Raw genomic sequence first — 56,002 nt, 5'->3', positions numbered from 1 at the left:
TTCGTCACGTCAGCTGGTCGCCTGCGGGGCGATCATCGGCGCGGCGTCGACCTTGCTGGTGATGACACCCATCTGCAGCAGCAGGTCGGGGACCCGCTGGAGGCGCCGGGCGTCCAAGGTGGAGCCGTAACCCGGCAGGGTGAGCAGCTTGGCCGTGTCTTCGTCGATCTTCGCGTACTTGACCAGCAGCGGCTCGACCTTCGAGCGGTCGTTGAGCGCGTCGCTGGTGGCCTTCTTCATCGCGCGCTGGAAGGCCGCGAGGGTCTTGGGGTTGGCCTGCACCCACTTCGTCGCCGCGCCGTAGCCGGTCAGCGGGAAGTCCTGGCTCGCACCGGTGTTGATGTCGATGACCGGCGTCGCGCCGACGACCTTCGCCGCCTGCGAGAGCATCGGCTCCGGCATGTAGGCCGCGTCCACCTGGTTGTCCTTCAGAGCCGCCGCCATGTTCGGCAGCGGGACCAGCACCCAGTTGACCTTGCTGAAGTCGACGCCGTGGTCCTTCATGACGGATTTGGTGAGGATGTCCGAAGCGGTGTTCTTGGCCGTGATCGCGATCCGTTTGCCGGCGAGGTCGTTGACCGTCTTCACCGTCGAGGTCGGCACCGTGACGATCGCGTTGCTCTTCGCGTTCACCGACGTGCCGTCCGCGACCAGCTGGATGTCCGCGGCACCGGTGCTCTTGGCGATGAAGAACGGCGTGTAGGTCGAGAGGGCGATGTCGGCCTCGCCGGAGATCGCCTTCGTCATCGACGCCTGCCCGCTGTTGGCGATGATCTGCTCGACCTCGAGGCCCTCGGCCTTGAAGTAGCCGCCGTCCTGGGCCAGCCAGAACGGCGCCAGGTCCGTGGTCGGCATGATGGAGACCTTGATCTTCGACTTCTCCAGGCCGCCTCCGGTCGACGGGGCGTTCGAGTCGTCCGAGCCGAGCGCGCTGCAGCCACTGAGGGCGGTGACTGCGGCGGCGGTGAGGGCGAGCCCGAGCGCGGCGCGGCGAGTGCGAACCCGGCCACCGCTCATGGCGTTTCCAAACAAGGCCTGCTCCTTGAAGAAAGTGACGGTTGGTGAACCGAATCCAATGGGAGTGCGTGACTCATTCTCAGAAGTCACGCGGGCCACTGTAGAGAACGTGACAGCTTGCTCACAATGGGTGGAATCACTACCGGACCGAGTGGCGCACGTCACTCTTTGGGCCTCTGGTCTAGACCCGCTGCTCCACTCGCCGTAGCCGTTCACCCAGCGTAGGGTCAAGGTCTCGAAAGAGCGATGACCAGCTGTGTGTCGGCTGAGCGAACGCTGTGCAACATCCAGCGGGTCCTGTCGGGAGGGTTACATCTTCCCCTGCCGTTCGCTACCCTCTGCACCTGCGGGGAGGTATCAACCTCCGATGTAGTGAGAGAGAGTGCCTGGATGGCCGATCAAGATGATCCACTTCGGTGTCCCAGCACACTTCGGTGTACCAGCACACACTGTGCTTTTCCTGAGAGAATCTTCCCCGCAATGACCACTGCCAGGCCGGGTGCAGCCGCCGCGCCGGTGGGCTAGGCCGAACCAACAGACCGATGCAGGACCAGCGCAGGGACCCGACCGTGATGCTCGAGCTGAACCGATTCCGTCCGGCCGGACGGGGTTCAGGAACCCCCAGGGCCAACACCGAAGACGATCTTTTCACCCGTACGGGTAGCGTCTTGCGCTGGGCTCCTTCCGATGGGCCGGAGCGCCGGAGCACCGGGAGCGTGCAGACGAGTGGCTGAGGAGAACGCGATGCGCCCTGGTGGGCGCTGGACCGACCAGGCTTTCACGAGCACGAACGATGATGGTGGTGCGGCGGTGCCGAACGAAGACGCCGCGGGGGTGGGAGGGGCCCCTGCGCAGTCACCCGGAGCTGATCCGGGCCGGAAGACCGGGCTGTTCTCCGGCATGCGCGACTGGCGGCTGCGGTCCAAGCTGGCCGCGGTCCTGATCATCCCCACCCTGACCGCGCTCGCGCTGGGTGCGGTGCGGGTGGTCGACGACGCCCGCGAGGCGGCCGAGTTCCAGCGCACCGCCGACCAGGTCGCGTTCGCCGTCAAGGTGACCACAGTGGTGCACGAGTTGCAGAACGAGCGCTCGCTGGCGGTCGCGCGGATCTCCTCGCGGAACTCGCTGCTGCAGACCGGGCTCGACGCGCAGATCGCCAAGGTCGACCGCGAAGTCGCCGACCTGCGCGGCGCGGTGAACACCCTCGACTACGACAACCAGGCGACCAAGGACCGCTACACCCGCGGTCTCCAGCGCCTCGACGCCCTGCGCCCGCTGCGGGCGGCGTTCAACACCGCGGACGGCCTGCCCGACATCACGGTGCTCACCGCCTACTCGGGCATCCTCGACTCGCTCATCGAGCTCGGCCGCGAGGTGACCACCGCGGTCACCGACCGGGACGTGCTGCGCCTCGGCACGAGCACGCAGGCGATCAGCGAGGCCAAGGAGTTCACCACCCGCTCCGACGCCGAGCTGCAGATCGCCGCGTTCCGCGGCACCTTCCCCGGCGACCTGCTGGACCAGACGCACGCGGCGGCGTCCAGCGCGGACGCCTCCGTCGCGTCGTTCCTCGCGAACGCCGACGACGACCAGCGCCAGCTCTACAACGACACCTACTCGGGCCCGGAGGTCGACGACCGCCGCCGGATCCAGACTTCGGCGTTCGCGCTGGCCCAGCAGGGTGAGGCGCCGACCATCGACACCACCGCGCTCGGCAAGGACAGCACGGTGTCGGCCGACAAGCTGCACGCGGTCGAGTCGAACCTGCTCGCCCAGCTCAAGACCCGCGCCGACGACCTCGCCACGGCGGCGGTCAACTCCGCGTGGGTCGGCGGTGCCGTGGTCCTCGCGGCCCTGGCCGCTGCGATCGCGCTGATGCTCGTCGTCGCCCGGCTCATGCTGCGCCCGCTGCGGATCCTGCGGAAGAGCGCGCTGGACATCGCCTACACCCGGCTGCCGGAAACCGTGCAGGCGATCCTCGACGACCCGGACCCGGTCGGCGCCTCGAAGAAGGCCGTCCAGCCGGTGCCCGTCACCTCCCGCGACGAGATCGGCGAGGTCGCGCGGTCGTTCGACATCGTCCACGAGCAGGCCGTCAAGATGGCCGCCGAGCAGGCGCTCCTGCGCGAGAACGTCAACGGCATCTTCGTGAACCTGTCCCGCCGGTCGCAGCGGCTGGTGGAACGCCAGCTCGGCGTCATCGACCGGCTCGAGGCCGACGAGCAGGACCCGGACCACTTGGCCAGCCTGTTCGAGCTCGACCACCTCGCGACGCGGCTGCGGCGCAACGGTGAGTCCCTGCTGGTGCTCTCCGGCGCCGGCCTGGCGAAGTCGGTGCCCAAGCCGGTGCCCGCCGCCGACGTCATCGGCGCCGCGGTGTCCGAGATCGAGCAGTACGCCCGGATCGAGGTCGGCATCGTGCCCGACGTCGCGGTCCAGGGCCTGGCGATCCACGACCTCGTGCACGTCCTCGCCGAGCTGCTCGACAACGCGACCTACTTCTCCGAGCCGGAGACGAAGGTCATCGTCCGCGCGGTGGTGACCCGCCGCAAGGCGCTGGCCATCCAGGTCACCGACCACGGTGTCGGCATGAGCGAGGAGCGGCTGGCCGAGGTCAACGCGCGCCTGGCCGACCCGCCGGACCTGGACGTGTCGGTGACCCGGCGGATGGGTCTGTACGTGGTCTCGCGGCTGGCCAAGCGCCACGGCATCGAGGTCCGGCTGCGTGAGAACGAGGACATCGAGGGTGGCGTGATCGCCCGCGTCGTCGTCCCGGCCGAGCTGCTGACCCACCTCCGCCCGGGCATGCAGCGGCAGACCCCGCTGCCGGCGAACCGCTCCGAGACGTCGATGTCGATGCCGAGCATCCCGATCCCGGCCGCGCGCACGGACTTCGACCAGACGCAGACGCACGCGGCGGTGCCGCCGTCGGCGCCTCCGCCACCCCCGCCTCCGCCGAGGCACGAACCCGTGCCGAACCAGGGCGGCCTGGTGCCGCTCGACCAGCCGATCAGCCTGGACGACCTGGTCAGCGGCGGCCGCGCGGCGGGTCCGTTCCTGTCGCCGGAGCTGCCGAAGCCCGAGACGCCGGCCTGGCCGACCGCCGAGGACCTGGCGCCGCTGGCCCCGCCGGGGAACGGCGATGGCGCCAGCTCGCGGGCCGCCGACACGCAGTTCGCGCCGCTGGTGCTGCCCAAGCGCGAGCCGAAGTACGTCCCGCCGGAGGAGCCGCCGCCGGCGCCGCCGCCCGCGAACGAGGTCGGTTCGTCGGCGCTCGAAGACGATGTACCCACCCGGCGGTTGCCCATCTACCAGTCGGTGCTGTCACGCTGGTTCAGTGAAGGCGACGACTCGGCAGCCGACCCGGTGCCGCCGCAGAGCGATGGCGAAGACCCCAACCTGCCGCCGCTCACCGGCTCCGACGAGTCGTCAGCGGTGTCAGCGCCGTCGGCGCCCCCCATGCCGATCGCCGAGCCGGCTCCGGACGAACTGCAGCCCACCGCGGCGACCCGGCACCCGCTCCTCCCGCCCGACGACGGCTGGCACAGTGCCTCCGACGACGGCTGGCAGGCGGCGCAGTCGCTGCTGGAGGCCAAGAACGAGGAGATCACCCCGGCCGGGCTGCCCAAGCGCATCCCGAACGCCTACCTGGTGCCCGGATCGATCGACAGCCCGAGCTCGACATCCGAGGCACCGGCGCAGAACAACTTCGCGGACGCAACCGCGGGCATGCCCGGAACGGGTGCGATCACCCGCTCCGCGTCCGCGGCGCGGAACCGGATGGCAAGCTTCCAACGGGGCTACACCTCGGGACGGCACGCCTTGAAGGAACTCCCGGCCGACGAGAGGCTGGAAGGCAGCGGGGTTCATGGGCGTGGCAACACCACAGACAGCAGTGAGGAGTGAAAGTGACACGGGCGGGTGCAATGCAGCCGGGTGGCTCCGCGCAGCCGAACGGCCAAGCGCATGCCAAGGCGAACAATGCCGGCAGCTTCGCTTGGCTGATCACGGATTTCGTGCACCGGGTGCCCGGCGCGGCCCACGCGGTCGTGGTTTCGGCCGACGGTCTGCTCCTGGCGGCCTCGCGAGGCTTGCCGAAGGACCGGGCGGACCAGCTGGCCGCGGTGGCGTCGGGGCTGACCAGCCTCGCGCGCGGCGCGGCCAAGGTGTTCGAGGGCGGCACGGTGGCGCAGACCGTGGTCGAAATGGCCAACGGTTTCCTCTTCCTCATGTCGGTTTCCGACGGTTCCTGTCTGGCGGTGCTGGGGTCACCGGAGAGTGACATCGGCCTGGTCGTCTACGAGATGACCTTGCTGGTGGAGCGGGTCGGCCAGCAGCTGACTCCGGAGATGCGGGCGCAACTGCAGGGTTCGGCCGTCCGCCGCTGAGGACTTGGGAACCGAGGAGAGAGCCGTGGACGACGGGCGCTTGAGGGGTGATGGCCGGCTCGGTGACGACTTCTCCGGCGGGTGGTCCGAACAACCGGACGACGGCCGGGAGGACTGGCAGTCGTTCCGGGACCGCGTCGACCGTGAGTGGCGGGCGCGCCGGGTGCAGGCCTCCGACAGCGACCCCGTGCGGGAACCACCGAACTGGCTGACCGACAGCAATGCCGGTCAGGAGCCGATCCGGCCGATCGCCGGCGGCACCGAGTACCGTGACCGGCTGCTCGGCGGGCCGGGCGCGGAGCTGTTCGGCGGTTCGAGCGGACCGCTGTACGACGCGCACGAGTTCGCCGCGTACAGCACCGAGCGCGACTTCTCGTCGGGCCCGGACTCGGGTGAGCTGGCCGCGGCGCTGCCGCGGCAGGCCCACCAGGAGTACGTCGACGAGCCGCCGCAGAACGAGATGGAGACGTCGGGGCTGGTCCGGCCGTACTTCCGGACCAGGGGCCGGACGAAGGCGACCCTCGACCTGGCCATCGAGGCGCTGATCTCGACCAGCGAACAGGGCCGGATGCTCGACCGGGTCCGGGTGCCCGAGCACCGGTCGATCTGCGACCTGTGCCTCGACACCCGGTCGGTGGCCGAGGTGGCCGCACTGCTGCGGCTGCCGCTCGGCGTGGTGCGGGTGTTGATTGGTGACGTGGCGGGTCTCGGGCTGGTGCTGGTGCACTCCAGCAGCACGACCGTGGGCGACCGCCCGAGTATCGAGTTCATGGAAAGGGTGCTCAGTGGGCTTCGGAGAATTTGACTCCGACGCGAACGCGCCGCAGGTGACGGGTCCGACCTCGTCGGCCAAGATCGTGGTCGCCGGCGGGTTCGGTTCGGGGAAGACAACCATGGTCGGGGCGATCTCGGAGATCGACCCGCTGACCACCGAGGCCATGATGACCGAGGCGAGCGTCGGGCACGACGACACCTCGGCCACGCCCAACAAGACCACCACCACCGTGGCGATGGACTTCGGGCGCATCTCGCTGGACTCGGACCTGGTGCTGTACGTCTTCGGCACCCCCGGTCAGCACCGGTTCTGGTTCATGTGGGACGACCTCGCGGTCGGCGCCATCGGGGCGGTCGTGCTGGTGGACACGCGGCGGCTCGCCGACGCGTTCCCGTCGATCGACTTCTTCGAGAACCGGAAGCTGCCGTACGTCGTGGCCATCAACTGCTTCGACCGGCTGCTGCACCACCAGATCGAGGACGTCCGGCACGCGCTCACCATCGCGCCGTCGGTCCCGATCATGGCGTGCGACGCGCGGGAGCGCGAGTCCGCCAAGCAGGTGCTGATCTCGGTCGTCCAGCACGCGATCGCGCACGATTCGGCCTTGCGCGCGGGATAGCCGATGACGCCCCGAAGCGGATGCGGCCGTTGGAGTGAACTCCGCGTGCTTCACCCACTTCGGGGAGTGCTGCCCCCGTCCGGGGGAAGAGCCGGTCACGCTGCTCCGGCGACGCCGGGCCCGGCGTCGACCGTCCCGGTCCCCTGCCGCTCGGCTGACCTGTGCGGACACCCCGTGGGGGCCGGTCGCGGGCGGCAGCGTGGCGCGACCCGCGGACGTGCGTCGCGTCGCGGGTCGGCGCGGAGCGCATCCGGGCGCACACGTAGGGTGCGCAGCGGTCGATCGGTGGCAGACTCGACACCACCGGCGGTGCGAATACGCTTTATCGTGGCGTCGCCGACCGGCCGTGCCGGGCGCTCCAGGGTGCGGCGGGCGGCGCCGCGCGAGCAAGGAGGAGCAGTAGTGACGGCTTCCGGCCAGGGCACATTCGGCTGGCTCATCACGGACTTCGTGCGCCGGGTACCCGGTGCCGCGCACGCCGTTCTGGTGTCCGCGGACGGGTTGCTCTTGGCGCCGTCGGAAGGGCTGCCCCAGGAGCGTGCCGAGCAGCTGTCGGCGGTCGCGTCCGGGCTGATCAGCCTGACGTCGGGGGCCGCGCGCTGCTTCGAAGCGGGCGGTGTCAACCAGACCGTGGTGGAGATGGAGCGCGGCTACTTGTTCCTGATGTCCGTTTCGGACGGTTCGTCGCTGGCGGTGCTGGCCGCGCCGACGTGCGACATCGGCACGGTCGCCTACGAAATGACCCTGCTCGTCGAGCGGGTCGGCCAGCAGATCACCCCCGAGCTGCGCGCGCAGCTCCAGGGCGGCGTGCGTGGGTAGGGCGAGATGAGGATTTCGGGATTCGACGATCCGGACTCCAGCGGCTGGGACGCACTGCACCGCGGCACCGAGCGCGAGGGTTTCGATTCGCCCAGCAAGTTCGACATGTCGACGCTGTCGATGATCATGCCCAAGCGCAAGCCGTCGCGGCCGAAGCCGGATCCGCAGGGCTACACCGACGAGGACACCCGTGAGTGGGGCTCGCCGGCCGACGACGACTACGACCCCGTCGAGCCGGAGTGGCAGGACAGCGAGAGCTACGAGCCGGAGCCGCCGCCGCTGGAGCCGGCGTGGACCCCGCCGCGGGGTGCGCGCCCGCCCGCTCCGCCGCGGCCCCCGGCGCCCCACCCGCCGGCGCCCCGTCCGCCCGCACCCCGCCCACCGGCGCCGCGGCCGCCCGCACCGATGTCCCGGCCGCAGGCGGCACCCCCGCCTGCGTGGGCCCCGGCGCCGCCCCGGCCGCCGGCCGACTGGACGCCCCCGCCGGACCCGGAGACCCGGTGGATCCCCCACCCGGAACCGTGGGAGGACCCGGCCTGGCACGAACCGGCCCGCGTGAGCCCGGTGCCCGTCGCTTCGGCGGGGTCGCGGGTCCGCCCGTACACCCGCACGGGCGGGCGCACGCGGTCCGACCACAACCTGGCGCTGGAGGCGCTGGTCTCGACGTCCGACGACGGGCGCCGCTACCGCGGGGTCCGGTCGGTCGAGCACCGCCGGATCTGCGACCTGTGCCTGGACACCCGGTCCGTGGCGGAGATCGCCGCGCACCTGCGGCTGCCCCTGGGCGTGGTCAAGGTGCTGGTCGGCGACATGGCCGACATCGGCCTGGTGCTGGTCCACCAGACCGAGCTGATCCTCGGCGACCGGTCGTCCCGCGAGTTCATGGAACGCGTCCTGGCCGGCCTGCGCGCGCTGTGAACCGGCCCGAAAGGGTCAGCCCGAGGTGAGGTCCAGGGTGAGCGTGTTGCCCGGGCCCGGGACCACGGAGTTGACCAGCGGCGTCGCCGCGCCGCAGTTCGCGAAGGCGCCGATCGTGTAGGTCGATTCGAGGTGGCCGCCCTTGCCCGCGGCGAAGTCGTCCGACCGGAGTTCGGTCGTCAGCGGTTCGGCCGTGCCGCACTCCGCACCGACGTCGTACGGCGCCCCGTTGACCCGGACGTCGGAGAGCCGCACCGGCCAGGTCGCGGAGCCGGAGAAGCCGCTGAACACCGAGCCCTCGGCGTGGCCGGGGCCGAGCGTGATGGTTCCGCTGACCTTGCCGATTCCCGGCACCGACCGGGTGACCTTCACCGGCGGCAGTGTGATGGTCCCGTAGAACGTGTACGAGCCGATCTGGGTGTACATGTCGAACTGTCCCGGCCCCAGTTCGAGGTCGGCGTCCGGCTTCGCGATGTGCGTGGTCCCGTCGACGGTGTACTTCGAGTAGACCGGCGGCCCGGCCGCGTCGGCGGCGCCGGCGAACCCGGCCCCGCTCATGACCGTCGCGGCCGCCACCGCGGTCACGCGCGTTCCCCATTTCATGCACCAGGCTTACCACCTGACCGCGCGGCCGGGTGGAGATTCACCGAATCCGGCGTCAATCCTCGACCAGAGCCACGGAGGTGATGCGGTGGAGGGAATAGCGTTCGTTGTTCTCGCCCTCGAGGACCCCGCCGCCGACGCGCACCGGCCGGACGACGCGCTGGCTCGCCGTCCCCTTCGAATCCACGAACCCGATCCACACCTCACGGCGTTCCAGTGTCGCGCGGGACAGCAGCTCCAGCGTCGCCGACGTGTCCGCGCCGCCACCGACCGGCGCCCGCACCGCCGAACCCCGGCGGCGGGCCGAAGCCGCGTCCCCCGCGCGCAGGTTGGAGACGATCCGGGCCGCTTGGTCCTCGGACAGCACCGCTTGCTCGCCCGGGCTGCGCCGCGCCGCCCGCGCCTTCGCCGGCAGGCGACGGCCACCGGGACGGATGTCGACCACCCGGCCGTCCGGGCCCTCCGCCGCGGGGGCGAAACCGGCCGCGCGCAGGGCCGTCAAGACCTCGTGCAGCGGGTCGGGGCTGATCACGACCGTCGGCGCGATCAGCCGCAGTGCGTGTTCCGCCGCCACCGGGTGGGCCAGCACTTCGGCCAGCAGCGCCTCGTCGTCGCACCGCAGGAACGAGGCCGCGACGCCGCCGCGCAGCCGTCCGTGCCGCCGGGCGACGTCGTCGATCAGGTAGCTCAGCCCCTGCGGCACCGGGGTCGCCGACTTCGCCTTGAACAGCGCGTGCAGCTCGTCGGCCGTGCGCCCGGTGTCCAGCGCGCGCCGCACCGAGCCCTCGGTGATCCGGTAGACCGTCGCGTGCCCGGCCGACTCGACGTCGGCGGCGGCGGAGATTTCTGCCGCCAGTTCCGGCTCCAGCGGCCCCGGCGCGACGACCGTCAGGTCGGCCTGCAGCAGTACGCGGTCCACCGGCGCGGGCAGCGCGTCCAGGATCGCCTCGACCGCAGCCGGCCGGTCGTCGGCGAGCAGCGCCCGCGTCGCCGTCGTGACGCCGCCGAGCCCGACGATCCCCAGCGCCGACGCCTCGGCCATCGTCCAGCGGACGGTCTCGTCCCGCAGCCGCCCGCCCCGCCGCGGCGCGCGCCAGGCCAGCACCGCGACGAGCTCGTCGACGCTCTTCACCCCGGCGCCCGGGAGCAGGTCGGCCAGCGCGGTGAGGACGCGCCGCCGCGCGACCGGCGCCAGCGGGCGGCGCAGCTCCTCCGACAGCGGCGCGATCGGCTTGTCCTTGGCGTCGCGCCCGCCGGCCATCCCCGGCAGCCGCGGCAGCTCCAGCCACGCCTGGGCCAGCGTCATCCACCGCTGCGCGGTCGGCGACGCGAGCCACGAGTCGGTCAGCGTCGTCGGCACCCATTCGGGCACGGTCGCCTCGCTGTCGGCGACCAGCCCGGCGCCCACGGCCAGCTCGGCCAGCAGGATCGCCTGGGCGTCGTCGATCTCCAGGTCCTTGGCGAGCTTCTTCAGCTCCCGCACGCCGAGGCCGCCCGACTTGAGCACCGGCGGCGGCGCCGCGGACCACGCGCGCAGCAGGGCTTCGGTGTGGCGCAGGAACTCCATCGCCTCACCGGCCGCCGCCGCGTCCAAAGTGGCCGGCTGGTGCGGGTGGACCGGCAACTCGGGTTCGGTGAGCGTGCCCGGCCGGAACGCCCCGCCGCGCACCGCGATGCCGAGCTCGCGCGGCAGCTCGACGGTCTGGTCGTCGCGCCGCAGCAGCAGACCGCGGGCCAGCAGCTTCTGCACCGGCGTCTCGGCCTTCCCGAGCGTGAAGTCCAGCCCGGCGTCGCGGGTGCGGCCGATCGGCGGGCCCGCGGCGAGGGCGGTCAGCACGCCGCGCTCGTCGTCGGACAGCTCGGCGAGCCGCGACTCGAGGTCCTCACCGGCCAGCGACGGCGAAGGCGCGCCCAGCCCGGCCGGGAACGGCCCGAGCGCCTCCCGGACCGCGGGCGGCACGCGCAGCGCGTCATCCGGGCCCCAGGTCAGCGCCCGCGTCCGCAGCTGGGCCAGTGGCGCGGCGATGTCGGCGCCGACCAGCTTCGCGACGTCCTCGACCGGCACCGGGTCGCGGTCCGCGCCGGCCAGCAGGCACGCTTCGAGCACGGCCAGGGTGAAGGTGTCGAGGTCCTCGCAGGCGCGCGCGACCGAGCCCGGCGTGCCGGCCCGGGTGGCCAGCACCGTGCTGTCGGAGGGCGGGGGCGTGGACAGGTCTCGCCGCGTGCGGAGCAGCTCCGCGAGTGCGGCGTCGGACTCCGCGCGCAGCCAGTCCGCCAAAGAGGTCGCGGGCATAGAAGACCAGGGTACCGGGCGGTTGCGCCGGGCCGCCGCGGCTGAGGCAGACTGTCCTTCCAAGACCGAAGAACGGCTGTGGAGGACGTTGTGGCCAAGGGTGAGAAGAAGCACAAGGGCATCGACCCGACCTGGCCGGGCGAGGACGGCGAGCACCCCGTGACCGAGCTCGCGGCCGACCGCCAGGGTGCGCTGTCGCCGTTCGGCGACGTCACCTTCCCCCTCGACACGGTGCCGTACGTGCACCCGGAGACCGAGATCAACCGCTGAGCCCGGTGGGGCCGCCCCGGCCAAAAGCAGGCCGCCCCGGAGCGGCACGTAACCGTTGCTGCGAAGCCATGCGGCCGTGACTGTGACCGAGGTGGCAGCCAGCGGCAGAGTTACTGGTCAGTACCGGTATCGGCCCCTCGTGAGGGCGGTCACGGGAGTAGGTTTCCTCCCGTCCCAGCCCACCTTTCCCACGCGGGGGTAGTGCCATGCCGGTTCCCGGTCCCGGATATTCGATCACCGTCCGGGTCGAGGCCCCGGCTTCGTCCAGCGCGGCCGGTGACCTCACCACCGCCGTCGGGCGCGTCGGCGGCGTGCTGACCGCGTTCGACGTCGTCGAGTCCCACCCCGACTCGATCGTGGTCGACATCAGCGCCAACGCGCTGTCGGAGAACCACGCGAACGACATCACCCAGACGCTCGACTCGCTGCCCGGCGTCAAGGTCCGCAAGGTCTCCGACCGGACGTTCCTGATCCACCTCGGCGGCAAGATCGAGGTCACCCCGAAGGTCGCGCTCCGCAACCGTGACGACCTCTCCCGCGCGTACACCCCGGGCGTCGCCCGCGTCTGCCAGGCGATCGCCGCGAACCCCGAGGACGCGCGCCGGCTGACCATCAAGCGCAACACCGTCGCCGTCGTCACCGACGGGTCCGCGGTGCTCGGCCTGGGCAACATCGGCCCGGCCGCCGCGCTGCCGGTGATGGAGGGCAAGGCGGCGCTGTTCAAGAAGTTCGCCGACGTCGACGCCTGGCCGGTCTGCCTGGACACCCAGGACACCGAGGAGATCATCAAGATCGTCAAGGCGCTCGCGCCGGTGTACGCCGGGATCAACCTCGAGGACATCGCCGCGCCGCGCTGCTTCGAGATCGAGGCGCGGCTGCGCGAGCAGCTGGACATCCCGGTGTTCCACGACGACCAGCACGGCACCGCGATCGTGGTCGTCGCCGCGCTGCGCAACGCCCTGCGCGTGGTCAAGAAGAACATCGAGGACTGCAAGATCGTGGTCAGCGGCGTCGGCGCGGCCGGCTCGGCGATCATCCGGTTGCTGTTGCACAAGAACCCGGGCGACATCGTGGCCGCGGACATCGACGGCGTCGTCCACTCCGCGCGCGGCAACCTCGACGACAACCTGGCCTGGATCGCGTCGCACACCAACAAGGACCAGGTCAGCGGCACCCTGCACGAGGCGCTGAACGGTGCGGACGTCTTCATCGGCGTCTCCGCGCCCAACCTGTTCGGCGCCGAGCAGGTCGCCACGATGAACAAGGACGCCGTGGTGTTCGCGCTGGCGAACCCGGACCCGGAGATCGACCCGCTGGAAGCGCAGCAGCACGCCGCCGTCGTCGCGACCGGCCGCAGCGACTTCCCGAACCAGATCAACAACGTCCTGGCCTTCCCGGGCGTCTTCCGCGGCCTGCTCGACGCGCACGCGCACAACATCGACGACAACATGCTGCTCGCGGCGGCCGACGCGATCGCCGACGTCGTCGACAACGGCAAGCTCAACGCGTCGTTCATCGTGCCGAGCGTGTTCGACACCGCCGTGGCGCCCGCGGTCGCCGAGGCCGTCCGGAAGGCCGTGGTCGCGGAGCGCTGAGTCCGTAGAACGGAGGACCCCGGAATCCGTCTTCGGACGGACGACCGGGGCCTTCCGGCCCCCTACGCTGGGATTCGACTCGCTGAGGGGGGAACCGAATGCGGAACAGCCTGCTGGTCGCCGTGGTGGCGGCCGTGCTCGTGACGGTGGCGCCGGGGGTGGCGCAAGCGGCACCGGGTGCGCCGAAATGGGGAGCGTGCCCGGCGGACGTCACCGCGCCGGGCCTGGAGTGCGCGGCGCTCGACGTCCCGCTGGACTACCGGAAGCCGGCCGGACGGCAGATCCAGGTCGCGATCTCACGCTTGAAGAGCACGAACCCGGCCCAGCGCCGTGGGGTGCTCCTGACCAACCCGGGCGGTCCCGGCGGACCGGGCCTGGACCTGCCGGCGGCGCTGGCCGCGGGCGGGCTGCCGCGCGGTGTGCTGGACACCTACGACGTCATCGGGTTCGATCCGCGCGGCGTCGGGCACAGCACACCGGTGACGTGCGACCTCGCGCCGGCGCAGCTGCGGAGCAACGTCCCGCTGTACGCGCGCAACGCGGCCGACGTCGTAGCGGACGCCGAGTACGTCGAAGGCATCGCGCGGCAGTGCGGTGCTTCGTCCACGGCGTCGATGCTGCCGTACGTCACCACGGCGAACACCGCCCGCGACATGGACCGGATCCGGGCGGCACTGGGCGAGCCGAAGCTGTCGTACTACGGCATCTCGTACGGCACCTACCTCGGCGCGGTGTACACCACGCTGTTCCCCCAGCGCAGCGACCGGATCATGCTCGACAGCAACCTCGGCCCGGGCGGCCTGGACGTCACGGGCTCGCGGCTGTTCGCGCAAGGCTTCGAGGACCGCTTCCCCGACTTCGCCGCCTTCGCGGCGGCTCACCCCGAGTACAGCCTGGGCGCGACGCCCGCGCAGGTGCGGGCGAAGTACTTCGATCTCGCCGCGCGGCTCGACGCGAAGCCGAGCCCAGAGGGGATCGACGGCCGGCAGTTCCGGCACCTCACGTTCGGCATGTTCTATTACGACGCGGCCTTGCCGTACCTCGCCTCGGCCTGGCACGCGCTCGACACCGGGCAGCCGGTCTCGCCGCCGCCCGTCGGTGCGGGGCCGAACCCGGGGAACGTGCTGTCGAGCCAGCTGTACGTGCTCTGCGGCGACTCCGACTGGCCGGAACCGGTCCGCGCGTACCAGCGGAACGTGGCGGTGGACCGCCTGCGTCACCCGATGTTCGGGGCGGCCGCGGCCAACGTCTGGGCGTGCGCGTTCTGGCCGTCGGACCCGGTGGAGCCGCCGGTCCGCATCGGCGACCGTGGCCCGTCGGACGTCCTGATGCTGGAGAACCTGCGCGACCCCGCAACTCCGCTGGCGGGCGCCCGCCGCCTGCGGCAGGCCTTCGGCGACCGGGCGCGCATGGTGACGGCGGACCAGGGCGGCCACGGCACGTACCTGTTCGGCACCAACCAGTGCGCGAACGACGCGGCGACGGCGTTCCTGGTCTCCGGCGTGCGTCCGGCGCACGACACGGCGTGCGCGGCGGAGCCGGCCACCGCCCCCACCCCCGGCGGAGGCGCTGATGAGCCGCTGAGGCAATTGAAGTCCCTCAGGGCGGCCTTGCCGCACGTCGGAAGTAGCCTCGCTAGGTGAGTGAACTCAGCCACGTCGACGAGACCGGCGCCGCCCGGATGGTCGACGTCTCCGGCAAGACCGCCACCGCGCGCACCGCGCTCGCGGCCGGGACCGTGCGGACCACCGCCGAGGTGCTCCGGCTGCTGGCGAGCGACGGCCTGCCCAAGGGCGACGCGCTGGCCACCGCGCGCATCGCCGGGATCATGGGCGCCAAGCGGGTGCCCGAGCTGATCCCGCTGTGCCACCAGATCGCGCTGTCCGGGGTCAAGGTCGAGTTCACCCTCGGCGAGGCCGAGGTGGGGATCCGCGCGACCGCGAAGACCACCGACGTCACCGGCGTCGAGATGGAGGCGCTGACCGCGGTGGCCGTCGCCGGGCTGACGCTGCACGACATGATCAAGGCCGTCGACCCGGCGGCGACACTGGACGAGGTCCGCCTGCTCCGCAAGGACGGCGGCAAGACCGGAACCTGGGAGCGGCCGTGAAGCACACCGCGCGCGTGATCGTGGCGTCCAACCGTGCCGCGAAGGGCGTCTACGAGGACAAGACCGGCCCGGTGATCACCGCTTGGCTGGCCGGCCGCGGCTACGACGTGCCGGCGCCGGTCGTCGTCGAGGACGGCGATCCGGTGGGCGTCGCGCTGCGGGCCGCGCTGGCCGACGGCGTCGCGGTGGTGCTCACCACGGGCGGCACCGGCATCTCGCCGACCGACCGCACCCCGGACGTCACCCGCGCGGTGCTGGACCACGAGCTGCCGGGCGTCGCGGACGCGATCCGCGCGGCGGGGCTGCCGAAGGTGCCGACCGCGGTGCTGTCGCGCGGGGTCGCGGGCGTGGCGGGGCGGACCCTCGTCGTGAACCTCCCCGGCTCCAGCGGCGGCGTGAAGGACGGCTTGGGCGTGCTGGACGGCATCCTCGAGCACGCGGTCGACCAGCTGGCGGGTGGCGACCACCCGCGGCCGGCTGCGGGTGGGCCGTCGGTGCGCGTGGCGCGGGCACTGGTGACCGAGGAGGTGCTGTCGGTCGAGGAGCACGCGCGGCTCGTGGAGGACGAAGCGGCGGGCGCGGTGGTGACGTTCTCGGGCGTGGTCCGCGACCACGACGGCGGCAAAGGCGTCCGCGACCTGACGTACGAGGGCCACCCGAGCGCGGGCCAGGTGATCGAGGACGTCGTCGCGGACCTGTCGGCGCGCTGGACCGGCGTCCGCGCGGTGGCCGTGAGCCACCGCCTGGGGCCCCTGACGATCGGCGACGTCGCCCTGGCGTGCGCTGTGGCGGCGGAGCACCGCGGGCAGGCGTTCTCGGCGTGCTCGGACCTCGTCGACGAGGTCAAGGCCCGGCTGCCCGTCTGGAAGCACCAGCACTTCACCGACGGCACGGACGAGTGGGTCAACTCCCCGTGATCCGGAACGCCGACCAGGTCGGCGCCCGTCGATCGTGAGCGGAAAGGCCGTAGTGGGGCCTCAGAACGCCCCAGCGACGGCCAGGACGGTCAGGACGTGCAGGATGCCCAGGCGGGACCTCAGGCGCGTCAGAAGGCGCACGAGGCGGCAGGTGGCCCCTCAAGCCATCGGTCCACCGCAGCCGGAGCCGCCTGTGCCGGACCGTGGAACGCGTGAAGGGCTCCCACCGCCCGGGGGATCGGCGGTGGGAGCCCTTTCACGTCACGGCTCGAGGCCGGACTCGCGCATCACTGCGTGATCGTCACTTGGTGGCGATCTTCTGGCCGACGAGGATCAGGTCCGCGTTCGGGATGTACTTCGCGTTCAGGTCCTGCAGCTTCTTGTAGCCGCCCTGGACGTTGAACTGGTTGGCGATCTTGGACAGCGTGTCGCCCGCCACGACGGTGTAGTCACCGGCCGGGTTGGAGCTGCTCACGCCGGTCGCCGCCACGGGGGCCGCCGGGGCCGCCGCCACCTTCTTGGGGGCGGTCGTGCTCTTCTGCGGGGTCACCTTCTTGGTGGTGGTCTTGCCGGTGGCCTTGGGGGCCGACGAGCCGCCGCCGCCCTTCTTGCCACAGACCGGCCACGCGCCGATGCCCTGGCCCTGCAGGACACGCTCGGCCACGGCGATCTGCTGCTCGCGGGAAGCGTTCGCCGCGCTGCCGGTGCCGCCGTAGGCCTTCCAGGTGCTCTGCGAGAACTGCAGGCCGCCGTAGTAGCCGTTGCCGGTGTTGGTGTTCCAGTTGCCGCTGCTCTCGCACTGCGCGATGGCGTCCCAGTTGGTCGCCGACGCGGGGGTCGCGGCGATCGCGAGGGGAGCGCCGACCGCAATGCCCGCGATGGCGACGCGAGCGACGGTGCGGGTGGCAGCGGACATCTTGCGGTGCTTGCCTCGGTAAGACATTTGGATGCTTCTCGGTTCCCAGCGCCTACGAACCTGTGCTGAGGGTCAGGATCGGGGTCCTGTGCCGGCCATCTCAGATCGGCTGACGAGTCCGACGCACGTCGCGTCTTCATCGTCCCCTCGTCCCTGTCCGGAAATGCTTTCGCTCGGGGTATGGGTCCGGGGATCCGTTGGACAGGGCTAGGCGCTACGGATTCCCGGTGTTGCGTCGGTTGGTCGGGGCCAACCGAAAAGCGACGGTACGTAACGAGAGCCGTGATCGGAAATTATTCGGGGCGTGACCTACGTCACAGTAACAGCACACAACCCCGATCGATGCCCCTGTTTCCGCAGGTCAGCGGGCCGTTATCTGGCCGTTTCCTTGCCGAGATAAAACACGGATCGTGAGGCTTGCATCACGTGTTTCGCGCAGCGAATGGACCATTCGCGTCGTCCGGCGCGTGATTGAAGCGCGCATCTTATGACCTCCGGGAGCACTGCGCCAGACTTGACAATCCAGCCCCTGGTGCCCCAAGAGTCACAACAGTCCCACCTGTTCGTGGGGTTTGCCGACCCGGCCGGCGCGGCGGGGCTCACCGAGCTCGCCCACCCACGCCGACGCAGGGCGACGGACCAGGTGAAACAGGTCACCGGACGGGTGGTGGGCCGTCCGCGATCAGCTTCTCGCGAACACCCGGATCCGGTGATGCGCCACGCCGAGGGCGGAAACTCCGGTCGCCGAGTGGTCGGCAGGCGTACCCGAGCGGTCGCCGGAATACAGGAAAGGCGAACTCGTGCGCCTGGGGCGGACGGCCCGCGTCCCAGGGGGAGATGGCCGTCAGGAGGCACCCGAACAGCCCAATGGGAAGGTCAGCCGCCGGCGAACGGGGGGAGGACGTCCAGCTCCGCGCCGTCCCGCAACGGCCGGGTCAGGTCCCGGACCGCGATGCCGTCCAGCAGGTAGCTGACCGCGTCCAGGATCCGCGGCAAGCCGGCCGGGTGGAGGCGGCGCAGCTCGGCCACCGCGTCGGCGACCGACGCGCCGGCGGGCAGCTGCACCTTCTCCTCTTCCACGCCCGCGGCGGCCCGGGCCGCCGCGAAGTACCGCACCGCGATGGTGATGGTCGCCATCTCAACCGCCGATCGCGCTCATCGGCCGGATCGGCTGCGCGAACCCGGCGTCGTTGATCTCGTGGCCGGCGAGCTTGCCCCACATCGTCGCCCGCCAGGCGTCCGCTACCTCCTCATCGCGCGCGCCCGCGCGCACGAGGGACCGCAGATCCGTCTCGTCGTTGCTGAACAGGCAGGAGCGCACCGCGCCGTCGGCGGTCAGCCGGGTCCGCTCGCAGGCCGAGCAGAACGGCCGGGTCACCGACGCGATCACGCCGACGTCGCCGGGGCCGCCGTCGACCAGCCAGCGTTCGGCCGGAGCGCCGCCGCGGGCCACCGGGAACGGCGTCAGCGAGAACTCCGCGCCCAGCATCTCGAGGATTTCGGCCGCGGTGATCATCTCGCCGCGGTTCCAGCCGTGCTGGGCGTCCAGCGGCATCTGCTCGATGAACCGCAGGTGGTAGCCCTCGGCGAGGCAGAACTTCAGCAGGGGCACGGCTTCGGTCTCGTTGAGCCCGCGGATCAGCACGGCGTTGACCTTCACCGGCGACATCCCGGCGTCCCGTGCCGCCGCCAGCCCGGCCACGACGTGCGAGAGCCGGTCGCGGCGGGTGATCGTCCGGAACACCTCGGGGTCGACGGTGTCGAGCGAGACGTTGATCCGGTCCAGGCCGGCCGCGGCGAGCCCGGCCGCGCGCTTGGCGAGGCCGATCCCGTTGGTGGTCATGGACAACCGCGGCCGGGGCGTCAACGCCGTGATTTGCGCGACGAGGTTTTCCAGGCCGGCCCGCAGCAGCGGCTCGCCGCCGGTGAGCCGGATATCGGTGACGCCGAGCAGCTCGACGGCGATCCGCATGAGCCGGACCAGCTCGTCGTCGGTCAGCACCTGTTCGCCCGGCATCCAGTCCAGGCCCTCCGCGGGCATGCAGTAGGTGCAGCGCAGGTTGCACCGATCCGTCAGGGAAACCCGCAGATCGGTGGCCACCCGGCCGAAGGTGTCGATGAGGCGGGGATTCTCGGGTCGGGGCACGCGAGAAGACCCTCGTGTACCGGGGACGCGAGGAAACCCGAGTTCCACAGCTGTCATTGCGCCCAGAGTAGCTCCGCAACGGCCGCTAGGATACTTCCGGAGTGGGTTGTTCAGAGGGCGAGCCAACGTGCCGGGAGCAGGACTCGTGACGGAAAAGACTTACCCGGTCACCGAAGAGGAACTCTTCCGCTTCGCGGAGTTGGGCCGGCAAGGCAGCACGTTCACCGTCCTGCGGCACGCCAGGATCGCCGAGCGGATGGGTCTTTCCGGCACCGACCACAAGACGTTCGATCTGGTCATCCAGGCCGACGGACCCCTTACTGCCGGCCGTATCGCCGAGCTGACGGGCCTGTCGACGGGTGCGGTCACCGGCGTCATCGACCGGCTGGAGAAGGTGGGCCTGGTCCGCCGCGTCCGCGACCCCGAGGACCGCCGCAAGGTCCTCGTCGAGGTGGTGCCGGGGTCGGCAGAGCGCTTCGCGCCGCTCTTCGAGTCGGCCTTCGACGTCCTCCGCGACCTGCTCGCGCAGTTCTCCCCGGCCGAGCGAAAAGTGATCGAACGTTATCAGAACGTCATGCTCGACCAGTTGCGCGCCGAAGTCATGGACGGGGCGCGCCCCGCGTAGCTTTTCCTCAACTGCGGAGATAATGTCTCCGGCATGCCGCAATTTCGGTTGTCCGAGGCCGCACGCCTGCTCGGGGTCAGCGACGACACCGTCCGGCGGTGGGTGCGCGCGGGGCAGCTGACCGCGACCGACGACGCCGCCGGCCGCAAGGTCGTCGACGGCGCCCAGCTGGCCGGGTTCGCCCGGGCACAGGCCGCCGCGCCGGACGACCCCTCGGCGGTCGGGCGCTCGGCCCGCAACAGGTTCGTGGGGCTGGTCACCGAGGTCATCGCCGACAAGGTGATGGCGCAGGTGGAACTGCAGTGCGGGGCGCACCGCGTGGTGTCCCTGATGAGTACGGAAGCCGTCCGCGAGCTGGGTCTGCGCCCGGGGGTGCTCGCGGTCGCGGTGGTCAAGGCCACCACTGTCGTGGTGGAAACACCGGAAGGAAATCGATGAACAAGCTAGCTTTTCGGGGGTCCGGGTGGCGGAGCCCCCGGCCCGGGGCGAAGCCCCGGTTGTCACAGCTCGCTCTCGTCGTGGCCGTAGTCGCCCTGTTCGCGGGCGCGTGCAGCAGCTCGGACGAGCCCAGCACGCAGCCCGGCGCGTCGGTCACCGCGCCCGCACCCAAGGGGGCCGCCAACACCGGCGGTGGCACGCTGACCGTGTTCGCCGCCGCGTCGCTCACCGAGTCGTTCACCGCGCTCGGCAAGGCGTTCGAAGCCCAGCACGCCGGCGTGACCGTGAAGTTCAGCTTCGCGGGCTCGTCCACCCTGGTGCAGCAGCTGGACAACGGGGCGAAGGCCGACGTCTTCGCCTCCGCCGACCAGGCCACCATGGACAAGGCCGTCCAGGGCGGCGTGGTCGACGGCCAGGCGACGGTGTTCGCCACGAACAAGCTGGCCATCGCCGTCGCCCCGGGCAATCCGAAGGGCATCAAATCCTTCGCCGACCTGAACAAGCCCGGCGTGAACGTGGTCACCTGTGCCGCGCAGGTGCCGTGCGGTGCCGCGGCGAAGAAGGTCGAGACGGCCACCGGCGTCACGCTCAAGCCGAAGAGCGAGGAGCAGGACGTCAAGCAGGTGCTGAACAAGGTGCAGTCCGGCGACGCCGACGCGGGCCTGGTGTACCTCACCGACACGACCTCGGCCGCGGGCAAGGTCGACAAGGTCGACTTCCCGGAGGCGGCCCAGGCGGCCAACAGCTACCCGATCGCCGCGGTCAAGGGCGGCCAGGCCGACCTGGCGCGCCAGTTCGAAGAGTTCGTCCTCGGTACCCAGGGCAAGAACGAGCTGTCGAAGGCCGGGTTCGGTTCTGCGCAGTAGGCGTTCCGCGGGTGGCCGGCGGGGTGCTGCCCCGGCCGGCCACTCGCGCGTCCCCTGGGTGCTGGGGGTGCCGGCCGCGCTCGCGCTGGCGCTCGTGGTGCTGCCGGTCGTCGGGCTGCTGGTCCGCACGGACCTGACCCGGCTGCCCGGCCTGATCGTCACGCCGTCGTCGTGGCACGCGCTGCGGCTGTCGCTGATCACCGCCGCGCTGTCGACGGCGGCTTGCGTGCTGCTCGGCGTGCCGCTGGCCGTCGTGCTCGCCAGGGCGCGGTTCGGCGGCGTCCGGCTGCTGCGCTCGATCGTGCTGCTGCCCCTGGTCCTGCCGCCGGTCGTCGGCGGGCTCGCGCTGCTCTACCTGCTCGGCCGCAAGGGCTTCCTCGGGATGCTGATCACCACGCTGACCGGGGAGTCCGTGCCCTTCACCACGACCGCCGTGGTCATCGCGCAGACGTTCGTCGCGATGCCGTTCCTCGTGGTCAGCCTCGAAGGCGCGCTGCGCGGCTCCGGCGACCGCTACGAGCAGGTCGCCGCGACGCTCGGCGCGCGCCCGTGGACCGTGTTCCGCCGGGTTACGCTGCCGCTGCTGCTGCCCGCGCTCGGCTCCGGCGTCGTCCTCAGCTTCGCCCGCGCGCTCGGCGAGTTCGGCGCCACGATCACCTTCGCGGGCAGCCTCGAAGACGTCACCCGCACGCTGCCGCTCGAGGTCTACACGCAGGCCGAGGTGGACGTCGACAGCGCGGTGGCGCTCGCGCTGCTGCTGATCGCCGTGGCCGTGGTCGTCATCGCGGTCGCGCGACCGCGGTCGTGGGAAGGCGGCCTCCGGTGAGCCTCACCGCCCGCATCACCGCCGTGCGCGGCTCGTTCGGCCTCGACGTGGACCTCGACGTGCCCACCGGGCACGTGCTGGCGCTGCTCGGCCCGAACGGCTCCGGCAAGTCGACGGTCCTGGGCTGTCTCGCCGGGCTGATCACGCCGGTGTCGGCGGAGATCACGGTGGCCGGCCGGGCGCTGGCCGGCGCACCGCCGCACCGCCGCGGGATCGGGCTGCTCTCCCAGGACGCCCTGCTCTTCCCGCACCTGTCCGCGGCGGACAACGTCGCGTTCTCGCCGCGCTCGACCGGCGCCGGCCGCCGCGCCGCGCGGGAGCGCGCCTTCCACTGGCTGGCCGAAGTGGACGCCGTCGAGCTCGCCGGCCGCCGGCCCGGGCAGCTGTCCGGCGGCCAGGCCCAGCGCGTCGCGATCGCCAGGGCGCTCGCCGCCGAGCCGGAGCTGCTGCTGCTCGACGAGCCGTTCGCCGCCCTCGACGTCGACGCCGCGCCGTCGATCCGCGGCCTGCTGCGGCGGGTGCTCAAGACCGGGCCGACCACCGTGCTCGTCACGCACGACCCGCTGGACGCCCTGGCGCTCGCCGATCACGTCGCGGTGATGAACGGCGGCCGGATCGTCGAACGCGGGCCGACCCGTGAGGTCCTTTCGGCCCCGCGGACGGCGTTCACCGCGCGGATCGCCGGCCTCAACCTGGTCGCCGGCACCGCCGTCCCCGAAGGGCTGCGGACGACGTCCGGCGAGGTCGTCAGCGGCATTCCGGCGGCCGACGTGGTGCTCGGCGAGCCCGCGGTGGCGGTGTTCCCGCCGAACGCCGTCGCCGTCTACCCGCACGACGGCGAGCACCGCGGCAGCCCGCGCAACACCACCGACGCCGTCGTCGCGGCCCTGGAACCGCACGGGCCGGTGATCCGGATCCGGGCCGAGGGCGACGGCTGGGCCCACGGCCTCACCGCCGACCTCACCCCGGCCGCCGTGGCCGAGCTCGCCCTGGAGCCCGGCTCCGCGGTGACGCTGTCGGTGAAGGCCGCGACCGTGGCGGTCCACCCGGCCGCGGCCTCCTGACCCCGAAGCGGCTCAGCCGTCGTGGTGGTGGCCGCCGCCCGGGTGGACGTGGAACTTCGCCACCGCCGGCGGGTGCACGACGAACGGCCGCATCATGCCTTCGTCCTCGTGATCGAGGATGTGGCAGTGGTACATGAACTCGCCGGTGCCCCCGCCGAACTGCCCGGCGACGCTCACCCACTCGCCGGGGTGCACGACGATCGTGTCCTTCCAGCCCTCCTCGTACTCCTCCAGCGGGACGTCGGTGAACCCGTCGATCGGCTGCGTCGTCCGCTCGGTGGCCTGGTCGAACGTCGTGGTGAAGGTGCGCCGGAACAGCGCCTGGAACTCGGTCAGGTGGATGTGGATCGGGTGCGCGGGGCCGCCGTTCGCCACGTGCACGAGGTTCCACACCGCCCACCGGTCGTGGTCGATGAAGATGCCCGTGGTGTCGTCGAAGAGCCGCCCGGTCATCCGGAACGTCTTCAGCCCGCCGTTCGGGTCCTGGAGCTGGATGATCCCGGCGCCGCCCGGGTCCGCGTCGACCTGCTGGAGATCCCACATCTCCGGGTGGCCCTCGGCGTTGAGCAGCAGCGCGACCCAGACGTGGTCGTGGTCCTCCGGCAGCGTCGAGCCGTGCACCAGCCGCGTGTAGGACGTCGAAACCTTCTCCGGCAGCGTGAACGGGTCGTGCTTGGCCCGGCTGTCCACCCGGAACTCCATCAGGTCGGGTTCGACGATGCCCAGCTGCGGGTCGGCGTTGCGCAGCCTGAGCTTCTGCCCCGGGTAGCGGCTGAAGTCGATGAGGACGTCGAACCGCTCGGCCGGGGCGACGGTCAGGCCGTCCTTCGGCAGCTTGGTGGGCGCCGGCAGCAGGCCGCCGTCGGTGCCGATCAGCCGCACGGCCTCGTTGACCACCTTGTCGTTCTCGTCGACCAGGTTGAGCGTGTAGAACCGCGAGTTGGCCGCGTTGAGCAGCCGGAAGCGGTACCACCGCGCGTCGACGTCGAGGTGCGGCCAGATCACGCCGTTGACCAGGTTGAACGGTCCGGTGAACGGGATCAGGGTGCCGTTCGGCAGGGACGGGACCTTGAACAGCAGCTGCCCGGTGAGCGCCTGGGTCGCCGGGTCGGTGTCGAGGTTACGGTCGGTGATGATCAGCGGGATCTCGTGGTCGCCGTGCGGCAGGTCGAGCGCGTCCTCCTCGTCGTCGCGGATCAGGTACATGCCCGCGAGGCCGGTGTGGACGTTGAAGCGCGTGATCGCCATGGCGTGGTCGTGGTACCAGAGCGGCATCGCCGGCTGGCGGTTCTGGTACTCGGTCAGCTGGGACGTCCCCTCGAGGCCCGCGTTGTGCGCCCAGCCGTCGTTGCCGGCGTTGGTGCGCGCGCCGTGGAGGTGGACGACCGTCCACGACGGCAGGTCGGCGACGCCCTCGATGATCGAGTAGTCCTTTCTGTCCAGTTCGCGGCCGGGACGGCTCGTCGGCACGTCGGTGATCGGGCCCTGAACGGCGACCAACGGGAACTCGCCGTCGATTTCGTTCGACCACGAAATCCGCAGCTGCTTGCCGCTGCGCACTTCGATCGTCGGCCCCGGGAAATGCCCCGCGTACGTCCAAAGCGTAGTTTCGGGCAATTCCGAGTGCAGCCGCCTGCGCTTGGTGATCATCGGAATCGTGATCATGTCCTGGCCCCACCACGAATGCGGCCGGAGTACCGGTGGAATGCGCAGCGGGTCCAGGAACTTGGTGAGTCCCCAGTTCGGCGCGGTGATCGGCCCGGTCGTCGCCGGGCGCTCGATGATTTCGGTCATTGTTCTCCCCCTTCGGTGCGGGGGCAGGAAGAATCGCGCGGCGGCGCGCACGCCGTCGACGTCGAAAAGTATTCCCCCGAACCCCCTCGGTGACCGGTCGCGCGACTCCCCTCGCGTTACCGACAATTCCAATGGTAGCCCTTTTCGGCGTATCACGCAGGTGTCTCGCGCGCGTGATAGGTTTCGCACCATGAGCGAACGCCGGTGGACGTACCTCTCCGACATGGACGGCGTCCTGGTGAAGGAGGAGCACCTCGTCCCGGGGGCCGACGAGTTCCTCGCCGAGTTGAAGGCGAACGGCATCGACTTCCTGGTGCTGACGAACAACTCGATCTACACCCCGCGCGACCTGCGGGCCCGGCTGGAGCGCACCGGGCTCGACATCCCCGAGGAGTCGATCTGGACCTCGGCGCTGGCGACCGCGAAGTTCCTCTCGTCGCAGCGGCCGAACGGCTCGGCGTACGTCATCGGCGAAGCGGGCCTCACGACGGCGCTGCACGAGGTCGGCTACGTGCTGACCGAGCGCGACCCCGACTACGTCGTGCTGGGCGAGACCCGCACGTACAGCTTCAGCGCGATCACCCGCGCGATCCGGCTGATCGAGGGCGGCGCGAAGTTCATCGCGACGAACCCCGACGCGACCGGCCCGAGCCTGGAGGGCTCGATGCCGGCCACCGGGTCCGTCGCGGCGCTGATCGAGAAGGCCACCGGGCGCTCGCCGTACTACGTCGGCAAGCCGAACCCGCTGATGATGCGCTCGGCGCTGCGCCGGCTCGGCGCGCACTCGGAGTCGACGCTGATGATCGGCGACCGGATGGACACCGACGTGCACTCGGGCATCGAGGCCGGCCTGCAGACCATCCTGGTGCTCACCGGCATCTCCACCCAGGAGTCGGCCGAACGCTATCCGTACCGGCCCACGATGGTGATCGACTCGGTCGCTGACCTGATCGGGCGGACCCTGGACCCGTTCGGCGAAGGCTGACCACCGGCCGGGCGGCCGCAGGGCTTATCGTCACCGGATGAGCAAGTCGACGTACGTGGTCGGCGACGTCCACGGCCACCGTGACGAACTCGCCGACGCGCTGAGATCCGAAGGCCTGGTCGACGAGGAGGACAACTGGTCCGGCGGCGAGGACCAGTTGTGGTTCCTCGGCGACTTCGTCGACCGGGGCCCGGACGGCGTCGGGGCGATCGACCTGGTCATGCGGCTCGAAGAGCAGGCGGCCGAGGCCGGTGGCCGGGTGCAGACGCTGCTGGGCAACCACGAGATCCTCGCGCTCGGGATGTACCACTTCGGCGACGAGCCGGTGCCGTCCGACTTCGGCCCGCGCAGCTTCGCCCGCAGCTGGGAGATCAACGGCGGCCTGCTGTCGGACCAGGACCGCCTGACGCCGGAGCACATCGAGTGGCTGGCCGCGCGCCCGCTGGCCGCAGTCGCCGCCGACCACCTGCTGCTGCACTCGGACACGCTGGAGTACCTCGACTGGGGTTCCTCGATCGAGGCGATCAACGAGGCCGCCCGCGAGATCCTCGAGGGCAGCGACATCGAGGCGTGGTGGGACGTCTGGCGCCGCATGACGACGCGCTACGCCTTCCGCGGCCCGGACGGCGAGGAGAACGCGCAGAAGCTGATGGACGCCCTCGGCGGGTCGCGGATCGTGCACGGGCACAGCGTCATCGCCGACCAGTTGGGGATCCACCCGACGCAGATCGAAGGCCCGTTCCTGTACGCGGGCGGCAAGGCGCTCGGGGTCGACGGCGGCCTGTTCGTCGGCGGGCCGTGCCTGGTCGTGGAGCTGCCGTACGAACCGGAGTCGTGATCAGGCGATCTCGACGATCTCCTTGCCGAGCGGGACCAGCGACACCGGGATCATCTTGAAGTTCGCGATGCCGAGCGGGATGCCGACGATCGTGACGCACAGCGCGATGCCGGTGAAGACGTGCCCGATCGCCAGCCACCACCCGGCGACGACGAACCAGACGACGTTGCCGACGCACGACGCGGCGCCCGCGTCCCGCCGGTCGACGACCGTGCGGCCGAACGGCCAGAGCGCGTAGTGCGCGATCCGGAACGACGCCAGCCCGAACGGGATGGTGACGATCAGGATGCAGCAGATCACGCCGGCGAACAGGTAGCCCAGGGCCATCCAGAAGCCGCACAGGACGAGCCAGATGATGTTCAGCAGGGTGCGCATCAGACGTGCAGCTCCCCGCTCAGGACGGTGACGGCCCGGCCGGCGAGGTGGATCCGGTCGCCGTCCTGGCGGGTCCGGACGATTCCGCCGCGTGCCGACGCCTGCTCGCCGACGAGGTTCTTGTTGCCGAGCCGCTCGGACCAGTAGGGCGACAGGATGCAGTGCGCCGAGCCGGTGACGGGGTCTTCGTCGATGCCGACGCCGGGCGCGAAGAAGCGGCTGACGTAGTCGGCGTCGTCGCCCTTGGCGGTGACGAGCAGCCGTCCGGTCCAGGTCCGCTTGAGCTTCTCGAGGTTCGGTTCGAGGGTGCGCACGGATTTGGCGTCGGGCAGGACGGCGACGAGGTTCTCCACGCCGCGTCCGGTGTATTCGATGTCGACGCCGGGGAGGATCCCGGACAGGTCGTCGTCGGTGGGCTGCGGCGGGTCGGAGGGGAAGTCCAGTTCGACCCAGCCGTCGGCGGCCTTGGCGCGCAGTTCGCCGCTTTTGGTGGTGTAGGTCTGTTCGCCGCCGAGGACGTGGGTGGTCGCGAGGGTGGCGTGCCCGCAGAGCGCCACCTCGACGGCGGGGGTGAACCACCGGAGCGACTTGGGACCGGCCGGCGAGGTGACGACGAAGGCGGTCTCGGCGTGCTTCATCTCGGCGGCGACGGCCTGCATCCAGGCGGCATCGGCGGGCTCGTCCAGCAGGGCGACCCCGGCGGAGTTCCCGGTGAAGGCCCGGTCGGTGAAGGCGTCGACGATGAAGAAGCGCATGCCACCAATGTAGCTGCGACCCGGGCGGTGGATCTTGATCCGGGGGAGATCCCCGGGATGTCCCCTAGGACGTCTCCCCGATGGTCGGCCGCACGATCTTTTCGCCGTCCGGACCCCGTTCCGGCTTGAGATCGAAGACATCTTCGTCGACGGCGTACTTGTTCTTGTGCTCTTTGTCGTCTTCCTTCTTCTTGCCCGCCCCGGCCCCGGCGGCCCCTGCGGCGGCGCCACCGGCCTTGCCCTTGGCGGCCGCGGCGGCGGTGGCCCCGCGTTCGAGCCGCTCGCCGGATTTGCCTCCGCTCTTGCCGCCTTCGCCGGGCGTCTCCTTGGGCGTGCTGCCGGCGCTGCCGGAAACCCGCGACCCGGCGAACCCGCTCCCGGCCCGCCCGGACCCGATGCCGGGCTTGCGGGTGACGTCCCCGCCACCGGAGGTGCCGCCACCGCCGGGAGTCCCGGGCATGGCGAGCCCATCGGGCGTCATCCGGCCAAAGCCGCCGGCGGCGGGCGCGGCGCGGAAGTTGGTGTTGCCGCTGAAGGTGCCGGTGCCACTGGAGGTGCCGGGCGGGACGTAGCCCGGCGGCGTGGTGCCGGGCGGGGTGGCTCCCGGTGGCGTGGTGCCGCCGGGGACGTAGCTGCCACTGGTGCCGCCCGGTCCGGTGCCGCCTGGTCCGGTCCCGCCGATGGTGGGGGTGCCGGTGAAGCCGGTGCTGCTGGTGCCGTGGAAGCCGGAGACGGAGGTGGAGTCCCCTTGCCCCAGCTGAGGCGGCGGGGTGTAGGTGGGCTGGGTGCTGGCCGTTTCGTGGTAGGTGGCGTCGAGGTTCTGGAGAACCTGAACGGCTTGCTGATGCGCGGAATCGGCCTGCTGCTGCTTGGCGGCGACGTCGGTCATGGTCGTGTTCATCCCGATGAGGTCGCCGGATTCGTACTGTCGGCGCGCTTTGTCCATCTCGGCTTGCTGGTTGAAGCCGGTGGGCTCGGGCATGTTGGTCTTGGCGTAGTGGGCCGCCGCGGACTGCTGCGAGTAGTGGTTGGAGACCAGCTGCATGGCGTTGCCGGTCTGCTCGGTGTGGCCGGCGGTGCTCTGGAAGAAGGTGTTCGCCTGCTCGGCTGCGGGGCCCTGCCAGGAGCCACCGGCGGCGGTCGCGGCGTCGCGGAACTGGTTTGAGGCGTCGGCGAGCCAGTTGCCGTAGGTGTTGGCCACGCGGCTCCGGTCGTTGATGCCCTCGATGTCGAGGTCCTTGTGGACCATGTCGTAGAGCACTTCGTGCGCGCTGTGCGCGTAGTTCTCGCCAGGAGCCGGCGAGTCGCCTCGCAGGCTCTGGCCTTCCTGCAGGAGTTTTGCCTGCGCGACCGAGTAGTCCGACGCGGCTTTTTCGGTCAACCGCTGACCTTCGCCCCCATGGTCCTGGAGTTTCTGTGCGGTTTCCGCGTAGTAGTCACCCTCGGACTGGCGGTGCCCCGCCCGGTGCGGCTGACTCATGGCTGGACTCCGTCTCAATTCTTCGGCAGTAGTGGCTCGACCTTCGCGGCGACGTCTTCGACCAGCTGGCAGGCCCTCGCGGTGTCCGAGCCCGAAGCCAGTAGGACAAAGGCGCGAGAGTTGGGTTTCACTTCCAGCCAAACGTCGCACTGCCCGGGGGAGTTCTCCGGTTCGCGTTCCATGACCGCAGGACGCCCGTTGACATTTCCTTCACTCGCCTGGGTGGGGTTGCCGACGTTTTCTTTGTATCCCCGTCCAGGGTTCAAAGAGAGCCCTACGTCCACGCCAGGCGTGTTGCCGGACGCGGACTTGGTGGTGCGGCATCCCTGCTTCGGATTTGCGACCAATGGCTCCGCCTTGGGGTAGCCCTGGCCGGCGAGCGCCTGGTCGAGGATTGAGCAAGAACTCACGCCCGAGAACGGGTTGTCCGGGTCGGCGGTTGCGCTGCCCGTACTGGGAGCGGTCGATCCGGTCGCCTGCGAACTGGGCGCCGCCTGACCGCCGACCTGACTCGTGCAGGCGGTCAAGGCGAATGCCAACGCGGCTGACGTGACCACGGCGCGTGCGATCACTGCTCCTGCAGTCCCTTGCTGAGCTGACTGAAAGTCATGCTGTGGGCATCCTCTGTTTCGCGGTAGTTCTTGCGTGCGATCACCATCGCTTCACGCGCTTGCTGGACCCCGTCACGCATCCGGATCAAGTTGGGGATCAACGATTGCTCATCCCCATCGGCAACCTTCACATTGAAAGCGGCGATGGCCTTGGCGTATTCGCTGCCGCCCATCTTGGCCTGGGCTGCCAGTTCACGAACATCGACGATCATCCGGTTGTAGCCGTCGAGGAAGAAGTCGCATGCCTTCATGTACGCCTGGAAACCCTCTTCGTTCACCGCGAACTGGCCACTCTCGGCAAGCGACTTCAGGTGGTGGCCACCCTCGCTGACCCGCTTTGCGGCCTCCGAGTCGGTAGGCCCGTCGAGCAGTCCCGAAAGGAAGTTCGCCCCGGCGTCCCCCGCCGCGGGTGGGGGCGTGAACGACCCCGGCGCGCCGAACTGCGAACCGCCCATGACGCCCTCCCAGTCGTCTCGGCACCACCCTGCGTGGTCCCTCGCACTGTACTAGTGACGAACCGGCGGTGTCAGTGGTTCCTGCCACGCTCGTGAAGCCAGCTCCGCAGGTGAGAACCATCCGATGGGGTGAACCGCACCCGCGTCTCACCGCCGGGAAGCGGCTCGTTGAACATCAGGAACCGTCCGCCGTCGTTGTCGACGAACGTGGCTGCGCCGATCGGGTGAAGCGCACCTTGGCCCTGCCGGGTCGACAGCTCGAATGTTCCGTAGCGGTGCAGCGGCCACGACGAGAACTCGGCCGCCGCTGCCGTGTCCTGCCGGGAGCCGGGGGAGACGAACGTCAGCTCCGCCAGCGGCACGGGCTGGTAGCTCGGGAGCATGCCGACCACCAGGTCGACCAGCCGGTCCGGCCGCGTCTGCGCGAACAGGAGCTCCTCGCCCGCCTGTTCCGAAAACACGCCCAGCCCGTGGCCGATGGTGGCTCGGTAGAACACCTGGCGGCCGTCCGCGATCTCTGCTGCGCGGACGATGATCAGCACCTCCGGCTGCGTCCACGCCCGGAGCGTCTGCTCCACCTCGATGTCCAGCTTCTCCGGGCCCGCCAGGCCCCGCGCCCGCATCGCGTCCCAGGCCGCCGCCATGATGCGGTCGTGCTCTTCCAGGGTGTGGCCGGGGCTGCGGATTTCGAACGGGTGCCAGTGCGCCGGGAGGCCGGTGCGCCGGACCGCGGCGGCCACCTCCGTCAAGCCCAGCGAGAATTCCTCCGGCACGTCCCCGAGCGTAGCGGAACCGGCACCCCGCGCCGCAGGTCCTGAGCTTGGCCGGCCCGGGTTCCGGTTCCTAGACTCGGGGTGCCCGACGAAGACGTCCGAGGAGTCACCATGCCTGACGCGCCCGCCCTGCCGAGTTACGCCTCGGGGATTTCGGAGGTCCCCCTGCTCGGGGACACCATCGGGGACAACTTCGACCGGACGGTGGCCGCGTTCGGGGAGCGGGACGCCCTGGTGGACCGGGCCGTCGGGCGGCGGTGGACCTACCGGGAGCTGGCCGCCGAGGTGACCGCGCTGGCGCTGGGGTTGGTCGCGCGGGGCATCGGCAAGGGTGACCGGGTGGGAATCTGGTCGCCGAACCGGGCGGAGTGGACGTTCCTGCAGTACGCCACGGCGAAGATCGGCGCCATCCTGGTCAACATCAACCCCGCCTACCGGGCGCACGAGCTGGCGTACGTGCTCAACCAGTCCGGCGTGAAGCTGCTGGTCGCCTCGGACGCGTTCAAGACGTCCGACTACCCCGCGATGGCCGACGAGGTGCGCGAGAAGTGCACCGCGCTGGAACACGTCGTGGTCCTGGGCGGCGAGGGCTGGCAGGCGCTGGTGGAGGCCGGACGCCGCGGCGATCCCGCGGTGCTGGCCGAGAAGCAAGCCGCGCTGTCGGCCGACGACCCGATCAACATCCAGTACACGTCCGGGACCACGGGCTTCCCCAAGGGCGCCACCCTCAGCCACCACAACATCCTCAACAACGGCTACTTCGTCGGCGAGCTGTGCAACTACACCGAAACCGACAAGGTGTGCATCCCCGTGCCCTTCTACCACTGCTTCGGCATGGTGATGGGCAACCTGGCCTGCACCAGCCACGGCGCCTGCATGGTGATTCCGGCCCCGGCGTTCGACCCGCGTGCGACGCTCGAAGCGGTCGCGGCCGAGCGGTGCACGTCGCTCTACGGCGTGCCGACGATGTTCATCGCCGAGCTGAACCACCCCGACTTCGCGAGCTTCGACCTGTCGTCGCTGCGCACCGGCATCATGGCCGGCTCGCCGTGCCCGGTCGAGGTGATGAAGCAGGTCATCGACCGGATGGGGATGGCCGAGGTCTCCATTTGCTACGGCATGACCGAGACGTCCCCGGTGTCGACGCAGACCCGGTCCGACGACTCGATCGAGCGCCGCGTGTCGACGGTCGGGCGGGTCGGGCCGCACCTCGAGGTCAAGGTCGTCGATCCCGAAACCGGCCTCACGGTTCCGCGCGGCGAGCCGGGCGAGCTGTGCACGCGCGGGTACTCGGTGATGCTCGGGTACTGGGAACAGCCCGACAAGACGGCCGAGGCGATCGACGCGGCCCGCTGGATGCACACCGGCGACCTGGCGGTCATGGACGGCGACGGCTACGTCAACATCACCGGCCGCATCAAGGACATGGTCATCCGCGGCGGCGAAAACCTGTACCCGCGCGAAATCGAGGAGTTCCTCTACACCCACCCCGACATCCTCGACGCGCAGGTCATCGGCGTCCCCGACGAGAAGTACGGCGAAGAGCTGATGGCCTGGGTGCGGATGCGCGAAGGTGCGGAACCGCTGACGGCGGAGAAGGTCCGCGAGTTCTGCGGCGGCAAGCTGGCGCACTACAAGATCCCGCGGTACGTCCACGTCGTCGAGGAGTTCCCGATGACCGTGACCGGCAAGGTCCGCAAGGTCGAGATGCGCGAGAAGTCGATCAGCTTGCTGGGGCTGGAACAGGCGGCGTCGGCGAAGCACGCCTAAACCGATCGGCGCGGCCGGGCGTGTTCCCTTCGCGATTCTGCGAAGGGAGGCGAGCGATGATCATCCTCGGCTGGGATTGGTGAGCGGCTGAAAAGCGCGCGAGGGCACCTTCACCATGAAGGTGCCCTCAGGGCGCGCGTCAGGACACCGCCGCGGCGGCCTCCGCGATCGCCTTCGCGTCCTCCTCGCCGAAGGTGTCCTCCAGCTGCTCCGGCGAGTAGTCGACGTCGATCTGCTCCACCGGCATCCCGCGGGCCGACTCGATCGCGCCCAGGCGGCGCTGGGCGCGGTCCGCCGCGTACTGGATGATTTCCTGCGGATCGTTGTCGAACGGCAGTTCCTCGAACTGGTCCTGCACCCACTGGATCATGTTGAGCGCGTGCGGCAGCAGCTCGCCCATCCGCTGCTGCACCGCGTCCCACAGGGAGTCGTCCGCCGCGACGTGCCGCCGGCACGTGAACGTGCCCCACGCCATGTGGCGGCGCTCGTCGTCGCCGATGCGGCGGATCAGCTCCTGCATGCCCGGCAGGATGTCGTACTGGGTGCAGATCAGCTGCCACGAGTAGTAGCCGGTGAGCGCGAGGCTGCCCTCGATGACGTGGTTGTACGTGACGCTCGCGCGGATCTGGTTGAGCGGGCTGGGATCGTCCTCCAGCGCGCGCAGCGACTGCGGCAGCTCCTCGTAGAACAGCTTGCGGTAGTGCGGGTTCTCCGCGACGTACGGGTGGAGGTCTTCGGTCAGGCCGACGGCGTCCATCCAGCGCCGGAACACTTCCGTGTGCTTGGCTTCCTCGAAGCAGAACTGCGTCAGGTACATCTCGTCGCCGAAGCGGCCGGTCGCCGACATCGCCCGCATGAACGGCTGGATGTCCTCGGTGACGGCTTCTTCGCCGGCGATGAACTGCGCGACCAGGTACGTCGTGCTTCGCTGCTGCTCGGGGTTGAGCGTGTCCCAGCCTTCGCGTTCGCGGCTGAAGTCGATGTCCGCCGGGTTCCAGAACTTCTTGTTTCCCTTGACGAACAGCCGCAGCGGGAACGAGTCCCAGTTCAGGCCGCCCTTGCGCAGCGAGGAGAAGCCGGTCCGCAGTTCGGAGAGCGTGTCGGTCATCGTGTCACTCCGATAGTCGATTCAGTGGACGAATTGCCGGATGGCGGGGGCCAGCACCGCGGTGACGGCGTCGGCCGCTTCGGTCGCCGAATGCGTGGAGAGCACCAGGTGCGACAGGGAAAGGCGCACGGCGGTCTCGGCGAGCAGGGCCGCGGCTTCGGCGGACAGCCCGGGTTCGAACTCGCGGTACTGCTCGGCGGCGAGCTCCGCGGCCGCGGTGAGGATCGGCTCGCCCCTGGTCGTGAGCAGCGGCAGCAGGTCTTCGCCGGCTTCGGTGCCGAGCGCCGCCGCGACCAGGCGGTTCTCCCGTGCGTGCTCGATCGTGTAGACGACGGCGTGGTGGATGCCCGCCAGGAGCCCGTCCGCCGTTTCGAACCGCTGCCGGATCCCGTCGAGGAACTCCGACGCGGTGCGCAGCGCCACCGCTTGGGTCAGCGCCGCCTTGTTCCCGAACTCGTTGTAGACCGTCTGCCTGCTCACCCCGGCCCTGGCCGCGACGTCGGCCATCCGCAAGCCCGCGTGGCCGCGGTCCGGCAGCAGGTCGGCGGCGGCGTCGAGCAGCGTCTCGCGCAGGGACGCCTTGGTTCGCTCGGTGAAACTGGTCACACTTTTACCTTGACACAAATCGCTCCGCTGTCAAGGTGCTGTACACGTTCGGTTCGTACGTAAATTTGTCGGTGGTGGCGGCTACGGTGCGGGGGTGGGCATCACCGTGGGCTTCGACCTGGACATGACACTGATCGACGCGCGGCCGGGCATGGCCGCGGCGATGAACGCGCTCGGCGCCGAATCCGGCCTGCCGTTGGACGGCGAGGCGTTCGCGGCGAACCTCGGACCGCCGCTCGACGACATCCTGCGCGGCTTCGAGGCGCCCGAGGAACGCATCCCCGGCCTGGTCGACCGGTTCCGCGCGATGTATCCCGAGGTGGTCGTGCCCAGCGCGATCGCGCTGCCGGGCGCGGTCGAGTCGCTCCGCGCGGTGCGGGCCGCGGGCGGGCGCACGCTGGTCGTCACCGGGAAGTACGGGCCCAACGCGCAGCTGCACGTGGACGCGCTCGGGCTCGACGTCGACGAAGTGATCGGCGAGCTGTGGTCGACGCAGAAGGCCGAGGCGCTGCTGGCGCACGATGCGCGCGTGTATGTCGGAGATCACGCCGGCGACGTGCGGGGTGCGCTCGCGGCCGGCGCGATCCCGGTCGGCGTCACGACCGGACCGTGTGATCGCACGCTCCTGCTCAGTGAAGGCGCCGAGGTGGTGTTCGACTCGCTGACGGAGTTCCCGGAGTGGTTCGAGCGGACGTTCGCGGGGAGCGCGGTGCCGTAGCCCTATTTCTTGGCGCGCGCTTCCTTGACCAGCGCGATCAAGCCCAGCAGCAACCCCAGCGGCGTGATGACCCCGGCGGCGAGGGACAGCCAGACCGGCAGGTTCTCCAGGCCGGCGGCGAACATGATGAACACCGCCAGCACAGCGATCATGCCGAGGCCGAACAACCCGATGCCGACGCGCATCAGGAACGGTTTGCCGGGAGTGGCCACGGCGGCCTCCTTCGTCGTGGTCTTCATGACGCAAGAGGATATCCGCCGGTATCGCCTTCTCCCCAGGGCCGGTGGCGGGATACCCTTTACGCAGCGCGCCCTGGGTACGCCCCGGGCGCGTTCGTCGTGAGCGGACAGCAGAAGGACTGGTGAGGGAAGTGCCGACCGGCAAGGTCAAGTGGTACGACGCGGAGAAGGGCTTCGGGTTCGTCACGCAGGACGGTGGCGCCGACGTCTACATTCGCAAGGCCGCGCTGCCGCAGGGCGTCGAGGGGCTCAAGGCCGGACAGCGGCTCGAGTTCGGCGTCGCCGACGGCCGCCGCGGCCCGCAAGCGCTTTCCGTCCGGTTGCTCGACCCGCCGCCGTCCGTCGTCGAGGCGCGCCGCCGGCCGGCCGAGGAATTGCACGGCCTGATCGAGGACATGATCAAGCTGCTCGAGCTGAAGGTGCAGCCGGACCTGCGGCGCAACCGCTACCCGGACCGCAAGCACACCAAGCAGATCGGCGAGATCATGCGCGCGGTCGCCCGGGACATCGACCCCTAAGCCTCCAGCCGCAGGCCCCACACGTCGCTGGGCAGGAGGCCCGATTCGCCGGTGTTCGAGTTCAGCACGGCCGTGTACCGCTGCACGTCGACCGCCGAAATGCGGTCGGCGGGCGTCGGCGGGGTGACGGTGTAGGCGTAGCGGTCCAGCGACGTGAACGGGATCGGGTCGCTCTGCTTGTACTCGCCTTGCGGGGTCACGTACTCGTAGACGATCTGCCACGGCGCGTCCGCGACCTCACCGGGCACCGAGATCTGCACCGGCTTGCCCGGCCGGACCTTCAGCGTCTGCGTCGAGCCCTTCGTGCTGCACGGCTGCGCGAGCTGCTGGGAGTAGTCGCACGTGAGCACCGGCGTGGTGTTGATGGTGTGGCCGTCGGCGTAGAAGGTGACCTCGGCCGGGCCCGGTGCCGAGCAGCCGGCCACCGCGAACCCACCGGCCGCAAGCAGGGCCACCACCCGGGAACGTCGCATGCGCCGGAGCCTACCGGCGGGCCCTCGGGTCGCTGGGCAGGCCCTGGGCCGGGAAGCTGCCGGTCGGCTCGGGCCGCAGGGGCCGGTCGCCGCCGAGGCCCGGCACGAGCGAGCCGCCGCGGCGCACCAGGTACGTCTGCGTGAGGCCGACGGCCAGCAGGATCGAGACCACCAGGAAGCCGATCCAGTACGTCGGCGGCAGCAGCAGGCCGACCGCCCCGCCGCAGCACCAGGCCAGCTGCAGCACGGTTTCCGAGCGGCCGAACGCCGACGCGCGCGACTCCTCGGGCAGGTCCTCCTGGATGACGGCGTCGAGACTGATCTTCGCCAGCGCGCTGGCGGTGGCGCCGATCAGGCCGACGATCGCGGCCGTGGCCAGCCCGGGCAGGACCGTCGCGACCAGCGCGGCAAGCACGCAGCCCGCCACGCATCCGACGATCACCTGATCGGGGCTGCCGAACTGCAGGCGCGAGCCCAGCGCGTTGCCGAGGAACCCGCCGGCCCCCGCCGCGGCGCCGATCACGCCGAGCAGCAGCAACTGCGTGAACGGCGTCTGCCCGCTGCCTTCGGTCTGGGCTTTGACCGCGAAGGCGGCGAACATCATCAGGAAGCCGGTGAGCACGCGCACCGAGCCGTTGCCCCACAGCGCGACGACGATGTGGCGGCCCATCGGCTGACGGGGTTTCTTCTCCTTCGGGTGCGCCGAAAGCGAAGTCGGCACCTCGCCCTCGGTCGCCTCCACCCAGGCCGGGATCCGCATCGACTGCACCGCCGCGGCGACGCAGATCAGCGCCGTGAACCACAGGGCGCCCGCCGACCCGGAGATCGCGTTGAGGCCGCTGGCCAGCGCGCCGAACACGCCCGCGGCGACCAGGCCGAAGATCGTGAGCCGGGCGTTCGTCTTGGAGAGCGTGATCTCCGACGGCAGCACCCGCGGGGTCACCGCCGCCTTGAGCACGGTGAACGACTTCGACAGCACCATCATCCCGAGCGCGGCCGGGTAGAGCAGCCAGTCGTCGAAGTGCAGGGCCATCACGACGGCCATCAGCCCCTGGCCGATCGACGACGCGCACATCGCCAGCCGCCTGCCGCGCTGCACCTTGTCGAGCGCCGGTCCGATCACCGGCGCGACCAGCGCGAACGGCGCGATCGTGATGAGCAGGTAGAGCGCCACCTTGCCCTTGCTCTCGCCGCTGGTCGCGGCGAAGAACAGGGTGTTGGCCAGCGCGATCGCCATCGCCGCGTCGCTGGCGTAGTTCAGCATCACGGCGTAGGTCAGCGAGGTGAGACCGGACTTTTCGGCGCCGTCGGCCTTCGTCGCGCGCTGGAAGGCGTCGACGGCTTGGCCGGTCAGCTGACGGCTGCGCATCGCCGCCACCCGGGTGACGGTGATCTTCTTCGGCAGCTTCGGCGTGCCGCCCGGCGTGTGCGGAGGGGGCTGCTGCGGTGGCTCCGGCTCGGGCGGCCGTGGTTCGCCCGCGTAGCCGCCGGTGTCGTAGTGCTCGTACTCGCCGCTGCCGGGGTGGCGTTCGCCCTGGTAGAAACCGGGCGGCTCGCGACGCACCGGCTCGGTGCGGTGGGGGTCGTACGGCCGGGCCCCGCGCGGGGGCGGCGGCCGGTGGCCCGTCGGCGCGGCGGTGGTCGGCGCTTCGCCGGCGTTCGGGACGCGGTCGTCGTGGAACCCCGCACGCGGCGGTGCGGGCCGTGGTGGCGGCGGGACGGGCCGTTCGACGCGGGTGGGTGGCGGCGGCGGGCTCGGGTGCTGGGCGCGGGTCGGCGTGGCCGCCTCCCGCCAGGGCCGGGCCTGCGCGGCGCCCGGTTCCGGCGTCCAGCGCCGTTTGGACTTCCGGCCGCGCGGCTGACCGGACCGGGTGCCGTCTGAGCCGGAGCGGGAGCCGAAGAGTGCCACGTGTCAATCCTGCCTTACCGGGGGCCGGTTCCGCCTGCTCATCCGTGCTTTCACGCCGGAGCCGGGACAAACCTCACCCGGAACGTGACCGGCCACTGCTTACCGGTGAGGAGGAACTCGTCGGTTCCCGGGACGGCGGCGATACCGTTGAGCACGTCCTCGGTGCCCGTCGCGTTCACTTGACCACGCAGCTGACGTGCGTCGATCGTCCCGGTCACGCGGCCGGAGGCGGCATCGATCCGCAGGACGGTGTCGGTGTGCCAAACGTTTGCGTACACGTCGCCGCCGACGCACTCGAGTTCGTTGAGCTGGTCGCGGCCGACGTCGACCCCGCCGGTGACGGCGAAGGTCTCCGGGTCCCGGAAGGTGAGCCGCGCGGAGCCGTTGCTCATCACCAGCCGCCGGTCGGCCTGGTGGCACAGGCCCCAGCCTTCGCCCTGGAACGGGACGCGCCGCAGCTCGGCGAGGGTGTTCGCGTCGCGTTCGATGGCGAACCCGTCCTGCCAGGTGAGCTGCCACAGCTTCGGTCCGAGGACGGTGACGCCCTCGCCGAACAGCGGCGACGGCAGCGTGATCGTGGTCCGGGGCCCGCCGCCCGCCGGGCCGGCGGTGAGCGTCGAGCGCCCGGCGAGCCCGGTGCTCTCGTAGAGCGTGTCACCGGCGAACTCGAGGCCCTCGGTGAACGCCGCGGGATCGTGCGGCAGGGTCGAGAGCACCTGGACGGTGAGCTGTTCCGGGCTCGGTTCCTGCTCGGGGGCACCGGCGCAGCCGCCGAGCGCGGCGGCCAGCAGCAGCGAGGTGACGATCGGCGTACGCACGTTGAACAGCCTGGCACGGGCGCCGCGGGTGCGTGCGGCACAATTGGCCGCATGACTCTGCTGCTGACCCTGGACGACGGTTCCGTGCAGCGCAAACTCGCCGATGCGGTGGAGTTCGCGCGAGCTGCGGTGCTGGAGGAGGCACCCGAGGAGCAGCTCGGCGCTCATGTGGGGGTCACCCGCGAGGACGCGGTCACGGCGAGTCACCTGTTCGAGGCCCAGGTACCGGGCTACGGCGGCTGGCGCTGGTCGGTGACGATGGCCCTGGCGGGCGACGACGAGCCGGTGACGGTCAGTGAGGTCGTGCTGGTGCCGGGCCCCTCGGCGTTGGTCGCACCGGCTTGGGTGCCGTGGGAGCGCCGCGTCCGCGCGGGCGACCTCGGGGTGGGCGACATCTTCCCGACGGACGAGAACGACCCGCGCCTGGCGCCGGCGTACCTCCAGTCGGACGACCCGGCGGTGGAGGAGGTCGCCCACGAGGCGGGCCTGGGCCGCATCCACGTGCTGTCCCGCTTCGGCCGCACCGAGGCGGCGGCGCGCTGGCACGCCGGAGAGTTCGGGCCCCGCTCGGACATGGCGCGCAGTGCGCCGGACGTGTGCGGGACGTGCGGGTTCTTCGTGCCGCTGGCGGGTTCGCTGCGCGGGGTGTTCGGAGTGTGCAGCAACGACATCGCCCCGGCGGACGGCCACGTGGTCGACGTGGAGTACGGGTGCGGAGCGCACTCGGAGGTCGAGGTCGAGGTGACGTCCTCGGTCCCGGTGGCCGAGCTGGTGTACGACGATTCCCTGCTTGACTTCACACCGGCACCGGCACCGGTGGAGACGGCGGCGGCCGAGCCGGAGACGGGCATCGCGGAGTCCGACGTGTCGCCGGCGGAGGTGGAGCCGGAGGTTGTGGCGGAGATCTCGGAGCCGGAGCCGGAGCCGGAGCCGGAGCCGGAGTCGGCTGCGGTGGAGTCGGCTGACGCGGTTGCCGAGCCGGAGGTGACCGGTGAGGTCGCTGAGCCGGGTGAAGCGGTGGAGGCTGTCGCGCCGGTGGACTCGGAGGCTTCAGAGGTGGCCGATCCGGCTGCGGCGGTCGCCGAGCCGGTAGCGGCTGAGCCGGTTGCGGCGGAGTCTTCGGCAGGGGCCGACGAGGTTGCCGAGCCGGGTGAGGGTCAGGCTTCGGAGGTGACCGAGCCGGTCGAGGCATCGGCGGCGACTCCGGAAGTGACCGATGAGGTGACCGAGCCGGTCGTGGCCGAGGTGCCGGAGCCCGCGGAAGCGGAGCCGACGCAGGCCGAGGTGACCGATGCGGCCGAGCTGCGGACAACCCCGGAGCCGCTGGGAGCAACGACCGAGGCGACGACCGAACCCGATGCGGCCGAAGTCCCGGTGGCGGCGGAGTCGGACGCGGCGGAAGTGGATCCCGTCCCGGCGGAGGTGGCCGATCTGGTGGGCGAGCCGCAGGACGCCGAGGCCGAGCCTGTTCAGGCCGAGGTGGCCGATGGGGCTGACGAGCCGCAGGACGCCGAGGCTGCCCAGGCCGAGGTGGCCGATGTGGCTGGCGAGCCGCAGGAAGTCGAGGTTCCCGAGGCTGCCCTCACCGACAACGTGGTGACCACTGCGTCCGAGGCTCCCGAACCCGATGCGGCCCCGGCTCCCGACACCGGCGAAGCCGACGAAGCGCAAGCCCAGGTCGACAACACTCCCGAACGGTGACCGGCGCCACCACTGAGCCGGGCGATCCGTTCGGGACCGCTCGGCTCCGCGAAGCCACTCTGCGCGCCTGGCAGGACTCGCCCACCCGGCTCACCGAGGACACCAACGTCGAACGCGATCTGCGTGTCGGGGCCTATCGGGATCGGCTCTTCGTCGAGCTTGCGCAGAACGCCGCCGATGCCGCCATGGCCGGGGGGACACCCGGGCGGGTTCGGGTGTCCCTTGTGGACTCCGAACTCAGGTTCGCCAACACCGGCGCCCCGCTCGACGCGCGTGGTGTTGCCTCGCTCGCCTCGCTGCGAGCCTCCGGTAAGACCGGCGGGACCGTGGGGCGCTTCGGTGTCGGGTTCGCCGCCGTGCGGACCGTCTCGGATGAACCGTGCGTCGTCTCCGTCAGCGGGGGCGTCGTCTTCTCCGCCGAGCGCACCAGACACGCCGCGGGGATCGACGGGGACGTTCCCGTCCTGCGGCTCCCGTGGCCCGTTCCCGCCGACGTGCCGCCCGGCTTCGACACCGAAGTCCGGCTGCCGCTGCGGGACGGAGTCGACGGGCGAGCCCTTCTCGACGAACTCGCCGGGAACGTCGCCGATCTGCTGCTGGCCCTGCCCTGGCTGGCGGAAGTCGACGTCGATGGTCGCGTTTGGACACGGGAAGCCGATGGTGACGTCGTCGGAATCCGGGGCCCCGACCGGGAAACGCGCTGGTTGACCCACCGCGGCGACGTCGTGTGGGCGGTCCCGGTCGGCGCCGATGGCACGCCCCGGCCGCTCGAGGAAGACGTTCTGCACGCCCCGACGCCGACCGATGACGGACTGTCGCTGCCCGCGCGGCTGCTGGCGTCGCTGCCGGTCGAGCCCTCGCGCCGGCGCGCGCTGCCCGGGCCCGAACTGACGAAAGCGCTTGAAGCGGCCGCGAAAGAGTACGTCGAATTGGTCCGGCTGCTGCCGCCGGAACACCGGTTCGCGCTCGTTCCCACGCCGGGGTTTCCCAAGTCCACTGTGGATGCGAAACTGCGCGACGAAGTGCTGTCCGTGCTCAGCTCCGAGCCTTGGCTGTCCACTCAGGACGGCGCTGAGGTCTCCGGGCGCCAGGCCCGGGTGCTCGACGTCGACGTGCCCGGGCTGCCCGCGCTCCTGGCCGACCTCGTTCCCGGCCTGCTCGCGGGCTCCGTTCCCGCGCAAGCGCTGAAAGCCGTTGCGGTGCAGGTGATCAGCATCGAAGAGGTGCTGGAAACGCTCACTGGGATCACTCGCGACCCGAGCTGGTGGCGGGAGGTCTACGCGGTACTGGCGATCGCCGTCGAGTCGCACGCGCTCGCCGGGGAACGGCTGGACGGCCTGCCGGTTCCCCTGTCGGACGGCCGGACGCTGCCGGGTGCTCGTGGCAGTCTGCTGGTGGAAGGCTCGGCCGAGCTCCTCGACCTCTTGTCCGATGTGGACATTCCCGGGCTGCGACTGGTGCACCCGGCCGCGTCGCACCCGCTTCTGGAACGCTTGGGAGCCAAGCACGCCGACGCCCGCGAACTGCTCAACGCCGACCAGCTGCGCGACGCCGTCGAGCGCAGCGTCGAGGACGTCCGGTCCGGTTTGGACGGTACGACGCTCGCCGGCGCGGTGCTGCGGCTGATCGCCGACTGCGGTGACGACGCCCCGCGCTGGGTCCGTGCGCTCGCCTTGCCCGGCACCGACGCCTGGCGTCGCGCCGACGAACTAGTCCTCCCGGCCTCGCCGCTGCTGGACATCTTCGACGAAGAGGTCTTCGAGGAAGACGGCGCGCTGGACGTCCTCGACGAGGACTTCGCCGAAGACTGGCCGGCCGGCACGCTCAAGGCCGCCGGGGTGCTCGACTCCTTCGCGCTCGTCGTCGACGACGAGCCGCACGAGCCCGACCACGACCTGCCCGACGAGGAAACGTGGTGGGACTCGCTGCCGGAGCCGCCGTCGACGCTCGTCGCGATCCGGGACCTCGACCTCGTCGCCGACGACGCCTGGCCCGCCGCGTTGCGCCTGCTCGCCGCGCAACCCGAGACGTGGCACGCCCTGCGCGCGCCGCACGGACATGCCGCTTGGTGGATCGCGCAGTACGCCGTGCTCGGCGGCGCCGCACCGAACGAGTGGCGCCTGTCGGACGCCGAGCTGGCCGGGCTCTTCGACGAGGTCCCCGACGTCGGTCTGAGCGAAGACCTGCTCAAGGTCGCCGGCGTGCGCACGGACCTGAGCTTGTCCACAGTGGACGAGGCGCAGGACGTGCTGGCCCGGCTCGCCGACCCGGACCGCACGATCTCCCCGGGGCTCGCGGCCCGCGCTTACGACGCGGTCGTCGAATCCGGGTTCGAGCCCGGCGATCCGGGCGGGGTCCGGACCGCCGACGGTTCGGTGGCCGACGGCGCGCTCGTCCTGGACGTGCCGTGGGTCGCGGGAGCCTTGGAGCCGAACCGGTTCGTCGCCGCGCCCGCGGATCCGGACCGGCTGTCCTACCTGCTCGATCTGCCACTGGCCGGCGAAGAACCGGCCGAAGTGACCAGCGAAGGCGAGTACGCGCCCTGGGCCGGGCTCCCCGCCCTGAAGCTCGTCGCGGACCAGCTCGGCATCCGGCTGCCCGAGGGCGGCGTCCTGGTGCACGACCCGCTCACCGTGCGCATCAAGGGCGCCGAGCACGACGTCCAGTGGTGGTCCGATGACCGGCTGCACGCGGCCGACACCTCGGAAGGACTGGCGCGCGCCTTCGCCTGGGCGGCCGGACGCTGGCCCGACCGGCACCTCATCACGGCGTTGCTCGACGACCCTTCGCCGCGGACGCTGCTGGCGTAAGCCTCAGAGCCCTCGGAGTCTTACAGCCGCTGGGCCGACTTCGACCCACGGCGGGCGGCCGCGCGCTGCCACGTGATGATCGCCAGGCCGACGAAGCCGAGCGCGAAACCGGACAGCGCCGTCTGCACCCACAGCCCCGATGTCGTGAAGAAGAGCACCACCAGTGCGACAGCCCAGATCGAGGTGCCTACGATCACCACCGGCGTCAGGTCGGTCAGCTTCTCGGGCAGTTCCGGCGTGTGCCGCAACGAGCCCGTAACCTCCGGTGGCTTGATCGGTTCACTCACGGGGTGAAGGGTACTCCGCAGCAGCGACAGAATGGGCAGGCGAATGGCGGAGCAGGAGACGACCCGCACCGGGACGTCCACACTGGACCGGTTCTTCAAGATCACCGAGCGGGGGTCGACCGTGCCGCGCGAGTTGCGCGGCGGCTTGGTCACCTTCGTCACGATGGCCTACATCGTGGTGCTGAACCCGCTGATCATCGGCAGCTTCTCGGCCGACGACGCGGGCGCGCACAAGGACGTCCTCGGCGGCATCCTCCCCGTGCCGCAGGTCGCCGCGGTGACCGCGCTCGTCGCCGGCGTGCTGACCATCCTGATGGGCCTGATCGCGAACTACCCGTTCGCCATCGCGACCGGCCTGGGCATCAACAGCCTGGTCGCGGTCACCATCGCCCCGCAGATGACCTGGCCCGAAGCGATGGGCCTGGTGGTCATCGAGGGCGTGATCATCGTGGCGCTCGTGCTCACCGGGTTCCGCACCGCGGTCTTCCGGGCCGTGCCGGCCGCGCTGAAGTCCGCGATCGCCGTCGGCATCGGCGTGTTCATCTGCCTGATCGGCCTGGTCGACGCCGGGTTCGTGCGCCGGCTGCCGGACGCCGCGCACACCACCGTCCCGGTCGGCCTCGGCATCAGCGGCTCGATCGCGTCCTGGCCGACCGCGGTGTTCGTCGTCGGCCTGCTGATCACCGGGATCCTGGTCGCGCGCAAGGTCAAGGGCGCGATCCTCATCGGCGTGCTGGCGTCGACGGTGCTGGCCATCGTCGTCGAGGCGATCGTCAAGGCCGGGCCGTCGCAGGGCACGAACCCGAAGGGCTGGAACCTCGGCTACCCGGCGCTGCCCGACCAGGTGCTCGGCCTGCCGAACCTCTCGCTCGTCGGTGACGTCTCGTTCGGTGCCTGGACGCGGCTGCCGATCATCACCGTCTGCCTACTGGTGTTCACGCTGGTGCTCGCCGACTTCTTCGACGCGATGGGCACCATGACCGGCCTCGCGAAGGAGGCCGACCTGCTGCCGGAGGACGGCCAGCTGCCCAACGTCGGCAAGGCGCTGTTCGTCGAGGGCCTCGCGGGCGCGGCCGGCGGCTTCGGCTCGGCCAGTTCGAACACGGTGTTCGTCGAGTCGGCGTCGGGCATCGCCGAAGGCGCGCGGACGGGCCTGGCGAACGTCGTCACCGGCGTGCTGTTCCTCGCCGCCATGTTCCTGACCCCGCTGTACCAGGTGGTGCCGGTCGAGGCGGCCGCCCCGGCGCTGGTCGTCGTCGGCGCGATGCTCATGTCGCAGGTCCGCGACATCGACTTCACCGACTACTCGATCGCGCTGCCCGCGTTCCTGACCATCGTCGTCATGCCGTTCACGTACTCGATCGCGAACGGCATCGGCGCCGGCTTCGTCAGCTACGTCGTGATCCGCGCGGCCACCGGCAAGGCCCGCCAGGTGCACCCGCTGATGTGGGTGATCGCGCTGGCGTTCATCGCCTACTTCGCGGTCGGCCCGCTCCAGGCGGCGTTCAGGTGATCAGCCCCTGATTTTCAGGGCTTCGTCGAGGACGCCCCGGTTGCGCTCGAACTCGGCGACCGGGGCCTCGAACCGGACCGTCACCAGGGCGTCGCCGGCGCCGAGGCCGACGACGGTCACCCGCCGCGGCACGCCGTCGCGCTCGTAGGTGTAGTCCCATTCCGCGGCGTCGCGGTCGGCGATCGGGGCGTGCTCCACCACGGTGCCGCCCTGCCCGCCGGCCACCGCCCGGAGCCCGCCGAGGGCATCCTCCTGCGTGATCGGCACCCGGTCGGTCTCCAGCAGGAGCTCGCCTTGGCGGTAGCTCGCGCGCTCCTTGTCGCGGCTCACGGCCCAGGACGGCACCGGTATCTCGATCGCCGCGCCGGGGCCGGTCGCGTCCTGGATCTGGTAGATCTCCAACGTCTCCCGGATGAACTTGGGTGCCGGCGGCGGCGGTGGGGCGGCCGCGGGTGCCTCGTCACCGCCGCCGACGAACTGCGCTACCACGATCGCCAGGACCGCCGCGCCGACCACGGCCGAGCCCACCAGTTTCTTGTTCATCCCGCTCCCCAGGTTCTGCTCCTGGTGAGGACGCGCGGGCCTGTTCCAAGGTTGCGGTTTGACGGAGATCACCCGTGCGGCCGATGTTTCGTAAGGTATGCTAACTATATGTCCGGCGACACGCACGAACGCTCCTTGGCGAGCCGTTTGCGTCTCGCGGTGGTCCGGCTCAACCGCCGGCTGCGGGCACAGCGCGTCGGGGACGACCTCACGTTGACGCAGGTCGCCGCGCTGTCCACCCTGCACAAGTGCGGTGCGCTGACCCCGGGTCAGCTCGCCGCGAAGGAAGGCGTCCAGCCACCTTCGATGACGAGGGTGATCGCCGCGCTCGAGGAGCTGAGTTTCGTCGAGCGGCGCCCGCACCCGACCGATGGCAGGCAAGCCATCGTCGAGTTGTCCGAGAGTGGGCTGGCCTACGTTCGGAAGGCCATCTCCGTCCGGGAGGCGTGGCTGGACCGGCAATTGGCGGAACTCGGCGACGAAGAGCGCGAAGTGCTCTCCAAAGCCGCCGAAATCATCGACAGGATGGCGGGGAACTAACCACGGTGACGGCCACGGGTAGCGAAACCAAGCGTTCGACCGAGACCACTGCTACCCGGGACACGGCCTCACCGCCGTCCGCTTCACCGCCGTCCGAGTCGCGCTCTTCGAAAACGTCGCGCTCTTCGAAAACACAGCGCCGCAGCATGTTCGCCTCCCTGCGGGTCCGCAACTACCGGCTGTTCTTCACCGGCCAGGTCATCTCGAACATCGGCACCTGGATGCAGCGCATCGCCCAGGACTGGCTGGTCTTCACCCTCAGCGGCAACAACCCGATCGCCCTCGGCATCGCGGTGGCCCTGCAGTTCACGCCGACGTTGTTCCTCTCCCTGTGGGCCGGCGTCCTCGCCGACCGCGTCGACAAGCGGCGGCTGCTCACCTGGATCCAGGTCGCGGCGTGTTCGCAGGCAGTCGTCCTCGGTGTCCTCGACCTGAGCGGGATCGCCACGCTGTGGCAGGTCTACCTCCTGTGCTTCACGCTCGGCGTGACGTCGGCGCTCGAAGTGCCGACGCGGCAGTCGTTCGTCGCCGAGATGGTGGGCCGCGACCAGGTCACCAACGCCGTCGCGCTGAACTCCTCGATCTTCAACATGGCGCGGATCGTCGGCCCGGCGATCGCCGGGTTCGCGATCACCTGGATCGGCACCGGCTGGCTGTTCATCGCGAACGCGCTCAGCACGGTCGCGGTGATCACCGGGCTCGTCCTGATGAACCCGGACAAGCTGTTCCGCGTCGCGGCCGTGCCGCGCGAGAAGGGCCAGCTGGCCGAGGGCCTGCGGTACGTCCGCCGCCGGTCGGACCTGATGACGGTGATGGTGCTGGTCCTGTTCGTCAGCACGTTCGGCATCACGTACTTCAGCTCGCTCCCGATCGTCGCGGCGAACGTCTTCCACACCGCGGCCGACGGCTACGGCCTGCTCTCGACGCTGGTCGCCGTCGGCACCTTCACCGGCGCGGTGATGTCCGCCCGCCGCGGCACGAAGGGCAGGCCGCGGGTGCGGCTGATGCTCGTCTCGGCGTTCTTCCTCGGCGTGTTCGAGCTGGTCACGGCGTTCATGCCGACGTACCTGACCTTCGGCCTCGGGCTGATCCCGCTCGGGTTCGCCACGATGACCTTCCTCAACACGGCGAACGCGCTGGTGCAGACGTCGGTCAGCCCGGAGATGCGCGGCCGCGTGATGGGCCTCTACGTGCTGGTGCTGATCGGCGGCAACCCGATCGGCGGCCCGCTGGTCGGCTGGATGGCCCACGCCTACGGGGGGCGGTCTCCGTTTTACATCGGCGGCGCGGTGTCGGCGGTGGCCGCGGTCGTGTGCGCGGTGGTGCTGATCCGGCGCGGTGGCGTGTCGTGGCCCATGCGACGTGGATTCGGCCTTCGGGTGCTCCAGCGCTCGAAGGTCTGACGAGGAGTATCGGTTCGTGTTCACGGCGTGACCGTATCCGCGGGCACCGACAAAAACCGGCGGTTCACCGCTGTGGAGTCACCCGGATGAGTGAGATCGGGGTCTCTGCGGCGCACCCCTTGCCGCAAGAGATGAGGTTAGGCTAACCTCATACTCGTTCGCTTCGTGGTGGGAGCGGCAGTCAGTTCGGGAACGGACGGAGCCCCGGCCCTGGGAACCCCAGGCCGGGGCTTCGTTCACTTCGCGGCACCGGCAGTGTCCGGTTGGGCCGCCTCTTCCGTCAAGGGACTCTCACCCGGCGGTACCGGCAGCCGCGTCAACGTCATCCCGAAGTACACGCGGTACGCCGCCCGGACCGCTTCCGGGCTCGGCAGCCGCACCTCGTGGCGGACGCCGTCGACCGTCTCGATCAGCTGGTCGCCGGCCAGCGTCACCCGGCCCTGGGACGTCAGCCGGGAGCACGTCAGCGACCGCGTGAAGTTCGACTCCGGCGACGTCGTCTGCCACCACGCCATCGGGACGAAGTCGGTCAGCGGCCGCGGACGGCGCTCCAAGCGGTACTGCGGCTTGCCGCCCATCAGGACGTCGAAGTCGCCGTGGGGCGCGTCCAGCACGAGGAACTCGCCGTCGGGATCGGACTGGGGGTCCACGCCGGACAGGCGCAACGGGTGCCGGGCGAACCGGCCGAACCCGACGTCCGCCAGCCAGGGCTCGTCCAGCGAGACGACGATCGCGGCGTGGTCCTGCGGCGGGCCGAGCGTGCCGTCGGCGCGGAAGACCTGCGCCGCGTGCAGCGAAGCGTTGTACCCGAGCTCGCGCAGCAACGCGACGAACAGGCCGTTCAGCTCGTAGCAGAACCCGCCGCGCCGTCGGCGCACGATCTTGCCGAACAGGGCTTCCTCGTCGAGTTCGACGGGTTCCCCCAGGTGGATGCTCAGGTTCTCGAACGGCACCGCCGTCAGGTGGCGCTCCTGCAGGTGGCGCAGGGTCGCGAGGTCGGCCGCCGCGGGCCGTCCCACGCCCAGCCGGGCCAGATACTCGTCGACGTCCATGGCGACCACTGAAACACCTCGACCGCACTCGAGGTCAAGCGGATTTTCACCGACGAAAACGGGGCCCTTCCCGGAAGAAGGACCCCGTAGCCGAGAAAGTTCAGCCGAGAAGCTCAGCCGAGCAGCAGGCCGTTGCCGCCGGCGACGGCGTTGTCGAAACGCTTGCTGATCTCGGCCCAGTTGAAGATGTTCCACAGGGCCTCGACGTACTTCGGCTTGACGTTCTTGTAGTCGAGGTAGAACGCGTGCTCCCAGACGTCGACCAGGAGGATCGGCGTGGTCGGCAGCACCAGGTTGTTGTGGTGGTCGCGCAGCTGCTGGGTGATCAGCGTCTTGCCGATCGGGTCCCAGGACAGTGCGGCCCAGCCGTTGCCCTGGATGGTCGTCGCGACGGCGGTGAACTGCGCCTTGAACTTGTCGAAGGAGCCGAACGCCTCGTCGATCGCCGCGGCCAGCTCGCCGGTCGGCTTGTCGCCACCTTCCGGCGAGAGGATCTTCCACCACACGACGTGGTTGGCGTGGCCGGCCAGGTGGAAGGCCAGCGTGGTCTGCAGGCCGACGATGTCACCGAAGTTGCCGGCCTCACGGGCTTCGGCGAGCTTGTCGAGCGTGTCGTTCGCGCCCTTGACGTAGGTCGCGTGGTGCTTGCTGTGGTGCAGCTCGTTGATCTCGCCGGAGATGTGCGGCGCCAGGGCGCTGTAGTCGTAGTCGAGATCGGGGAGCTCGTAGCGGGCCATTGGCCCTCCTTCTGTCTTCGACACAAGATTTCCGGTATCGAACCTAGTAGCACACCGCCCTCTGCGGCGAGCGGGGGCGGGTGGTCGTCACACTGATTTGGGGGTCCGGGTGGCGGAGCCCCCGGCCCGGGGCGGAGCCCCGGTTGTCACAGCTTGAGACGACGGCTCGTGAATGGCGTACCCCGGAGGCGCACCACTCGAAACCGAGCCTGCTACCTGGACTTAACTGGAGGTCAACGAGCTGTGAGATCGATCATTCAGGCGCGGAACTCGTCGAGGCGCTGGGCCAGCTCGTCGAAGACGGCGACGTTGCATTCGAACGCCACCAGCGTCTCGTCGATCACGCGGGCGCGCTCGGCGTCGTCCCACGGCGCGTTGTCCAGCTTCGCGCGGTACTGGTCGCGGAAGCGGGGCGCGCTGCCGATCCCGTCGAAGTGGTAGAACAGCGCGCCCGCCTCGGCGACGTCGTAGTTCTTCTCGAGCACCCGCCGGATGACCTGACCGCCGGCGATGTCGCCGAGGTAGCGCGTGTAGTGGTGGGCGACGTACCCGCCCGCCCACGACGACGCTTCGCGGATCCGCGAGACGTACGCCTCCGTGGAAGCGAGCGGCGAGATCGCCGAGCGCCAGTCCGGACCGGCCAGGTGGGCGAGGTCGCGCTCGAGCAGCGGCAGCCGCCGCAGCTCGTCGAAGACGAATTCGCCGCCGACCGGGTGGCCGGCCATCGCGTCGCTCGCCGCCTCGATCGCGCCGTAGATGAAGTAGTACTGGATCGCCAGCTGGGTGTAGCCGTCCCGCGTCAGCTCCCCGCCGAGCAGGGCGCGCATGTACGTGGAGTAGTTCGCCCGGTCGTGGACTTCGAGGGTCGACGCGCGCAAGGTCGCCGAAAAGGGGCGGGCGTCCGTGGTCACCGACATGGGCAGGCCTCCCGGCGATCGATCTGACACGCTGTCAGAAAGATCGTAGGGCATCGGTGCTGGTTAGGCCAACCTAAACCGCCGCGCCGACCGCACGCAGCACGAAGCGCACCGCCGCCTCGACCACTTCTTCCAGCTGGTCGGCCGGCCCGTCGACGAGGGTCCGGTTGCCCAGCGCCGCGGTGATCATCGGGATCAGGACGTCCGGGTCCTCGGCGGGCCAGCGCCCCAGGTCGACGCCGCCGGCGAGGATCGCGCGGAGCCGGTCGGTGATCGGGTCGGCGTGCGCGCTGATCCGCCGGTACGCCGCGGGCGCCAGCGCCGACGCGAGCGCCGTGCCCGGCGGCATGTGGTACTCGGCCAGCACGCGCAGCTGCAGCCGCACGAAGGTGGCCAGCTGGTCGACCGGATCGGCCCGGGCTTCGACGGCGTCGGTCAGCCGCGTGACGTACCGGGCCGCTTCGTCCTCGACGAAGGCGACGAGCAGGCTTTCCTTGTCGGGGAAGTGGTTGTACAGCGCGGTCCGGCCCAGCCCGGCCGCCGACGCGATCCCGGCGAGCGTGATCGCGTCGAAGCCGCGCTCGTAGAGCTGCGCGCGCAGCACTTCGAAGACCCGGGCCCGCACCTCGCGCCGGTGCGCCTCCAGCGACTCACCGAGAATCTTCGGCATCCACCCAGGCTAGCGGGCGCGGCCCGGTTCCCGCGGGACGAACCTCAGTCGGCCACCGGCCAGGTGTGCACCGGTTCGCCCGACTCCGACAGCTCCAGGTAGCGCCCCAGCATCAGACTGAGCGCCGCCTCGCGGTCCAGCCCGCGCTCCTGGGCCCGCAGGACGTAGTCCCGCTGCCAGGTCGCCCCGGTGCGCCGCGCCAGGCACCGGCGTTCGATGATCCCGAGGTAGCGCTCGCGGGCCTCGTCGGAGACGTCGGAGCGGCGCAGCCCCTCGTGGGCGAGCGGCAGCAGCACGCGCAGCGCCAGCTCGTCCGGCGGGATCCAGCCGATGCCCGGCCAGTACAGCTGTCCGTCGAAGCCCCGGCGCGCGCCCGCGTAGAAGTTCTCCTCGGCGGCCTGGAACGACATCTGGGTCCACACCGGGCGCTCCGCGTCGGCCAGGGCGCGCTGGGCGCCGTAGAAGAACGCCGCGTTCGCCACCGTGTCGACGACCGTCGGCCCGGCCGGCAGCACCCGGTTCTCCACGCGCAGGTGCGGCAGGCCGTCGACGACGTCGTACACCGGGCGGTTCCACCGCCAGATGGTGCCGTTGTGCATGCGCAGCTCGGTGAGCTTCGGCGCCTGGCCCGCGTCGAGCGCCTCGATCGGGTCCTCGGCGTCGGTTTCCGGGAGCAGGCCGGGGAAGTAGCGGACGTTCTCCTCGAACAGGTCGAAGATCGACGTGATCCAGCGCTCGCCGAACCACACCCGCGGCCGCACGCCCTGGTTCTTCAGCTCTTCCGGCCGGGTGTCGGTCGCCTGCAGGAACAGCGGGATCCGCGTCTCCTGCCACAGCGCCTTGCCGAGCAGGAACGGCGAATTCGACGCGAGCGCGACCTGCAGCCCGGCCAGGCACTGCGCCGCGTTCCAGTGCGCGGCGAACTCTTCGGGCGCGACCTGCAGGTGCAGCTGCACGCTGGTGCACGCGGCCTCCGGCAGGATCGACTCCGCGTAGCTGCGCAGGCGCTCGGGCTGCTGGCCCGGCAGCGGCGCGCCTTCCATGGCGAGCACCGTGCGTTCCCCGCGCGCGGCGAAGATCTGGTCGTTCAGCGTCGCGTAGCGGGCTTTGTTGGTGAGCCACTTCTGGTCGAAGTGCTCGTGCTTCAACGTCGGCAGGATGCCGATCATGGCCAGCGATGACCCGGTGTCGCGGGCCTTCGCCGCCGCGGTGTCGAGGTACGCGCGGAGGTCGTCTTCGAGCTGAAGAGCGGAATCGCCCGCCAGCGGCCGCGGCGGGACGTTCAGCTCGATGTTGTGCTGACCCAGCTCGGTGGTGAACGACGGGTCGTCCAGCGCTTCGAGCACCGCGGTGTTCGTCATCGACGGGCGCAGCTCGTGGTCGACCAGGTTCAGCTCGACTTCGAGCCCGATGTTCTTGCGGGGGAACGAAAAGCTGCCGTCGGTGAGCATGCGGGCCAACGTGTCCAGGCAACGCTGCACCTTGCGGCGGTATCGTCCTCGGTCCAGCGTGTTGAACGGCTGAGCCTCGAGGTCCATCCCCATGACCATCCCTGCTTTGCGTCGGTGGACTAGGACGTGTTTCAGGCCCCGGCGGACAACCGTTACACAGGCGATGCAGCCGGGCTAGCGGCCAAACTGGTGCTCTCCGTCACGGACGGTTAACCCAGAGCAAATTGGCCCCGTTCGTACCACCGGGCGGTGGACGTTCGGACCAGTGAGGCCCCCGGCAAGCGGGTGACAGACTGGGTAGATGGGTGTGATCCACATCGACGATCCCGGCGACCCGAGGGTCGACGAATTCCGCTACCTGTCCACAGCGGACCGTCGTCCCGACCGGCCCGGTGGCCGGGGGCTCGTCATCGCCGAAGGCACGGTCGTGGTGGCCCGGCTGCTGGCGTCCCGCTACCCGGTGCGAGCGCTGCTGGGCGTTCAGCGGCGGTTCGCCGAACTGGCTGCCGACCTGGCCGGGCTCGACGTGCCCCAGTACGTCACGTCCGCGGAAACGATGGCCGAGGTGGTCGGTTTCCACCTGAACCGCGGGATCCTCGCCGTCGCCGGTCGGCCCGCACCGCTGACGGTTTCCGAAGTGGTGGACGGCGACGGTCCGATCGCGGTGCTGGAAGGCGTGGGGGACCACGAAAACCTCGGCGCGCTCTTCCGCAACGCGGCCGCGCTCGGCGTCGGCGGCGTGCTGCTCGGCCCCGGCTGTTCCGACCCGCTGTACCGGCGCAGTGTGCGCGTGTCGATGGGCCACGTCCTGCGCGTGCCGTTCGGGCACCTGACGGACTGGCCGGGCGGGCTCGACGACCTCCGTGCGCGCGGGTTCGCGGTCGCGGCGTTCACCCCGCGGCCGGGTTCGGTCCCGCTGCACGCGCTGCGTGAGCACGCGCCGGGACGGGTGGCGTTGCTCTTCGGTGCCGAAGGTCCGGGGTTGACCGAGACGGCGCTGGCGGCGGCTGATCACGCTGTCCGGATACCCATGCCGGCCGGAGTCGATTCACTGAACATCGCCACAGCCGCCGCTGTCGCCTTCTACGAACTGGCCCGGGGCGGCTAAGGTTTTGGTCTCCGAGGCGAGAAGGGACACCATGGAGCTGCGGATCCGCGGCGAGCGCGCCGTGCTGGCCGGCCCCGGCGGGGAGCAAGCGCGCGAGGTGGACCCGCACAAGCTCGCGATCGGCGCCGACCTGGCGCAGGCCCTGCACGAGTGGGCGCGCGTGGCGTCCGCGGTCACCGCCGATTCCGGGGCGGAGGCGGGCGCGGTGGTCTCGCAGCGCGGCCGCCAGCTGGCCGGCCGGCTGGCCTCGGTGATGGGCACGACCGTGCGCTTCGTGGATCCGGTGACCGGGACCGACACGGTCGTCGAGCCGCCCGCACCGGCCACCGAACCGGGCCACCGCTTCATCCGGTCGGTGCTCGGCCCGCCCGGGCCGCCCGGCGAGCCGACCCCGTGGCTGACCGGGCTGACGGTGTCGGCGTTCATCGCGGCCGTGGTCGTGGTCGCCATGCTCGCGCTGGCCTCGACGCTGGCCCGCGAGACCAGCGGCTGGCTGGCGCTGGTGGCCTCGGTCATCGTGACGGCCGGGATCACGCCGTCGCTGTGGCTGATCCGCCGCACCCCGATCCTGCGCTGGGCCGCGTACGGCGCGGCGGGCGGTGTCGTGATCGCGTGGATCGGCGTGCTGGTGATCGCCTTCTAGCGGAATCTGGCGAAGGTGACGAGGGTGCCCTGGGCCGCCGTCGAGGTCTGGCTGCGGAGGAAGTAGCCGTGGAACCCGGCGATCTGGCGGACCAACTCGGGGGAGACGTCGAACTGGCCGGAGAAGAACGTCACGCTGGCGTTGCCGTTGAACTCGCCGGCCAGCCAGCCGACGCGCGTCGAGCGGGGGAACGCCCGCAGCACCCACAGCAGCGGCGGCACACCCAGCACGGTGAGGCCGAAGCCGATCGCGAAGATGCGTACCTCGCCGGTGATCGCCGCCGTGAGGGCGCTGCCGCCGAAGCACAGCACGGCCCACACCGCCGGGGCGAGGAAGCCCGCCAACGACATCCGGAACTTCCGCGCGGTGACCGGTGCATCGTGGCGCAGCAGCAGGATCCGGTCGGTGCGGTCGGCGAATTCCGCGACGGGAGACAGCCCCTCGCTGCTCGCTATGTCGACGATGCGGGCCGGTGTCAGCTTCGCGTGCCGGACGCTCACCCACAGCTCGTCACGGCCGTCGAGGTGGTTGCGCAGCCACTGCTCCCGATCCGGCGACCCGGCCGGGATCTCGAAGGACGGCGGGACCCGTGGCGCCGGGCTGCCGAAGACCAAGCCGGGACGGGTTTTCCGGAACAACAGGCTGCGGCTGTTGCGGCCTGAGTGGTATTGGCCGGCGTGGAAGTAGCCGTAGCGCGAAGCGACTTCGCCGAGCAGTTCGGCGGACACCGACGGCGGCGGCGACACGATCACCTGGGGGCTGCCGTCGAACGGCTCGTCCAGCCACGGCATGCGCGGCGACCGGCCGGCGACCGCGCGGATCACGAACTGCGCCGCGACCACGGCGACCACCGCGACCGGGATCAGCAGGACCGGCCACTTCTGCTGGGCCGTGGCCGCGAACCAGGTGCCCACGCCGAGCGCGGCGAGGCCGAGCACCAGAGCCAGGCCGTGGACCGCACCCAGGCTGAGCCGGCGTCTGGCCGTGCGCGGCCGCAGCTCCTCGTCGGGCAGCCCCGCACGCCGCAGCAGCAGGAGCCGGTCGGTCGAGTCGGCGGCTTCGGCCACCACGGTCATCCCGGCTGCCGCCGCGCCTTTGCCGATGTCGTCGCGGCCGAGCCGCAGCTTTCGTGAGCTGGCCCAAAACTGGTCCTGCCCGGTGAGCAGCTTCTCGAGCCGGCGGCGGTCGGCGTCCGTG

General features: G+C 70.8%; 56 protein-coding genes (2 of these 56 cut by a window edge). 28 read left to right on the top strand and 28 right to left on the bottom strand.

The features are described 5' to 3' along the window. Positions 1-8 carry the start of an ABC transporter permease gene (locus AB0M80_RS25070; RefSeq protein ID WP_364569313.1) on the bottom strand. It extends 763 nt beyond the left edge of the window, so the window shows 8 of its 771 coding nt (coding positions 1-8); its start codon is at positions 6-8; the stop codon falls past the left edge of the window. 1 nt (position 9) lies between these two features. After that, positions 10-1,017, bottom strand: a complete 1,008-nt coding sequence (locus AB0M80_RS25065; protein ID WP_364569451.1) for an ABC transporter substrate-binding protein — start codon at positions 1,015-1,017, stop codon at positions 10-12. 744 nt (positions 1,018-1,761) lie between these two features. Here AB0M80_RS25065 and AB0M80_RS25060 point away from each other — a divergent pair. The 6 genes from AB0M80_RS25060 (at position 1,762) to AB0M80_RS25035 (ending at position 8,536) form a co-directional block, all read left to right on the top strand. Then, positions 1,762-4,923 (top strand): nitrate- and nitrite sensing domain-containing protein, encoded by a 3,162-nt coding sequence (locus tag AB0M80_RS25060; RefSeq protein WP_364569310.1) that lies wholly within the window; start codon positions 1,762-1,764, stop codon positions 4,921-4,923. Positions 4,924-4,943: 20 nt separating this feature from the next. Beyond that, positions 4,944-5,405, top strand: a complete 462-nt coding sequence (locus AB0M80_RS25055) for a roadblock/LC7 domain-containing protein (protein ID WP_013230256.1) — start codon at positions 4,944-4,946, stop codon at positions 5,403-5,405. A 25-nt stretch (positions 5,406-5,430) separates the two neighbouring features. Next, positions 5,431-6,210 carry a DUF742 domain-containing protein gene (locus AB0M80_RS25050; RefSeq protein WP_364569307.1) on the top strand — a complete coding sequence of 260 codons (780 nt, stop codon included), beginning with the start codon at positions 5,431-5,433 and terminating at the stop codon, positions 6,208-6,210. Continuing rightward, on the top strand, positions 6,191-6,799 hold the full coding sequence (locus AB0M80_RS25045; protein WP_285986767.1) for an ATP/GTP-binding protein: 609 nt from the start codon (positions 6,191-6,193) through the stop codon (positions 6,797-6,799). The genes AB0M80_RS25050 and AB0M80_RS25045 overlap by 20 nt, the downstream gene beginning before the upstream one ends. 402 nt (positions 6,800-7,201) lie before the next feature. After that, entirely contained in the window at positions 7,202-7,618 is a 417-nt protein-coding gene (locus AB0M80_RS25040) for a roadblock/LC7 domain-containing protein (RefSeq protein WP_364569304.1), read from the top strand. A 6-nt stretch (positions 7,619-7,624) separates the two neighbouring features. Further along, positions 7,625-8,536, top strand: a complete 912-nt coding sequence (locus AB0M80_RS25035; RefSeq protein ID WP_364569302.1) for a DUF742 domain-containing protein — start codon at positions 7,625-7,627, stop codon at positions 8,534-8,536. A 15-nt stretch (positions 8,537-8,551) separates the two neighbouring features. Here AB0M80_RS25035 and AB0M80_RS25030 read toward each other — a convergent pair whose 3' ends face one another. Both AB0M80_RS25030 and AB0M80_RS25025 read right to left on the bottom strand, forming a co-directional pair. Further along, entirely contained in the window at positions 8,552-9,139 is a 588-nt protein-coding gene (locus AB0M80_RS25030; protein ID WP_364569300.1) for a hypothetical protein, read from the bottom strand. A gap of 55 nt (positions 9,140-9,194) precedes the next feature. Next, positions 9,195-11,432 (bottom strand): helicase-associated domain-containing protein, encoded by a 2,238-nt coding sequence (locus AB0M80_RS25025; RefSeq protein ID WP_364569297.1) that lies wholly within the window; start codon positions 11,430-11,432, stop codon positions 9,195-9,197. 90 nt (positions 11,433-11,522) lie between these two features. Here AB0M80_RS25025 and AB0M80_RS25020 point away from each other — a divergent pair, with 90 nt between their 5' ends. The 5 genes from AB0M80_RS25020 (at position 11,523) to AB0M80_RS25000 (ending at position 16,324) form a co-directional block, all read left to right on the top strand. Next, a complete protein-coding gene (locus AB0M80_RS25020; protein ID WP_013230250.1) occupies positions 11,523-11,702 on the top strand; it encodes a hypothetical protein in 180 nt (59 codons plus the stop codon). 206 nt (positions 11,703-11,908) lie between these two features. Then, positions 11,909-13,297 (top strand): NAD-dependent malic enzyme, encoded by a 1,389-nt coding sequence (locus AB0M80_RS25015; RefSeq protein WP_364569294.1) that lies wholly within the window; start codon positions 11,909-11,911, stop codon positions 13,295-13,297. A gap of 98 nt (positions 13,298-13,395) precedes the next feature. Then, a complete protein-coding gene (locus AB0M80_RS25010; protein WP_364569291.1) occupies positions 13,396-14,940 on the top strand; it encodes an alpha/beta fold hydrolase in 1,545 nt (514 codons plus the stop codon). Further along, complete coding sequence (gene moaC, locus AB0M80_RS25005) at positions 14,937-15,407, top strand: cyclic pyranopterin monophosphate synthase MoaC (RefSeq protein ID WP_364569288.1); 471 nt, start codon at positions 14,937-14,939, stop codon at positions 15,405-15,407. The genes AB0M80_RS25010 and moaC overlap by 4 nt, the downstream gene beginning before the upstream one ends. After that, on the top strand, positions 15,404-16,324 hold the full coding sequence (locus AB0M80_RS25000) for a molybdenum cofactor biosynthesis protein MoaE (protein WP_364569285.1): 921 nt from the start codon (positions 15,404-15,406) through the stop codon (positions 16,322-16,324). The genes moaC and AB0M80_RS25000 overlap by 4 nt, the downstream gene beginning before the upstream one ends. A 301-nt stretch (positions 16,325-16,625) precedes the next feature. Here the strand turns inward: AB0M80_RS25000 and AB0M80_RS24995 are convergent, their stop codons facing one another. The 3 genes from AB0M80_RS24995 to moaA form a co-directional block, all read right to left on the bottom strand. After that, positions 16,626-17,267, bottom strand: coding sequence for a transglycosylase family protein (locus AB0M80_RS24995; protein WP_364569282.1), 642 nt, complete (start codon positions 17,265-17,267; stop codon positions 16,626-16,628). Between the two features lie 849 nt (positions 17,268-18,116). Continuing rightward, complete coding sequence (locus AB0M80_RS24990; RefSeq protein WP_364569279.1) at positions 18,117-18,377, bottom strand: MoaD/ThiS family protein; 261 nt, start codon at positions 18,375-18,377, stop codon at positions 18,117-18,119. A gap of 1 nt (position 18,378) precedes the next feature. Continuing rightward, positions 18,379-19,386, bottom strand: a complete 1,008-nt coding sequence (gene moaA / locus AB0M80_RS24985; RefSeq protein ID WP_364569276.1) for a GTP 3',8-cyclase MoaA — start codon at positions 19,384-19,386, stop codon at positions 18,379-18,381. 145 nt (positions 19,387-19,531) lie between these two features. Between moaA and AB0M80_RS24980 the strand changes: the two genes are divergently transcribed. From AB0M80_RS24980 to AB0M80_RS24960, 5 genes are read left to right on the top strand one after another with little or no spacing between them, the layout of a single operon-like run. Further along, positions 19,532-20,011, top strand: a complete 480-nt coding sequence (locus AB0M80_RS24980) for a MarR family transcriptional regulator (RefSeq protein ID WP_364569273.1) — start codon at positions 19,532-19,534, stop codon at positions 20,009-20,011. Between the two features lie 33 nt (positions 20,012-20,044). Further along, positions 20,045-20,449, top strand: coding sequence for a TOBE domain-containing protein (locus AB0M80_RS24975; protein WP_364569270.1), 405 nt, complete (start codon positions 20,045-20,047; stop codon positions 20,447-20,449). 59 nt (positions 20,450-20,508) lie between these two features. After that, positions 20,509-21,315: a molybdate ABC transporter substrate-binding protein gene (modA, locus tag AB0M80_RS24970; RefSeq protein WP_364569267.1), complete on the top strand. Its 807-nt coding sequence runs from the start codon at positions 20,509-20,511 to the stop codon at positions 21,313-21,315. Between the two features lie 58 nt (positions 21,316-21,373). Next, a complete protein-coding gene (locus tag AB0M80_RS24965; protein ID WP_364569265.1) occupies positions 21,374-22,141 on the top strand; it encodes an ABC transporter permease in 768 nt (255 codons plus the stop codon). Next, positions 22,138-23,205 (top strand): ABC transporter ATP-binding protein, encoded by a 1,068-nt coding sequence (locus AB0M80_RS24960; protein ID WP_364569263.1) that lies wholly within the window; start codon positions 22,138-22,140, stop codon positions 23,203-23,205. The genes AB0M80_RS24965 and AB0M80_RS24960 overlap by 4 nt, the downstream gene beginning before the upstream one ends. Before the next feature lie 12 nt (positions 23,206-23,217). Here AB0M80_RS24960 and AB0M80_RS24955 read toward each other — a convergent pair whose 3' ends face one another. Beyond that, entirely contained in the window at positions 23,218-24,999 is a 1,782-nt protein-coding gene (locus AB0M80_RS24955) for a multicopper oxidase domain-containing protein (RefSeq protein WP_364569260.1), read from the bottom strand. Positions 25,000-25,189: 190 nt separating this feature from the next. On the opposite strand from AB0M80_RS24955, the gene AB0M80_RS24950 reads away from it, so the two are divergent. Both AB0M80_RS24950 and AB0M80_RS24945 read left to right on the top strand, forming a co-directional pair. After that, the gene (locus tag AB0M80_RS24950) at positions 25,190-25,984 is read left to right on the top strand and encodes an HAD-IIA family hydrolase (protein ID WP_364569257.1); all 795 of its coding nucleotides are present in this window, start codon (positions 25,190-25,192) and stop codon (positions 25,982-25,984) included. Between the two features lie 37 nt (positions 25,985-26,021). Then, on the top strand, positions 26,022-26,822 hold the full coding sequence (locus AB0M80_RS24945) for a metallophosphoesterase (protein ID WP_364569255.1): 801 nt from the start codon (positions 26,022-26,024) through the stop codon (positions 26,820-26,822). Here AB0M80_RS24945 and AB0M80_RS24940 read toward each other — a convergent pair whose 3' ends face one another. The 6 genes from AB0M80_RS24940 to AB0M80_RS24915 form a co-directional block, all read right to left on the bottom strand. After that, entirely contained in the window at positions 26,823-27,197 is a 375-nt protein-coding gene (locus AB0M80_RS24940) for a YccF domain-containing protein (RefSeq protein ID WP_364569253.1), read from the bottom strand. After that, on the bottom strand, positions 27,197-27,952 hold the full coding sequence (locus AB0M80_RS24935; RefSeq protein ID WP_364569251.1) for a PhzF family phenazine biosynthesis protein: 756 nt from the start codon (positions 27,950-27,952) through the stop codon (positions 27,197-27,199). The genes AB0M80_RS24940 and AB0M80_RS24935 overlap by 1 nt, the downstream gene beginning before the upstream one ends. A gap of 64 nt (positions 27,953-28,016) precedes the next feature. Then, positions 28,017-29,432 carry a hypothetical protein gene (locus tag AB0M80_RS24930; RefSeq protein ID WP_364569248.1) on the bottom strand — a complete coding sequence of 472 codons (1,416 nt, stop codon included), beginning with the start codon at positions 29,430-29,432 and terminating at the stop codon, positions 28,017-28,019. 14 nt (positions 29,433-29,446) lie between these two features. Continuing rightward, complete coding sequence (locus AB0M80_RS24925; RefSeq protein ID WP_364569245.1) at positions 29,447-30,004, bottom strand: DUF3558 family protein; 558 nt, start codon at positions 30,002-30,004, stop codon at positions 29,447-29,449. Further along, positions 30,001-30,498, bottom strand: a complete 498-nt coding sequence (locus AB0M80_RS24920; RefSeq protein ID WP_364569242.1) for a hypothetical protein — start codon at positions 30,496-30,498, stop codon at positions 30,001-30,003. The genes AB0M80_RS24925 and AB0M80_RS24920 overlap by 4 nt, the downstream gene beginning before the upstream one ends. 71 nt (positions 30,499-30,569) lie before the next feature. Beyond that, positions 30,570-31,271 (bottom strand): ESX secretion-associated protein EspG, encoded by a 702-nt coding sequence (locus AB0M80_RS24915; protein ID WP_364569240.1) that lies wholly within the window; start codon positions 31,269-31,271, stop codon positions 30,570-30,572. Positions 31,272-31,382: 111 nt separating this feature from the next. On the opposite strand from AB0M80_RS24915, the gene AB0M80_RS24910 reads away from it, so the two are divergent. Continuing rightward, entirely contained in the window at positions 31,383-33,041 is a 1,659-nt protein-coding gene (locus AB0M80_RS24910) for an AMP-binding protein (protein ID WP_364569237.1), read from the top strand. Between the two features lie 139 nt (positions 33,042-33,180). Here the strand turns inward: AB0M80_RS24910 and AB0M80_RS24905 are convergent, their stop codons facing one another. Together AB0M80_RS24905 and AB0M80_RS24900 are read right to left on the bottom strand one after the other, a co-directional pair. Further along, on the bottom strand, positions 33,181-34,149 hold the full coding sequence (locus tag AB0M80_RS24905; protein ID WP_364569234.1) for a R2-like ligand-binding oxidase: 969 nt from the start codon (positions 34,147-34,149) through the stop codon (positions 33,181-33,183). A 21-nt stretch (positions 34,150-34,170) separates the two neighbouring features. Next, complete coding sequence (locus tag AB0M80_RS24900; RefSeq protein ID WP_364569231.1) at positions 34,171-34,755, bottom strand: TetR family transcriptional regulator; 585 nt, start codon at positions 34,753-34,755, stop codon at positions 34,171-34,173. A 94-nt stretch (positions 34,756-34,849) separates the two neighbouring features. Here AB0M80_RS24900 and AB0M80_RS24895 point away from each other — a divergent pair, with 94 nt between their 5' ends. After that, complete coding sequence (locus tag AB0M80_RS24895; protein WP_364569228.1) at positions 34,850-35,473, top strand: HAD family hydrolase; 624 nt, start codon at positions 34,850-34,852, stop codon at positions 35,471-35,473. A 2-nt stretch (positions 35,474-35,475) separates the two neighbouring features. On the opposite strand, the gene AB0M80_RS24890 is transcribed toward AB0M80_RS24895, so the two are convergent. Beyond that, positions 35,476-35,712: a hypothetical protein gene (locus AB0M80_RS24890; protein ID WP_364569225.1), complete on the bottom strand. Its 237-nt coding sequence runs from the start codon at positions 35,710-35,712 to the stop codon at positions 35,476-35,478. A gap of 131 nt (positions 35,713-35,843) precedes the next feature. On the opposite strand from AB0M80_RS24890, the gene AB0M80_RS24885 reads away from it, so the two are divergent. Continuing rightward, positions 35,844-36,230, top strand: a complete 387-nt coding sequence (locus AB0M80_RS24885) for a cold-shock protein (protein WP_364569448.1) — start codon at positions 35,844-35,846, stop codon at positions 36,228-36,230. Here AB0M80_RS24885 and AB0M80_RS24880 read toward each other — a convergent pair. Genes AB0M80_RS24880 through AB0M80_RS24870 form a run of 3 tightly spaced genes read right to left on the bottom strand, consistent with a single transcriptional unit; the run spans position 36,227 to position 39,430 of the window. Continuing rightward, a complete protein-coding gene (locus tag AB0M80_RS24880) occupies positions 36,227-36,703 on the bottom strand; it encodes a DUF2771 family protein (protein ID WP_364569222.1) in 477 nt (158 codons plus the stop codon). The genes AB0M80_RS24885 and AB0M80_RS24880 overlap by 4 nt on opposite strands. Positions 36,704-36,713: 10 nt before the next feature. Continuing rightward, positions 36,714-38,612: an MFS transporter gene (locus tag AB0M80_RS24875; protein ID WP_364569219.1), complete on the bottom strand. Its 1,899-nt coding sequence runs from the start codon at positions 38,610-38,612 to the stop codon at positions 36,714-36,716. A gap of 50 nt (positions 38,613-38,662) precedes the next feature. Continuing rightward, positions 38,663-39,430 (bottom strand): glutaminyl-peptide cyclotransferase, encoded by a 768-nt coding sequence (locus AB0M80_RS24870; RefSeq protein WP_364569216.1) that lies wholly within the window; start codon positions 39,428-39,430, stop codon positions 38,663-38,665. Positions 39,431-39,481: 51 nt separating this feature from the next. On the opposite strand from AB0M80_RS24870, the gene AB0M80_RS24865 reads away from it, so the two are divergent. After that, complete coding sequence (locus AB0M80_RS24865; protein WP_364569213.1) at positions 39,482-41,131, top strand: DUF3027 domain-containing protein; 1,650 nt, start codon at positions 39,482-39,484, stop codon at positions 41,129-41,131. Next, positions 41,128-43,941: a molecular chaperone Hsp90 gene (locus AB0M80_RS24860; RefSeq protein WP_364569210.1), complete on the top strand. Its 2,814-nt coding sequence runs from the start codon at positions 41,128-41,130 to the stop codon at positions 43,939-43,941. The genes AB0M80_RS24865 and AB0M80_RS24860 overlap by 4 nt, the downstream gene beginning before the upstream one ends. A gap of 20 nt (positions 43,942-43,961) precedes the next feature. On the opposite strand, the gene AB0M80_RS24855 is transcribed toward AB0M80_RS24860, so the two are convergent. Next, the gene (locus AB0M80_RS24855; protein ID WP_364569445.1) at positions 43,962-44,189 is read right to left on the bottom strand and encodes a DUF2530 domain-containing protein; all 228 of its coding nucleotides are present in this window, start codon (positions 44,187-44,189) and stop codon (positions 43,962-43,964) included. 82 nt (positions 44,190-44,271) lie between these two features. Between AB0M80_RS24855 and AB0M80_RS24850 the strand changes: the two genes are divergently transcribed. Next, entirely contained in the window at positions 44,272-45,741 is a 1,470-nt protein-coding gene (locus AB0M80_RS24850; protein WP_364569443.1) for an NCS2 family permease, read from the top strand. On the opposite strand, the gene AB0M80_RS24845 is transcribed toward AB0M80_RS24850, so the two are convergent. After that, a complete protein-coding gene (locus AB0M80_RS24845; protein ID WP_364569207.1) occupies positions 45,742-46,284 on the bottom strand; it encodes a hypothetical protein in 543 nt (180 codons plus the stop codon). Between the two features lie 108 nt (positions 46,285-46,392). On the opposite strand from AB0M80_RS24845, the gene AB0M80_RS24840 reads away from it, so the two are divergent. Beyond that, entirely contained in the window at positions 46,393-46,824 is a 432-nt protein-coding gene (locus AB0M80_RS24840) for a MarR family transcriptional regulator (RefSeq protein WP_364569204.1), read from the top strand. A 146-nt stretch (positions 46,825-46,970) separates the two neighbouring features. Further along, positions 46,971-48,227, top strand: a complete 1,257-nt coding sequence (locus AB0M80_RS24835; RefSeq protein WP_364569201.1) for an MFS transporter — start codon at positions 46,971-46,973, stop codon at positions 48,225-48,227. A gap of 236 nt (positions 48,228-48,463) precedes the next feature. On the opposite strand, the gene AB0M80_RS24830 is transcribed toward AB0M80_RS24835, so the two are convergent. The 5 genes from AB0M80_RS24830 to AB0M80_RS24810 all read right to left on the bottom strand — a co-directional run bounded on the left by AB0M80_RS24830 (position 48,464) and on the right by AB0M80_RS24810 (position 53,147). Further along, positions 48,464-49,279 carry an arylamine N-acetyltransferase gene (locus tag AB0M80_RS24830; protein WP_364569199.1) on the bottom strand — a complete coding sequence of 272 codons (816 nt, stop codon included), beginning with the start codon at positions 49,277-49,279 and terminating at the stop codon, positions 48,464-48,466. Between the two features lie 113 nt (positions 49,280-49,392). Then, positions 49,393-50,016, bottom strand: coding sequence for a superoxide dismutase (locus AB0M80_RS24825; protein WP_364569196.1), 624 nt, complete (start codon positions 50,014-50,016; stop codon positions 49,393-49,395). Positions 50,017-50,273: 257 nt separating this feature from the next. Further along, positions 50,274-50,933, bottom strand: a complete 660-nt coding sequence (locus AB0M80_RS24820) for a biliverdin-producing heme oxygenase (protein ID WP_364569193.1) — start codon at positions 50,931-50,933, stop codon at positions 50,274-50,276. Positions 50,934-51,006: 73 nt separating this feature from the next. Continuing rightward, positions 51,007-51,603: a TetR/AcrR family transcriptional regulator gene (locus AB0M80_RS24815; RefSeq protein WP_364569190.1), complete on the bottom strand. Its 597-nt coding sequence runs from the start codon at positions 51,601-51,603 to the stop codon at positions 51,007-51,009. 44 nt (positions 51,604-51,647) lie between these two features. Beyond that, the gene (locus AB0M80_RS24810) at positions 51,648-53,147 is read right to left on the bottom strand and encodes a glutamate--cysteine ligase (RefSeq protein WP_364569187.1); all 1,500 of its coding nucleotides are present in this window, start codon (positions 53,145-53,147) and stop codon (positions 51,648-51,650) included. A 208-nt stretch (positions 53,148-53,355) separates the two neighbouring features. Between AB0M80_RS24810 and AB0M80_RS24805 the strand changes: the two genes are divergently transcribed. Both AB0M80_RS24805 and AB0M80_RS24800 read left to right on the top strand, forming a co-directional pair. Then, entirely contained in the window at positions 53,356-54,162 is an 807-nt protein-coding gene (locus tag AB0M80_RS24805; RefSeq protein WP_364569185.1) for an RNA methyltransferase, read from the top strand. A 31-nt stretch (positions 54,163-54,193) separates the two neighbouring features. Then, positions 54,194-54,805 carry a DUF2537 domain-containing protein gene (locus tag AB0M80_RS24800; protein WP_364569182.1) on the top strand — a complete coding sequence of 204 codons (612 nt, stop codon included), beginning with the start codon at positions 54,194-54,196 and terminating at the stop codon, positions 54,803-54,805. Here AB0M80_RS24800 and AB0M80_RS24795 read toward each other — a convergent pair. Continuing rightward, a protein-coding gene (locus AB0M80_RS24795) for a hypothetical protein (RefSeq protein ID WP_364569179.1) crosses the window boundary here: on the bottom strand, positions 54,802-56,002 show its 3' portion. 233 nt of this gene lie beyond the right edge of the window; only the last 1,201 of its 1,434 coding nucleotides appear in the window; its start codon lies beyond the right edge, outside the window; it ends in the stop codon at positions 54,802-54,804. The genes AB0M80_RS24800 and AB0M80_RS24795 overlap by 4 nt on opposite strands.

This window comes from Amycolatopsis sp. NPDC051045, assembly GCF_040682955.1.
In the GTDB taxonomy this organism is placed as follows: Bacteria; Actinomycetota; Actinomycetes; order Mycobacteriales; family Pseudonocardiaceae; genus Amycolatopsis.
This window is presented reverse-complemented; position numbering and strand designations above follow the sequence as displayed.

Bases quoted from the DNA above. Each gene is read 5' to 3' on its own strand.
- AB0M80_RS24945 (WP_364569255.1), top strand. From the start codon at position 26,022: ATGAGCAAGTCGACGTACGTGGTCGGCGACGTCCACGGCCACCGTGAC.
- AB0M80_RS25055 (WP_013230256.1), top strand. From the start codon at position 4,944: ATGCAGCCGGGTGGCTCCGCGCAGCCGAACGGCCAAGCGCATGCCAAG.
- AB0M80_RS24825 (WP_364569196.1), bottom strand. From the start codon at position 50,016: ATGGCCCGCTACGAGCTCCCCGATCTCGACTACGACTACAGCGCCCTG.
- AB0M80_RS25025 (WP_364569297.1), bottom strand. From the start codon at position 11,432: ATGCCCGCGACCTCTTTGGCGGACTGGCTGCGCGCGGAGTCCGACGCC.
- AB0M80_RS24920 (WP_364569242.1), bottom strand. From the start codon at position 30,498: ATGGGCGGTTCGCAGTTCGGCGCGCCGGGGTCGTTCACGCCCCCACCC.
- AB0M80_RS24910 (WP_364569237.1), top strand. From the start codon at position 31,383: ATGCCTGACGCGCCCGCCCTGCCGAGTTACGCCTCGGGGATTTCGGAG.
- AB0M80_RS24935 (WP_364569251.1), bottom strand. From the start codon at position 27,952: ATGCGCTTCTTCATCGTCGACGCCTTCACCGACCGGGCCTTCACCGGG.
- AB0M80_RS24810 (WP_364569187.1), bottom strand. From the start codon at position 53,147: ATGGGGATGGACCTCGAGGCTCAGCCGTTCAACACGCTGGACCGAGGA.
- AB0M80_RS24940 (WP_364569253.1), bottom strand. From the start codon at position 27,197: ATGCGCACCCTGCTGAACATCATCTGGCTCGTCCTGTGCGGCTTCTGG.
- AB0M80_RS24845 (WP_364569207.1), bottom strand. From the start codon at position 46,284: ATGAACAAGAAACTGGTGGGCTCGGCCGTGGTCGGCGCGGCGGTCCTG.
- AB0M80_RS25060 (WP_364569310.1), top strand. From the start codon at position 1,762: ATGCGCCCTGGTGGGCGCTGGACCGACCAGGCTTTCACGAGCACGAAC.
- AB0M80_RS24990 (WP_364569279.1), bottom strand. From the start codon at position 18,377: ATGGCGACCATCACCATCGCGGTGCGGTACTTCGCGGCGGCCCGGGCC.
- AB0M80_RS24930 (WP_364569248.1), bottom strand. From the start codon at position 29,432: ATGAGTCAGCCGCACCGGGCGGGGCACCGCCAGTCCGAGGGTGACTAC.
- AB0M80_RS24800 (WP_364569182.1), top strand. From the start codon at position 54,194: ATGGAGCTGCGGATCCGCGGCGAGCGCGCCGTGCTGGCCGGCCCCGGC.
- AB0M80_RS24835 (WP_364569201.1), top strand. From the start codon at position 46,971: ATGTTCGCCTCCCTGCGGGTCCGCAACTACCGGCTGTTCTTCACCGGC.
- AB0M80_RS24815 (WP_364569190.1), bottom strand. From the start codon at position 51,603: ATGCCGAAGATTCTCGGTGAGTCGCTGGAGGCGCACCGGCGCGAGGTG.
- AB0M80_RS25035 (WP_364569302.1), top strand. From the start codon at position 7,625: ATGAGGATTTCGGGATTCGACGATCCGGACTCCAGCGGCTGGGACGCA.
- AB0M80_RS25015 (WP_364569294.1), top strand. From the start codon at position 11,909: ATGCCGGTTCCCGGTCCCGGATATTCGATCACCGTCCGGGTCGAGGCC.
- AB0M80_RS24850 (WP_364569443.1), top strand. From the start codon at position 44,272: ATGGCGGAGCAGGAGACGACCCGCACCGGGACGTCCACACTGGACCGG.
- AB0M80_RS24820 (WP_364569193.1), bottom strand. From the start codon at position 50,933: ATGTCGGTGACCACGGACGCCCGCCCCTTTTCGGCGACCTTGCGCGCG.
- AB0M80_RS24865 (WP_364569213.1), top strand. From the start codon at position 39,482: ATGACTCTGCTGCTGACCCTGGACGACGGTTCCGTGCAGCGCAAACTC.
- AB0M80_RS24955 (WP_364569260.1), bottom strand. From the start codon at position 24,999: ATGACCGAAATCATCGAGCGCCCGGCGACGACCGGGCCGATCACCGCG.
- AB0M80_RS24830 (WP_364569199.1), bottom strand. From the start codon at position 49,279: ATGGACGTCGACGAGTATCTGGCCCGGCTGGGCGTGGGACGGCCCGCG.
- AB0M80_RS25030 (WP_364569300.1), bottom strand. From the start codon at position 9,139: ATGAAATGGGGAACGCGCGTGACCGCGGTGGCGGCCGCGACGGTCATG.
- AB0M80_RS25065 (WP_364569451.1), bottom strand. From the start codon at position 1,017: ATGAGCGGTGGCCGGGTTCGCACTCGCCGCGCCGCGCTCGGGCTCGCC.
- AB0M80_RS24975 (WP_364569270.1), top strand. From the start codon at position 20,045: ATGCCGCAATTTCGGTTGTCCGAGGCCGCACGCCTGCTCGGGGTCAGC.
- AB0M80_RS24905 (WP_364569234.1), bottom strand. From the start codon at position 34,149: ATGACCGACACGCTCTCCGAACTGCGGACCGGCTTCTCCTCGCTGCGC.
- AB0M80_RS24950 (WP_364569257.1), top strand. From the start codon at position 25,190: ATGAGCGAACGCCGGTGGACGTACCTCTCCGACATGGACGGCGTCCTG.
- AB0M80_RS24995 (WP_364569282.1), bottom strand. From the start codon at position 17,267: ATGTCTTACCGAGGCAAGCACCGCAAGATGTCCGCTGCCACCCGCACC.
- AB0M80_RS24880 (WP_364569222.1), bottom strand. From the start codon at position 36,703: ATGCGACGTTCCCGGGTGGTGGCCCTGCTTGCGGCCGGTGGGTTCGCG.
- AB0M80_RS25010 (WP_364569291.1), top strand. From the start codon at position 13,396: ATGCGGAACAGCCTGCTGGTCGCCGTGGTGGCGGCCGTGCTCGTGACG.
- AB0M80_RS24805 (WP_364569185.1), top strand. From the start codon at position 53,356: ATGGGTGTGATCCACATCGACGATCCCGGCGACCCGAGGGTCGACGAA.
- AB0M80_RS24890 (WP_364569225.1), bottom strand. From the start codon at position 35,712: ATGAAGACCACGACGAAGGAGGCCGCCGTGGCCACTCCCGGCAAACCG.
- AB0M80_RS24840 (WP_364569204.1), top strand. From the start codon at position 46,393: ATGTCCGGCGACACGCACGAACGCTCCTTGGCGAGCCGTTTGCGTCTC.